Here is a 57,671-nt window from a genome sequence, read left to right on the forward strand (position 1 = left end):
CGGCTAAAGTAGTAACTGTCACTGGAGTTGCATTTCCTCCGCCAGTTGCAGAAGCACCAAATCCCTCTGGTGCACTCATGAAATAATTTTGAGCAAACAAAAAGGAGCAAGGTAGCAGTAATGCTAGTAAAATAAGTTTTGTTTTCATTTTTAAGTGTGGTTTTTTGTGGTTTTTATCGGTTAATGTAATCGATTGCACAAATGTAAAAGATTCAGATTAATTTCAAATTAATTTATTAAATATTTATGTTTTAAAGTTTTGATTCATAGAAATATAAATGTAATTTTTACACTTTTATTTAAGGTGATTTGCAGAAGTATTGCTTAAAAAATGGAAAGGTTTTATAGTAAAAGCAGAAAATTCATGCTAAATACATATATTTGATGTACCAGTTTAAAACATACCAATGGAAAAATTCAAAGATCAGTCTGCTCTTCATCTTTTTGAAAGAGGCTTAATTACTGAAAATCAGTTTGAAGAAGTTAAAACTTATAGAAGCTTAAATATCTTTTCTTTAAATGCAGAATTAAAGTTATTTCTTTATTTATCAGTATTACTGTTTACTTCAGGAATCGGAATTCTGATTTATGAAAATATAGATACAATAGGACATATTGCGATTCTATCACTACTTTTAATTGTGATTGCAGTTTGTTTTTTTTATTGTTTCAAACATTCTAAGGGCTTTCAGAAAGCAGAAACAACATTTGAGCATCCTGTTTTAGAATATCTGGTTTTGGCAGGAAACATTTTGACCTGTATTTTCATCGGATATCTCCAGTTTCAATATAAACCTTTTGGTGAGCATTACGGATTAGCGACTTTAGTGCCCACCGTGGTAAGTTTCTTTTGTGCTTATTACTTCGATAATAGAAGCGTTTTAACAATTGCTATTACTGGTTTGGCGGCTTATGTAGGGCTTTCGGTTACGCCACAAGATATATTTAATGACAGTAATAATTTGTATGCAAGCCAAAGTTTAAGCTATTCTGCAGTAATGTTAAGTGTTTTATTGATTCTATGGACGATTTACAGTCATAGAATTTCTCTCAAAACTCATTTTTCTGTAGTTTTCCTCACTTTTGCATTGCATATTGTAAGTATTGCGGCAATTAGTAATCTAACGGGTTATGATACCTTAACTTGGGTAATATTTGCTATAATTTTAGCTGGTTCCACGTATTATTTTTATAAAGTTAGTTATCAATATAAAGCGATGTCTTTATATGTATTTATGATTGTTTATGTTTACATAGGAGGAAACATTGTTTTGTTTAGAGTTTTTGAAAACGTTGACTTCTCAGATATTTGGGAATTGCTTGTTTTCTTGCTGCCAGCGTATTTTGTCGGCTCGATTATAATGTTCATTAAACTGATTAAAAACTTCCACAAAGAAATAGCAGAATGATAGTATACAACAAACAATTATTGGATAACGAAGTCTTAACTGATGAAACAGATGCTTTGTATAAAGGAGGTTTTATTAGCAAAGAGCAGAAGAAATTTATAGAAAAAGAATTGCCAGTTTTAAAAAGTCAGAATAATATTCTCGTTAGACTAGGTTTCTTTTTGCTTGGCTGCTTGTTATATGGTTCAATTTGCGGAGCAATTTCTTTGTTTGGACTAAGCGCTGAGAATACATTTTTTAAAATTTGCTGCTATATTTTTGCTGCAGTTGGATTTGCGGGAGTAGAATTTCTAGCCAATCAAGAGTATCATAATCACGGTCTAGATGATGCTTTTATATTGAATGCACTTTTATGTTTGGGAGTAGCAGTAGGGATAACAACAGAAGGTTACGAAATGGTAATTGCTTTTTTTGTAGCAGTTGGAGCGCTTTTTATGTTTCTAAGATATTTACATGTGCTATCAATGCTCGTGTTCTGTCTTTCTGCAACTGCGTTTTTGTTTTTCGGAATGTTTGAATTTGGAGATATCGGAAAAGCCATTTTGCCATTTGTAGCAATGGTTTTTGCAGGAGGTTTTTATTTTTTGACCAAAAAGATGATGAATTGTTTAAGCGAAAGTTATTATTATAACGGATTATTATTGGCAAATAGTTTTTGTCTCGTTTTATTTTATCTTTCTTGTAATTATTTGGTTGTGAGGGAACTTTCTGCAGAACTATTAGGAACAGAAGTAAAACCAGGAACAGATATTCCGTTTGCGTATTTCTTTTACGCATTTACTTTTGTAGTTCCTGTGCTTTATTTGGTTCAAGCTTTAAAAACAAAAGATAGAATAATGCTTTGGTTGAGTTTTTTGGCGATTGCATTTTCAATTTATACCATTCGATTTTATCATTCGGTTTTGCCAATCGAAGTTGCGTTAACACTTGGAGGTGTCGTTTTATTTGCAATAGCTTATTTTTCAATTAAAAAATTAAAAGAAAAAGAAAGCGGTCTGACCTTTAAACCAGATAGAATCAATCATTCAGATAGTTTATTGAATGCAGAAGCTCTAGTTGTGGCTTCAACTTTCGGAATGAAACCTGAAGTTAAAACAGATTCTCCAATGGAGTTTGGAGGTGGAGGTTTCAGTGGAGGAGGCTCTGATGGAAGCTTTTAAGTTTAATTATGAATTATGAATTATGAGTTGAGTGCTAATTTGAATTAAAATTGGACTTGGCGTAAAAATATAAAAGCCTGGAATTATACAAATAATTCCAGGCTTTTAATTTTTAAAATTTGTTGTATTCTAAGTTAAGTAATTAACTCATAACTCATAATTCATAACTTAGACCTTGCTTTTTAATGCTTCAGCATCAATATCGCTGTGCGAAACATCATAAATTGCCTTTCCGTTTTTGATTAATATCAATTGTGGAGATTCGTGATATACTCCAAATTTGCTTGCAATTTCGTTTGAAATATCTCTGTGTGCTATCAAGTCTAAAAAGTATGCATCAACAACACTATCAAGCTCATATTCTCTTTCAAATTGCTTTAAAGCCATACGACTAATGCTACATCTTGTGCTGTGCTTAAAAATTACGACTGGTTTTTCGTTAGAAATGGCTTCGATTTCCATTAACTGAAGCATATCTGTTAATTCTGTCCAGTTAACTTTACTTTTTGCGGCTTCTGAGTTCTCTGAACTTCCGAAGATTGAATTAAAAAAACTCATATTTGACTTGGTTTATGACTTTTTGACGTGTTAAAACAAGCAAAACTTGATTTTTTACGACATTTTGTCTGTTTTTTTACTGTGGAATATAATTTGAATATTTGAATGCAAAGTTAAATTATTTGAGTTAAAAAAGTACCTCAATAAATCGTAACTTTAATCTTATAAATTGTCAAACAAATAAAATCAATCAAAATCGTAAAAATATGAATATAAATAAGTTTACTATTAAATCGCAAGAAGCCATTCAGTTGTCGCAGCAATTAGCGCAGCGAAATGGCCAGCAGCAAATTGAAAATGAACACATTTTCAAAGCAATTTTTGAAGTTGATGAAAACGTGGCGCCATTTATTCTGAAAAAATTAAACGTAAATGTGCCGTTGTTTTTACAAATTTTAGACAGTACAATTCAGAGTTTTCCAAAAGTTTCTGGCGGAGATGTTATGCTTTCCAGAGATGCCAATAAAGCTTTGAATGAAGCTGAAATCATTGCCCAAAAAATGAACGACGAATACGTTTCGATCGAACATTTAATTTTAGCCATTTTTGACTCAAAAAGCAAAGTATCTCAGATTTTAAAAGATCAAGGAGTTACAGGTAAAGGTTTGAAAGCGGCTATTGAAGAATTAAGAAAAGGTGAAAGAGTAACTTCGGCTTCAGCTGAAGAAACGTATAATTCACTAAATAAATTTGCTAAGAACTTAAACGAATTAGCACGTACAGGAAAACTAGATCCAGTTATTGGGCGTGATGAAGAAATTCGTCGTGTATTGCAGATTCTGACTCGTAGAACAAAAAACAATCCAATGCTTATTGGTGAACCTGGAGTTGGTAAAACCGCAATTGCAGAAGGTTTAGCACACAGAATTGTGGATGGAGACGTTCCAGAAAACTTAAAGGAAAAAATCGTTTTCTCGCTTGATATGGGAGCTTTGATTGCAGGAGCGAAATATAAAGGAGAATTTGAAGAGCGTTTAAAATCGGTTGTAAAAGAAGTTACAGCTGCAGAAGGTGATATCGTTTTGTTTATTGATGAGATTCATACGCTTGTAGGAGCAGGTGGAGGTGAAGGCGCAATGGATGCGGCCAACATCTTGAAACCAGCTTTGGCTCGTGGGGAATTGAGAGCAATTGGAGCAACGACTTTAGATGAATATCAAAAATATTTTGAGAAAGATAAAGCGCTTGAAAGACGTTTCCAAAAAGTTTTAATTGATGAGCCAGATACAGAAAGTGCGATTTCGATTTTACGTGGAATTAAAGAAAAATACGAAACGCATCATAAAGTTCAGATTAAAGACGAGGCAATTATTGCTGCAGTTGAACTTTCTCAAAGATATATTACAAATCGTTTCTTACCAGATAAAGCGATTGACTTAATGGACGAAGCAGCTTCTAAATTACGTATGGAAATCAATTCAAAACCTGAAGAATTAGATGTTTTGGATCGTAAAATTATGCAGCTGGAGATTGAAATTGAAGCTATTAAGCGTGAAAAAGAAGAAAGCAAGCTGAAAATCTTAGGTATGGAATTGGCCAACCTAAAAGAAGAGCGAAACGAAATCTACGCTAAATGGAAGCAAGAAAAAGATATTGTTGACGGAATTCAGGCTGTAAAACACGAAATTGAAGACTTTAAATACGAAGCTGAACGTGCTGAACGTGATGGTGATTACGGAAAAGTAGCCGAAATTCGTTACGGAAAAATAAAAGAAGCGCAGGAAAGACAAGAAACTCTGCAAAAACAATTGTTAGAATTCCAATCTGGAAATTCTTTAATAAAAGAAGAAGTTACTAGAGAAGATATTGCAGAAGTTGTAGCAAAATGGACAGGAATTCCAGTTACTAAAATGCTTCAGACAGAAAGAGAAAAACTATTGCATTTGGAAGACGAATTGCATAAACGTGTGGTAGGTCAGGAAGAAGCGATAGAAGCGGTGAGTGATGCTGTTCGTAGAAGCCGCGCCGGTTTACAGGATATGAAAAAACCTGTTGGTTCATTCTTATTCTTAGGAACAACCGGAGTTGGTAAAACGGAGCTAGCAAAAGCTTTGGCAGAATATCTTTTTGATGATGAAAATGCTATGACTCGTATCGATATGAGTGAGTATCAAGAACGTCACAGTGTGAGCCGTTTAGTTGGTGCGCCTCCAGGATATGTAGGTTATGATGAAGGAGGTCAGTTAACAGAAGCTGTTCGAAGAAAACCTTATTCTGTTGTATTGTTAGACGAGATTGAAAAAGCGCATCCGGATACTTTCAATATTTTATTGCAGGTTCTAGACGAAGGACGTTTGACAGACAACAAAGGACGTTTGGCTGATTTTAGAAATACGATTATTATTATGACCTCAAATATGGGAAGTAATATTATTCAGGAGAAATTTGAAAACCTAAAAGGAAGTGTTGAAGCGGCGACAGAAGCTGCTAAAAACGAAGTTTTAGGGTTATTGAAACAAACTGTTCGTCCTGAGTTTATTAACCGTATCGATGAGATTGTAATGTTTACACCGCTTACGGTAGAGAACATCTCAAGAATCGTAAACTTACAGTTGAAGAGTGTTACAAAAATGTTGGCTCTGCAAGGCATTACAATGGATGCAACTCCAGAAGCTATTGCTTACTTGGCCGACAAAGGTTACGATCCGCATTTTGGGGCAAGACCAGTAAAACGTGTGGTTCAAAGAGAAGTTTTAAATCAATTGTCAAAAGAAATTTTGGCAGGAAATATTACAACAGATAGCATCATTTTGTTAGATGCTTTCGATGGCAAACTGGTTTTTAGAAACCAGACCGTTAAATAATTATTTTTTTAGTTAATCTTGAAAAAGCATCAGTGTCAAAGCTGGTGCTTTTTTTGTTAATATGTAATGAGATTTAATATTTTTTAACGGTTATTTTGTGTAAGAAATAATCTATATTTGAATCAACTATTAAATCAACTATATGAAAATAAACCAAAGAACATTTTTAATTCTAGTTCTTGCCAGTTTTTCATTTGTAACTCATTCTTATGCGCAAGAAAGTATTGTTGTTACTGGAGGAAAAGGTACAGGATCTGGTGGAGCTGCAAGTTATTCAGTAGGGCAAATTGCCGATATACAATTGAAAGGAAGTGGCGGCTCTGCACAGCAAGGCATTCAGCAAGCTTACGAAATAGCCACTCTAAGCAATGACAAATTCGATGAAATTAGTTTAGTAATGACAGCTTTTCCTAATCCTGTTGTTGATGAATTAAATCTTATTGTTATAAACAATAAATTTGAAAACTTGTCTTATAATTTATTTGATATTAATGGACGAATATTATCAAAAGTACTCCATATCACTTCATCAGAAACAAAGGTCTCTATGCAAGGATTGACACAGGGAGTTTATTTTCTTGCAGTGCATAACAATTCTAAAACAATTAAAACTTTTAAAATCATTAAAAAATAAAATTCTAAACAGCAGAAAGATATATGAGAAAAATTACTCTAGCATTTTTATTATTAAGTTCTTTTACAATCTTATTCGCGCAAGCGCCACAGAAAATGAATTATCAATCTGTGATTCGTAAAACAGATGGGACATTGCTTTCAAATACCTTAGTAGGTATAAAAACCAGCATTTTGCTTGGTTCCGCTACAGGAACAGCATCTTATGTAGAAACTCAAACCACAACAACAAATGCAAACGGATTAGCAACTATAGAAATAGGGGGAGGAACTCCAGTTACAGGTACATTTTCGGGAATTGATTGGGGTGCGGGTTCTCATTTTGTTAAAACAGAAATTGACCCAACAGGAGGAACCAATTATACAATTAGTGGTACAAGTCAACTATTAAGCGTTCCTTATGCTTTGTATGCTGGAAGTAGTATAAATAAAGGAAAAACCAGTATAATCATTACTGGAGATATTACAGATGCAGAGGCTGCAGCGCAAATAACTGCTGAATTTGGCTCTTATACAGAAAACATCTATATAACAAGTACAACAAATCTAACATCTATAGATTTGAGTGTAATAAAAAAACTGGTAAACTTAAAGATTCAAAATAATTCAAAATTAGTTAGCTTTAATTTAAATAATCTTGTTGAGGTTTATAATGATTTAGATGTCGGTAATAATGATGTGTTAACTTCAGCTACATTTCCTGCTTTGAAAATATTGCATGCATACGATACAGGTATTTTAAATAATCCGGCTTTAACATCGATTTCATTTCCTGTTTTAACTTCAAGCAAAGGGCTTTACTTTCAAAATAATTCCACCCTTACTTCTATTGACTTGCCATTGTTAACAAAAATTACGGATAAAAATTTATCACTTAATTTTAATAAAAATGCGCTTTCTAGTTCACAAGTTAATTTGATTTTACAACGACTTCTTAATCTTTCTCCTGATGCAGAAAGTTATGTTCAGTTGCAAGGTCAAAACCCACCAGCTCCTCCTACAGGGCAAGGAATTCTTGATAAAGCAACTTTAATAAATAGAGGTAATAGTGTTTATACCGATTAATTAAAAAAAGCAATCATAATGAAGCATCAGTTTTTCAGCTGATGCTTTTTTTTTTGCTCAAAATTCTGAAACTTTTCACCTAATTCGTATAACAGGATATTTTCAAAAAAGATTCAATTTTAAATAAATAAAAACCAGTAAATTATTAATTAAAAAATCTCAAAATCATGAATAACATATTTAGAGGATTGTTGGCAGGATACGGCGCTAAAAAACTAGGCGGAGGTTGTTTCGGAACCATTATCGTTTTTATTATTCTTTGGGTTCTTTTAGGACAATGCAGTTAGATTTTATCTACAGAAAAATATGAATAAAAAGAAAAATTTTCATGTAATATTATTGGGCAGATTAAGTCAAAATGTCTAGATTCGCATCACTAAAAATAAATTTAAAAAATGGGTTCAGGTTTTTTCGCACTATTAGATGATATCGCAGCAATTATGGATGATGTTGCAGTAATGAGTAAAGTTGCTGCAAAGAAAACTGCTGGAATTCTTGGTGACGACTTAGCTGTAAATGCGGAAAAAGCTTCTGGATTTGCATCTTCACGAGAATTGCCGGTTTTGTGGGCAATTAGTAAAGGTTCGCTATTAAATAAAATTATCATTCTTCCAATCGCATTTTTATTAAGTGCATTTTTTCCAATTGCCATCATGGTAATTTTAGTTTTAGGAGGATTGTTTTTAGCTTATGAAGGAGCAGAAAAAATTTATGAGTTTATTGTTCCTCACAAACACGAAGAATCGGAAGGAATAACAGATGAAGTACTTACAGAAGAAGAAATTTTAGTAATCGAAAAAGAGAAAGTAAAATCTGCAATCGTTACCGATTTTATCCTTTCGGTAGAAATTGTAATCATCGCTTTGGGAACTGTAATCGGAAAACCATTGACATCTCAGATTATTACTGTATCAATCATTGCTGTGATTGCAACAGTTGGAGTTTATGGAATCGTGGCGCTTATTGTTCGTATGGATGAAGTAGGTTTCAAAATGATTCAGCACAGCAAAAAAGAAAATAGTATTTTAAAGTTTGTCGGAAATATTTTAGTTCAGGCGCTTCCGAAAGTTATTAAAGCATTGACAGTTATCGGTACAATTGCTTTAATTTTAGTTGCAGGTGGACTGTTTGTTCACAATATCGAATTTTTCCATCATCTTTTACCAAGTTTCCCTTCAATAGTAAAAGAGTTTGCAATCGGACTTATTATTGGTTTTATTGTTTTAGGAATCGTAAATCTCTTTAAAAAGATATTTCAAAAGAAAACAGCATAAATATATCCAAAATATACTTTAACGAAAACATCAGCTTTATAGCTGGTGTTTTTTTTGTTTTATAGGACCTGTCAAATCGTTTTTAAACGTAATTTTAGTTTTGCTATCAACCCTTTTTTTTGACTTTTAAAACTATCAAAATAATTACAAAAGTATTTCGATTTTATACAGGGAAAACCAAATTTTTTCGGTTTTATAAAAAAAACATCATTAAAATAGTGCTTTTTTTATTTAAATAAGTGCTTGATTTTTAGTTGTTTAATTTTTTAGTAAAATTTTTAACATTTTGCATAAAGCAACCATTACAATTAAGCGACATCTTCATAGTAATTAACAATTAATTATTATTTTATATGAAAAGTTTTAGATTAAAAACAGCTTTAGTAGTATTATTTTTATCAATTGGATTTGTTTCATGCAGTAACGATGATGATAAAGACCAAACACCAGCTCCAACTACAAAGGCAGCTTTAGTTACAGAAATTAAAGGACCAGCAACCGGAAAAGTAAATGATGAACTAAGCTACGATGTGACTTATACAGTTGATAATGCTTGTGCAGAATTTGATAAAATCTCAGAAGTAACAATTGGATCTGTAAAAGGGTTACAAGTGATTGCAAAATATCCATCACAAGTTTGTACACAACAAGTACCTGAGCCAAAAAAGACAGTTTATAAATTTAAAGCAACTGCAAAAGGAACTTTCGAAATTAAATTCAAAAAATCAGAAACTGAATTCTTAACTCAGAAAGTTGTAATCGAATAACAACTATTTTTGGTTGATATTTTTTTAGGTTGAAAAACCATTTTACAGAGATTTAAATCAATGTAAGATGGTTTTTGATTTATAAGAGATATTACAAGTTCATTAGTTGTTATATAAAAGTTATCGACTTTGCTATTCCTTTAAAAAGTATTATTTTTGCACTCTTAAATTTTATGTCATGCCGAAAAGAAAATATAAAATATCAGTAATTCAGTTAAATCTGAATGATGTTGCCGAAAATAATCTTAAAAAATGTATTAGCTGGGTAAGAGACGCTGCAAGTCAAGGAGCAGAGGTTATCTTATTGCCTGAATTATATAGCAGTCATTATTTTTGTCAAAGTGAGGATGTAGAGAATTTTGCATTGGCAGAACCACTTTACAGTACTTCATTTATTGCATTCAGCGAATTGGCAAAAGAATTAGGAGTGGTAATTATTGTTCCTTTCTTCGAGAAGAGAATGGCTGGAATTTATCATAACAGTGCTTATATTATTGATACTGATGGAACTGAAGCAGGTTTATACCGTAAGATGCACATTCCAGACGATCCTCATTTCTATGAAAAATTCTATTTCACTCCAGGAGATTTAGGTTTCCAAGCGATTGAAACTAAAAAAGGAACTGTTGGAACATTAATCTGCTGGGATCAATGGTATCCAGAAGCGGCTCGTATTACAGCGCTTAAAGGAGCTGAAGTTTTATTTTATCCAACAGCAATTGGATGGCATCCAAAAGAAAAAGAACAATACGGAGAAAATCAGTATGGTGCTTGGATGAATGTAATGAAAGGTCACGCTGTTGCAAATGGTGTTTTCGTTGCAGCTGCAAACCGAATTGGTCTTGAAAAATACCTTGAAGGAACTGAAGGAATTCAATTTTGGGGAGCTTCTTTCATTGCTGGACCGCAAGGAGAAATTTTAGCTCAGGCTTCTCATGATAAAGAAGAAATCTTAATTGCTGAGGTTGATTTAGATCTTCAAGAAAATGTTCGTCAAAATTGGCCATTCTTCAGAGACAGAAGAATTGATGCTTTTGGAGATATTACAAAAAGAGCAATTGATAAATAAAAACGATTTTTCTAAAATATAAAAAGGGCAAAATATTATTTTGCCCTTTTTTTGTAAGCTTCGAAGAAGCGAAATATTTATAGCACCACAATAAAACAAAATGAAAAAGCTCCAGTGGAGCGACATGTTCTTTTACAATCTAACACATGTCGCTCCGCTGGAGCTTTATATCGTAAACGTATATTTTTTTGCGATAAATATTTCGCTTCTTCGAAGCTTTAAATAACTATTCAAAATTTAGTTTTTTTTAAACTCTATTTTTATAACAAAAAGGAGCTATTCTATTGAATAGCTCCTTTTCTTGTTTTTAGCTTTATATATAGATTACTTCACTTGGAAAGTAACTCGTCTCACGATTTGACGTGCTTCTTTAGAATTTTTGTTAACAGAAGTATCTTCTCCATTAGCAATTACATTCAATCTTGAAGCATCGATTCCAGCATTAACTGCTACTTTTTTCACAGCTTCAGCTCTTTTTCTTGATAATTCGGTGTTGTAGTTTGAATTTCCAATTTCATCAGCATAACCAATAATATCAGCCGATTTTCCCGGATTGTTTTTCAAGTATTTCACTAAGAAATCTACACCAGATAAAGAAGCGTTTGTTGGTTTAGACGAATTGAAATCGAAGTAAACATTTACATAACCACCGTTGATTAATTCTTCAACCGTATTGTTTGTAGCTGTTCCAGCACCTTTTTTCTCGTAAGTTTTGTCTAAGTAGCTTTCTAACTCATCTGGAACACCATTTTGATTCGTATCAATAGATTGTCCTTTTGTGTTAACAGCAACTCCTGCAATACTGTTTGGTTCTAAATCGTATAAATCAGCAACTCCATCTTTGTCTGAATCTATAAGACCAGTTTCGATTAAGTCCACTCTTTTTTCCAATTCACCAATTCTATCTTCCTCGCCAACCCAGTCAGCATGTTTTTGGTTTTTTCCTAGATAGAAAGTTAAACCTACAGAAGCATTTAATAAAACGCCATCAAAAGCACCTGTAGAAGTATTTCCCATTCCGTCAAAATTCCAGTTTTGTCTTCCATTTACAATTCCAGTAAGATCTCCTGTCAAAGCTACTCTGTTGCTTAATCGGATTTGTCCAGTTAAACCAGCAATTCCGTGCGCCATGTAATCCTGACCTCCAAATCCAGTTTCGGTGCTAATTTGAGAAACCCCGAAACCACCATGAGCCAAAAGTCCAATCGTGTTTGTCCAAGTTTCGAAATTTAAAGCACGTCCCACATTGATAACTCCTTGTAAACTTGCTCTAACATAGCGACTGTCAAAATCTGGAGTGTTTTTTTTCTCTTTAAATTGGTCATAACCAACATCTAATTTTACCCCAAATTTCGGACTAAACATATATCTAACACCTAAATCTCCGTGGAAAAAGTTTAATGATTCTGTAGTATAACCTGGAGTCATTGTTCTGGTTGGTTTGTTAACCCCGCCATTCAGTTCGATCGACCATTTGTTGTATTCTTGATCTACGCTAGGTTTGGTAGAAGTGGTAGCCATATTTTGAGCGCCTGCAGCAAATGATAGTAATAATAAGGATACTGATACTAATTTCTTTTTCATGATATCAAAAATTAAATTGTTTTTATTTTAAACTCTGAAACAAAATTAGAAGTCGTATTCTAGAAAGTGTTGTATATACTCTTACATAATTCCCATATTTTAGCTTTTAATTGTGTAAATACATTAAAATAAGTACAATAGAATGCATAAAAAAGGGCAAAATTCACATTTTGCCCTTATGCTATCCTTAAAAAAAGAGTTATTATTTTAAATCAGGCTGATAAATTTTAACAGATCCATCTCCTTCGCTGCTTACTACCAATAAGCTTCTTTTTGTAGGGCTTTTTGAAGCCGGAATAAAAAGAATGCCTTCAGGAGCATCTCCAGTTTTTACAGTTTGTAAATACTGTGGAGAAGTTGGGTTTGTAGCATCATAAACCATAAACGCATCAGATCTTTCAAGTCCTACAAACAGAATATTTTTATTTCCCATTTTAGTTGCAACTACAGCTTCTGGTTCAGAACCTTTATCATCACTTCTTTTATCGTCGTAAGTGCCTATTTCGTTTGTTTTTTTGTCAACATCATTTTTGCTGTCAAAAACAATTTTTCCTGTATTTCCGTTCCAGATAGAAAAAGATCTACCTCCAAAACTTACCATTTGATCTAAATCTCCGTCTCCATCAGTATCTCCCATATCGGCAACAAGATTCAATCTTCCTAAGTTTGCATCTAATTTTAAAGTAGCTGCATCAGGGAAAACTGTTGCATCAAGCGTCATGCTCTTCATACGTTTTACATCAGTGTAAGCAGTGTATTCTCTTGCGTCACCTTCATTAGCAGTAACAAAATACGGTGTGTTATTTACTGTGAAATGACTAATCGCATCTGGCATATACAACCCTTTTACTTTCCAAGGATTAAAAGCAATTTTATTGTCACTGTCGCTTACGTCAATTGCATTTTCAGCAGTATTGTAATCTTTTAAACCTAAAGGATAAATAGCAGTGATGGTTTTTGAAGCTAAGTCAACTTTTGCAACACCATTGTTTTCTTGTAAAGTTACCCAAGCAGTCTTAGAATCGTCAGAAATTGTAATGTATTCAGGTTCGATATCTTGTGCAAAACTAGTTTTAGCAAATTTTGAAATTCTGAAACCATCTTTTACTAATGCCGCAGCCTGACCAGCAAATGAAGCAAAATCTAAAGTAGTAACATTATAAGTGCTAGTTTCAATAATAGAAACCGTTCCGTTTGGATCTTGAGTGTAATCTGTATTTGGTTCGCCTTCATTAGCAGTCATGATATATTTTCCATCAGGAGAAAAAGTAATCATATCTGGCAAAGCACCAACTGTCACTTGTTTAATTAAGCTATAATCTGAAGTATTAAAAATAACTACTTTTCCGTTTCCTTGTTTGTTTACAGTAGATTCTAAAGCAACAGCCAGTTTTCCATCAAAAACAGAAACGCTGTTTGCTGCGCCTTCGTAAGCAACTAAATCAATTTTTCCGATTTTAAGTGGTTTTGTTGGATCGCTAATATCGATAACATCAATTTGATTAACGCCACTATTATTTACTGTAAAAAGTCTTTTTGTTTTTTCGCAGTAAGCAGAAATTTCAGCAGCAGCTTCTCCGCCAATTGTAATAGATCCGATTTCTTTAAAAGTGCCGGGATTTTCGTTTACAATTACTTCTGGTTGGGTGTTTGAATTTTCATCATTGTTACAGCTGGCCAATATAAATAGAGCCGCTAATAATGAGAGAGATAAATTTTTCATGTGTTAGTTTTTAGTTTTGGCAAAAGTAATTCTGAGCTTTCTGTTAAATATTAAGTATGTATTATTTAATCTTTAACTTAAATTTTGCAGGATAAGTTTTGTGAAATTAGGAGGAATTTTAATCAAATGTTTTATAATCCTAACGAATGCTTATCTTTGCACTTTCTAAATTAGAACCTATTTATGTCAACAAATAATAGAAGATTTCCAGCAGAATGGGAAAAACAGCAAGGAATTGTATTGTGTTTTCCGCACAATGGTAACGACTGGCCAGGAAAATACGAAGCAGTTCAATGGGCTTTTGTAGAGTTTATAAAAAAAGTAGCCACTTTTGAAACTGTTTTTTTGGTTGTAGCCGATGAAAAACTGAAAGAAAAAGTTGCTGATATGCTTGAAAGAGCTCGTGTGAATCTTAAAAATGTTTCATATATCATTCATAAAACCAACAGAAGCTGGATGCGTGACTCTGGACCAATTATTGTAAAAAATGGTTCGAAAAGAGAAGCGTTGAATTTCAATTTCAACGGTTGGGCAAAATATAAAAACTACCAATTAGATAAATTTGTTCCGGGTAAAGTAGCTGATTTTATTGATGTGCCTTTAACTCAGGTAATGTACAAAGGAAAACCAGTAATTGTTGAAGGCGGAGCAATTGATGTAAACGGAAAGGGAACGTTACTGACTTCTGAGGAATGTTTAATGCATCCAACAATTCAGGTTCGTAACGCTGGTTTTACAAAAGAGGATTACGAAGCAGTTTTTAAAGAATATCTTGGGGTTACAAACGTAATCTGGCTTGGAGACGGAATTGAAGGAGACGACACACATGGACATATCGATGATTTATGTCGATTTGTAAATGAGGATACAATTGTAACGATTGTAGAAACAGATAAAAATGATTCAAACTACAAACCTTTACAGGATAATTTGAAACGTTTGCAAAATGCAAAATTAGAAAACGGAAAATCTCCAGTTATTGTAGCATTACCAATGCCAAAACGTGTTGATTTTGAAGATCTAAGATTGCCGGCAAGTTATGCTAATTTCTTAATTTTGAATAATTGCGTTTTAATGCCAACATTCAATGATAGCAACGACCGCGTAGCTTTAAATATACTAGCAGAATGTTTCCCAGATCGTGAAGTAATCGGAATAAGCTGTATTGATTTTATCTGGGGATTCGGAACTTTACATTGCTTAAGTCAGCAGATTCCTGCATAAAAATAGTAGCCACAGATTATAAAATAATCGTTTTGATTTTTTAAATCTGTGATAAAATTATCAGATATACAGAGACTTTCTTATATAATTTAAGCTGTTACGAAAAGTGGCAGCTTTTTTTTGTTATATATTTAACAGACACATTTATCGCGTGTCCCGACATCCTTCTTATATTCGTATGTTCAATAATGCAGAAATGCAGATTTAATTTTATATGAAGAAAATATTTTTTATCCTTTCCGTGCTTTCTTCCGGAGTTCTTTTTTCGCAGTCTGATTCACAAGACAAAAATGAACTTACATTTGCCACCTACAATGTAAGTATGGAATCTGATAATTATTCTCCCAAAGGTGCAATGGGGAAATCGGAGCAGATATTAATTTATCAGCTTAATTCAGGACATAATACTCAAATCAGAAATATTGCCCAAATTATTCAGACGGTTAGACCAGACGTTATTTTGCTAAACGAATTTGATTATATTAAAGACCCTGAACTTGGTGTAAAGGCGTTTATAAAGAATTATTTGAATGTGAGTCAAGGTGGAGCAGCGGCTATCGATTATCCTTATTACTATTATTCAACAGTGAATACTGGTCAGCCAAGCCCTTATGATTTGAACAATGATGGAAAGTTGGATAATTTTGGAAATGATGCATGGGCATTTGGCATGTATCCTGGGCAATACGGGATGATGCTTCTATCTAAATATCCTATTGATGTTAATGCGGTTCGCACTTTTCAACATTTTAAATGGAAAGATATGCCAGGAGCATTGCTCACGAAAAAAGCAGATGGAACGGATTGGTATAGTAAGAAAGCATGGAAGGAATTTCCATTATCTTCAAAATCTCACTGGGATGTTCCTGTGCAGATTGGCAATGAAACGGTTCATGTTTTAGTCAGCCACCCAACTCCTCCTACTTTTGATGGTGCTGAAGATCGCAATGGTAAAAGAAATCATGATGAAATTAGATTCTGGAAAGACTATATTTCAGACAATTCGGCTTCATATATTTATGATGATAAAGGTGTAAAAGGCGGTTTGTCTCCAAATTCTCGATTTGTCATCATGGGTGATCAAAATGCTTCGCCAGTTGAGGGTGATGCTATGAGAGAAGGTATAAAATCTTTAATAGACAGTCCAAAAATTAATAGTGACTTTACACCTGCGAGTAAAGGTGGTGCTGAATTTAGTCCTGAAAATCCTTTTGGAATTAATCATACTGCTTTTTGGAGAATGCGCGCTGATTATGTATTGCCATCCAGACTTGGATTTAAGTTTGTCAACAGTGGAGTGTTCTGGCCCGCAAAAGGTGAGCCAATGTCAGAATTAGTTGAAAAACGCGAATCAAGTTCAGATCATCGCTTGGTTTGGGTAAAGGTGATTTTGGAATAAATAACTTTTTCTTTCGATTTTTCGAAAAAAATATAGAGTATAAAAAAACCTTGGTTGTCGCCAAGGTTTTTTGTTTTTCTATATCTCTTCAGATTGCTCTGCTCTTCATTGTCTCGTAAATGGAGGTAAAAGCTGGCTTGAAACTTCTCCAAAACCAATTCTTACTTCATTATTTTCACAGAAACCACGAATAATAACAGTATCGTTATCTTCAATAAATTTACGTTCACTTCCGTCATTTAGCTTAAGCGGATTTTTTCCTCCCCAAGTTAATTCTAGCATAGAACCAAAACTATCAGGAGTTGGTCCAGAAATAGTTCCAGAGCCCATCATATCACCAGAATTTACACGGCATCCGTTTGATGTGTGGTGTGTCAATTGCTGAGCCATAGACCAGTACATATACTTAAAGTTAGATTTTGAAATCACAGTTTCTTCCTGATCTTCTGGTTGTAAAGAAACTTCTAAATGAATATCAAAAGCTTTTTTACCTTTTGTCTGTAAATATGGAAGTGGCGACGGATCTTGTTTAGGACCTTTAGTTCTAAAAGGTTCCAAAGCATCCATAGTCACAATCCAAGGTGAAATTGAAGTAGCAAAGTTTTTAGCTAAGAATGGTCCAAGCGGCACATATTCCCATTTTTGAATGTCGCGAGCACTCCAGTCATTTAATAGAACCATTCCGAAAATATAATCTTCTGCTTCATAAGTAGAAATATTTTCGCCCATTACATTCACATCTGTCGTGATAAAAGCAGTTTCTAATTCGAAATCTACTAAACGAGAAGCTCCAAAAACAGGTGTGTCATGACCAGCCGGCAAAGTTTGTCCCATTGGTCTGTGAACTGGAATTCCAGAAGGAACAATTGTAGAGCTTCTTCCGTGGTATCCAACCGGAATATGAAGCCAGTTTGGCAATAAAGCATTTTCTGGATCACGGAACATTTTACCTACGTTGGTAGCATGTTCTCTGCTTGAATAAAAGTCCGTATAATCACCAATTAAAACTGGCAATTGCATTTCTACGTCTTCGATCTTAAATATAACAATATCGCGATGTTTTGTTGAATCTCTTAACTGCGGATTGGTCTCGTCGAAAATCTCAGCGATGCGATTTCGAACCAAACGCCATGTTTTTTTTCCATCAGAAATAAAATCATTTAGCGTATCCTGCATAAACATATCATCGGTTAATTCTATTCCCTCAAAATAATTTAATTGCTGCAAAGCCCCTAAATCTATGGCATAATCGCCAATTCTTGTTCCTACAGTAACGACATTTTCTTTGGTAAGAAATACACCGAAAGGAATATTCTGAATAGGGAAGTCGCTATTTTGTGGCACTTCTAACCATGATTTTCTATTGGTATCGTTGGCGGTTATTGGCATGTTTAATGTTAATTGTTTGTTGAAAAATTACATGTCAAATATATCATAATCTAGCTGTTTGGCAAACGTTTTTTTGTATTTTTGCGTGAAATTAACGAAAAACAAAAAAATGCAACGCGACGAACAAATTTTTGATCTTATCCAAGAGGAGAAAGAAAGACAAATTCACGGATTAGAGCTTATTGCTTCAGAGAATTTTGTAAGTGATGAAGTAATGGCAGCAGCAGGGTCTGTTTTAACAAATAAATATGCAGAGGGTTATCCTGGCAAAAGATACTACGGCGGTTGCGAAGTAGTTGATGTTATTGAGCAGATTGCTATTGACAGAGCTAAAGAATTATTTGGAGCTGAATATGCAAACGTACAGCCTCACTCAGGTTCTCAGGCAAATACATCTGTTTACCACGCTTGTTTAAATCCAGGTGATACTATTTTAGGTTTCGATTTATCTCACGGAGGTCACTTGACTCACGGTTCTCCAGTAAACTTCTCAGGGCGTCTATATCGTCCAGTATTCTACGGTGTAGATGCTGAAACTGGTCGTTTAGATTATGATAAAATTCAAGAAATTGCAACTAAAGAACAGCCAAAATTAATCATCGCTGGAGCTTCTGCTTATTCTCGTGATATGGATTTTGCTCGTTTCAGACAAATTGCTGACAGCGTAGGAGCGATCTTATTTGCTGATATTTCTCACCCAGCAGGTCTTATTGCAAAAGGATTAATGAACGATCCAATTCCACATTGCCATATTGTTTCTACAACAACTCACAAAACATTAAGAGGACCACGTGGAGGTTTGATTTTAATGGGGAAAGATTTCCCAAATCCACAAGGATTAAAAACTCCAAAAGGAGAAATCAGAATGATGTCTTCATTATTAGACTTAGCTGTTTTCCCAGGAAACCAAGGTGGACCTTTAATGCACATTATTGCTGCTAAAGCTGTAGCTTTTGGTGAAGCATTAAAAGATGATTTCTTTACTTATGCAATGCAATTAAAGAAAAATGCAAACGCAATGGCTGATGCTTTCGTAAAGAGAGGTTACAATATCATCTCTGGCGGAACTGATAACCACATGATGCTTATTGATTTAAGAAACAAAGGTATTTCTGGTAAAGAAGCTGAAAATGCATTAGTAAAAGCTGAAATTACAGTAAACAAAAACATGGTTCCATTTGACGATAAATCTCCATTTGTCACTTCTGGAATTCGTGTTGGAACAGCTGCAATCACAACTCGTGGTTTAGTTGAAAAAGATATGGAAACTATTGTAGCACTTATCGATAAAGTTTTATCTAACCATACAGATGAAGCTGTTATCGAAGAAGTTGCTGAACAAGTAAACGATATGATGAGCGAAAGACCAATTTTTGCTTATTAAAAATTAGTCAAAAGTCATAAAGTCGAAGGTCGAAAGTCTAAAAAAGGAATGTGAATTTCTATGTTTAGTTTTTTGATCTTCGATTTTTCTTTTAAAGTTTTCCAATGACTTTATGACTTTCGACTTTCAAACTTTAAGACTTAAAAAAAATGGGCGTATTAAGATTACAATTGCCAACCGACCCAAGATGGGTAAATATTGTTGAGAAAAACATCGAAGAAATCTTAACAGATCATGCTTGGTGCGAGCAGAAAGCAGCGACCAATGCCATTACAATTATCACAAACAATCCAGAACATCAGGATTTGGTTCAGGATTTATTGGCTTTAGTAAAAGAAGAAGTAGATCATTTTGAGCAAGTGCATAATATTATCATCAAAAGAGGACTAAAATTAGGACGTGAGCGTAAAGATGAATATGTAAACGAACTATACCAATATATGAAAAGAAGCGGTGATGGAAGTCGTGTTTCTGGTCTTGTAGAAAGACTTCTTTTCTCTGCTATGATTGAAGCTAGAAGCTGCGAACGTTTTAAAGTGCTTTCTGAAAATATTCAAGATGAAGAATTGGCTGTTTTCTACAGAGAATTAATGGAAAGCGAAGCGGGACATTACACAACTTTCATTACTTACGCTCGTAAATATGGAGTTGGAATTGATGTTGAAAAACGTTGGAGAGAATGGTTAGAATTTGAAGAATCTATCATTACCAATTACGGAAAAAACGAAACGATTCACGGGTAGTTTTTTTAGTGTTCAGTGGTCAGTTTTTTTAGTGTTCAGTTGCGACCGCAGTTTTTGGTTTTTTTCTTTGTAAAACTTTGTGAATCTTTGTGAAATTCTAAAAAAATCCGTTTTAATCAGCGTTTTCGCGATAGCGAATCAGTTTAATCAGTGTTACAATATATGCGTTTAGATTTAATCTAAAATCTACAATCTAAATTCTAAAATTCCTTACATTTGAGAGTAACCAAAATCTCGAACTATGAGAATAGAAATGGACCTGAAATTAGGATTTAAAGACGTAATGTTTAGACCTAAAAGATCAACGCTCAAAAGCAGATCTGAAGTTTCCTTAGAACAAAATTTTAAGTTTTTACACAGCACTGCAAGTTGGACAGGAATTCCGATTATGGCTGCCAATATGGATACTGTGGGAACTTTTGAAACAGCAAAGGTTTTGGCAAAAGAAAAGCTTTTTACTGCCATTCATAAACATTATTCTTTAGAAGAGTGGAATAACTTTCTAAAAAATGCAACTCCTGATTTCTACGATTATATTGCCGTAAGTACAGGAACTGGAAAAGAAGATTTTGACAAAATTGAAAAAATAATTACAGCAAATCCGTTACTTAAATTTATCTGTATTGATGTTGCAAATGGTTATTCAGAACATTTTGTTCAGTTTTTAAAGAAAACCCGTAAACAATATCCAGATAAAATAATTATCGCTGGAAATGTCGTTACTGGCGAAATGACCGAAGAACTGCTTTTGGCAGGAGCAGACATTGTAAAAGTCGGAATCGGACCTGGTTCTGTCTGTACAACTCGTGTTAAAACAGGTGTTGGTTATCCGCAATTATCTGCCATCATCGAATGTGCGGACGCAGCGCATGGTTTAGGCGGACATATTATAAGTGATGGTGGCTGTACAACTCCGGGAGATGTAGCGAAAGCTTTTGGTGCAGGAGCCGATTTTGTAATGTTGGGAGGAATGCTCGCAGGACACACAGAAAGTGGAGGTGAACTAATAGAAATCAAAGGAGAAAAATTCAAACAATTTTATGGAATGAGTTCAAAAACTGCAATGGACAAACATTCCGGCGGTGTTGCAGAATACAGAGCAAGCGAAGGAAAAACAGTTCAAGTTCCGTTTAAGGGTGATGTCATTCACACTGTTTTAGATATATTAGGCGGAATTAGAAGCACTTGCACTTATGTTGGAGCTTCAAGATTAAAAGAATTGACTAAACGAACGACTTTCATCCGCGTAAGCGAACAAGAAAACCAAGTTTTTACTAAATAAAAATATATTTCAAAATACATTATGATTAGCATTTCAGAAGCAGGGTTAGGTGATATTTCTACAATTCAGAAAATTACAAACATCACTTGGCCTATTACCTACGGTGAAATTTTATCTCAATCGCAATTAGATTATATGTTAGGTTTGTTTTATTCTGATGAGGCTTTAGCAAAGCAAATTGAGAATAAAGAGCAATTATTCTATCTCATTCTGGATTCTGAATCGACGATTGGCTTTATCGGAATTGAGCATCATTATAAAAATGAAGCCATTACGAAAATTCATAAAATCTACTTGTTACCAGAAACACAAGGAAAAGGTTATGGAAAAAAAGTATTTGATTTTATAGAAAAACTGGCTTTAGAAAACAATTCAAAACAATTGTCATTGAATGTAAACCGATTTAATACAGCATTAGATTTTTATAAAAAAATAGGTTTCGAAATTAAAGAAACCGTTGATATAGAAATTGGAAATGGGTATTTGATGGAGGATTATGTGATGGGGAAAGGTTTATAGCCATTTTATAATTAACAAATTTTAAAATCACAGTTTTTGTGATTTTTTTTATTTCAAAATAAATAGATAACTCTATCTATTTTTGTTTTATCTTTGTTAAAAAAAGAAAATGAAACAGAAAAGCAATGTAAAGGAACGAATACTAGATACAGCATCTCGTCTGTTTTATCATCAGGGGTTTAATAGTACAGGAATTAATCAAATTATTGCTGAGGCAGATATTGCTATTGGATCGCTTTATAAACATTATCAGTCTAAAAGTGATTTGTTGTATCATTATCTTGAACAGCAGGAAACAGAATATTTTGCCAATCTCGATGACTATTTGAAAGACGAGAAACAGCCCTTAAAAAAGCTTCTAAAATTAATAGATTACCGTATTAAAGTTCAGGAAGAATCAAATTGCTCTGGATGTCATTTCATTAAAGTGAATGCTGAAATTGGACGAGGAGATAAAAAAATAGAACAGTTTATTGTGGCTCATAAAGAACGTCAGCGGGACTATATAAAATCTTTAGTTGATGAAATTAGTACTGTAAAATCATTTTCAATAGAAAAAAAAGCACTTCAAAACAGCATTTTTTTAATGATAGAAGGAGCTGTGGTTTCAGCAAGTATAAACGGTAATACTAATGATTTAAAAGAAGTAAAAAAAACTATAAATCAGTTTTTCTGATTTTTTTTGATTAAAAATAGATAGACTACTCTATATAATATGAAAAATACAAAATATATTTCGCTTCTCATTTTGTTACTCGCACATTTGCTTACCATTTTGGATATATTTATTGTAAACGTTGCGATTCCGTCTATTCAACGTGGTCTTGATTCCAGTAATGGAAAAATCCAATTAGTTGTAGCTATGTATATGGTTGGGTTTGCTTCTTTTTTAATAATTGGCGGAAAAATAGGAGATTATTTTGGAAGAAAAAAAATCTTTATTCTAGGGCTGTTTTTGTTTATGGTTACTTCTGCGGGATGCGGGTTTGCTGCCACTACAAATCAGCTTATTGCTTTGAGGTTTTTTCAAGGTATAAGCGCAAGCTTAATGGCGCCACAAGTTTTATCTTATATTCAAATTCTTTTTGTTAGTCATAAGGAGCGCACTTATGCAATGGGCTGGTATGGAATTGCGATTGGAATTGGCACAATGCTGGGGCAGTTTTTAGGAGGTTCTCTTGTAGAACTCCAACCGTTTTTAATCGATCAATCATGGAGGTATATATTCCTTATCAATATTCCTATTTGTTTAATAGCGATTTTGCTGGCCATGCGTTATCTCAATCGATCGAGAGACAATTCTTCTTTGCAAATGGATTATTGGAGCGCATTTATATTATGCATAGGGCTTGCTTTACTGGTTTTTTCGATGGCTGTCGGATTAGAACAAAAAGATTTGGTTGCAATTACGCTGACAATTTCTATAGTATTTCTGATAGGTTTTATATTAAGACAGATCAAAAGAAAATTAAAGAAAAAAGAGCCATTATTGAACATGGAGCTTTTTACGCACAAGAATTTCAATATTGCGGTTTCGGCTTCAGCTCTTTTTATGCTGATGCTTGATGCTTACTTTTTTGTATTGGCAATTTTTCTGCAAGACGGTATTAGACTTTCTCCTATGCAAGCAGGATATTTTATTGTATTTCAAGGATGCGGTTTTATTTTAGCGTCATTTTTTACAGCTAGATTGGTGCTTCAGTATGGTAAAAATGTATTAATTTTTGGAGTGTTGCTTATTATGTTTTCTCTTATTTTTCAGCTAGTTTTTTTTTATTATCAATCAATCGATTACAAGGGATACTTTGCCATGTTTTTGCACGGTATTGGTGTAGCCATGGTTCTGCCTTCATTTGCTAATATTGCGCTGAAAGATTTACCTCAAAACAGAATTGGAAATGCATCAGGAGTTTATTCTACATTGCAGCAATTGTTTGGTGCATTGGGCATTACCTTAACAGGGGGTGTATTTTACTATTTTGCAAAAGGAAAAACAGATTATACAGATTTCTATAATGCTTTTTTCTATGGCACAGTAATTCATCTGTTTTGCTTAACAAGTGTATTGCTTATTTTATTTCTGTTGCCCAATTCTGTTCTTCCCGCAAAAACAGAAAAAGAATATTAAAAAAAACAATTATTACTAACTCACAATCAAATCATGCGTAAACAATAGCCCTTTCACTTCATTCAAAGAAAAAACTGCTTTCTTCAATTTAGTTTTAGAAGGATCGATTGTATAATTATAACTCGTTTTAAAATCGGCTTTATTAGCGATGGCTTTGTTGAATTCAGAACGGTATAAATCGCAATTATCGAAAATTACACCAGTTAAATCTGCCGCCATAAAATCTACAGCTATTAAACTGCAATTGGTAAACGGAGTTCCCTTTAGTTTTAAAGTATAAAACTTAGAAAAATCAAGAATGCAATCATTAAAACGAACTTCAAAAATTAGTTTATCGCACATAGCGAAATTCACTTCTTTAATTTCGCATCGATTAAAAGTAACGGTTCTCAATGCCACATAATTGATTTTTGCTTCGCTGAAAATACAGTCATTAAAAACACAATCAATGAAAGTAACGGCTAAAAACGTGCATGCAGAAAAGTTACAATTGTTAAAAACGCAAGATTCAAAGTCTTTAAAATTAAGATCATCTTTAGCGTAAACAATCGTATTGTATTCTTTATCAAGAAAATATTCGCTTTCTTTTTTCAACCTTTTTTTATAATTATTTGAAGGTGAAAAGGTAATGATTTACGATAAAATAATGGGAACAAATTATAAATGATTTTGATTTCATTCACATTTTTAATGCATAATTTGATGTAGCTTTACACTTATTTTTTAAGTCAAAACATATCAATTTTATTATATGGAACCAACAAGAAAAGAACATGATTTTCTGGGAGAATTAGAAATTCCGAATCATTTATACTACGGAATCCAGACTTTTAGAGCTGTAGAGAATTTCAACATTACAGGAATTCCGATTTCAAAAGAACCTTTATTTATCAAAGCTTTAGGATATGTAAAAAAGGCTGCTGCTTTAGCCAATAAAGATTGCGGCGCAATTGATTCTAAAATTGCCGAAGCAATCTGTTACGGAAGTGATCAGGTTATCGCGGGCAAATTTGATCAGGAATTTGTAAGCGATTTAATTCAGGGTGGAGCAGGAACTTCTGTCAATATGAATGCCAATGAAGTAATTGCTAATATCGGATTAGAATATTTAGGTCATAAAAAAGGAGAATACAATTTTCTGCATCCAAATAATCATGTAAACTGTTCTCAATCGACAAATGATGCTTATCCATCGGCTTTTAGAATTGCTTTGTATTTGAAAATGGAAAGCTTTATTAAAACTTTTGCTGGTTTAGAAGTTGCTTTCGCTAAAAAAGGAGAAGAGTTTAAAGAAGTCCTAAAAATGGGAAGAACGCAATTGCAAGATGCGGTTCCGATGACTTTAGGACAGGAATTTAAAGCTTACGCTACAACAATTGGAGAAGATATTCAGCGTTTAAAAAATGCTCAGGAATTGTTGTTAGAAATAAATATGGGAGCAACAGCCATTGGAACAAAAGTAAATGCTCCAGAAGGTTATCCAGAAATCTGCGTAAAATATTTGGCTGATGAGGTGGGAATTCCGCTGACACTTTCACCAGATTTAATTGAAGCAACGGTTGATACTGGCGCTTACGTTCAGATTATGGGAACTTTAAAACGTTCTGCGGTTAAGATTTCTAAAATCTGCAACGATTTACGTTTATTAAGTTCAGGACCAAGAACTGGTTTTAACGAAATCAATCTTCCGGCACGTCAGCCAGGTTCATCTATTATGCCAGGGAAAGTAAATCCGGTAATTCCAGAAGTGGTAAATCAGACTTGCTTTTATGTAATCGGTCAGGATTTAACGGTGACAATGGCGGCAGAAGCGGGACAATTGCAATTGAATGTAATGGAACCTGTAATTGCTTTTGCAATGTTTACTTCGTTGGATTATCTTTCAAATGCTATTCAGACTTTAATCGATAAATGTATTAACGGAATTACAGCTAATGTTGATCATTGCTATAATATGGTTATGAACAGCATCGGAATTGTAACGCAATTGAATCCGATTTTAGGTTACGAAGAAAGTGCGAGTATTGCTGGAGAAGCTTTAAAAACGGGTAAAAGTGTGCATCAGATTGCAGTTTTGGAAAGAAAGTTGATTACACAAGAAAAATGGGATGAAATTTATTCTTTAGAAAATTTAATTCACCCAAAATTTATTACCAAGTAATATTTGAGATGATATTCCTAAGCCGTCAAATTTATTTTTGACGGCTTTTTTTGTTAAAATAATTTTGAATTAATTAGTTTTAGTTTGTAAGATGTTGAAAATAAGACTTATATTTACAGTAAGATTAAGTCTTATTCCTAAAACTAAACTTTGTAAATGGTGATTTTTTTAAAAAATAATGCCTTTCAGTACAAGTATAAAATCTTAGGATTATTACTCTTTATTTCCTTCAATTTATTTGCTCAAGAGGAAAATCAGAATCCCGAAGTTCAAAATCCAAAAATTTGCCCTCCTAAAACAATATTAGAAATCTTCAAAAAAAAGGATTCTGTTTATGTTGTTAAACCCATAAAAAATAGCTTTTTCTTGATTATTCCCGCGATAGGTTCCCAGCCCGCAACAGGTTTCTTTTATGGTGCTGTGGCGCAATATACTTTCAAAGGAAAAGAAGCAACCGATAAATATTCAATAGCAAATGTTGGAATAACTTATACCACAAAAAAACAATGGCTGGTAAATGTCAAGAATAATATTTTGCTCAAAAACAACAAGATATTCTTGAGTGGAGATTACCGTTTGTATATTTTTTCGCAACCCAATTATGGTTTAGGAACAAATATTATTCCGCCTCGTCGCAATCAGGAGCCTGGTTTCAGCATTGATTCTATTGCTGAACCAATGGATTACAATTACTTTAAATTTCATCAGTCGGTTTCCTTTCAAGTTCGCCCAAATTTTTATGTTGGAGGAGGTCTAAATATCGATTGGTATTCAAGTATTGTCGATAAAGAACTTGACGTTGCAAATGGAAAACTTACGTATCATTATAATTATAATCAAAAATATGGATTCGATGAATCAGAATATTTTTTAAACGGTGTGAGTCTTAATTTGGTTTATGATTCTAGAGATAATCAAGTAAATGCAACACATGGATGGTTTGCTAATATAAATTACCGTTTTAATCCGGAAATATTTGACAATCAAGAAGTAAGTAATGTTTTATACGCCGAATACCGAAATTTTATTCCAGTTTCGCAAAAAGACAAAAGATATATTTTGGCGCTTTGGACTTACGGACAGTTTGTAACCAAAGGAAAAGTTCCGTATTTGAATTTGCCTGCAATTGGCTGGGATCAGCGAAGTCGAAGCGGAGAAGGATATACGCAGGGATTATTTAGAGGTACAAATTTGGTTTATTTGGCAAGCGAATTTAGATTTCCGATAACCTGCAATCAAATGCTGAGTGGTACCGTTTTTACAAATTTTGTAACCACAAGCAATCCAGATACTAATACCAAGCTTTTTGAATATGTACAACCAGCCTTTGGTTTCGGCCTTCGTGTTTTAATCGATAAAGCGACAAGAACTAATCTTATTGCAGATTACGCTTGGGGTAATAATTCTAAAGGATTTTACTTGAATGCTGGAGAGACTTTTTAATTTTAAAAATTGCAAGCTTTAAACGTAAAATAATATTAAAAAGCAGGCTATCGGGTCTGCTTTTTTTATTGTTCACAATAAAATCATAATTTGTAAAGTTGTTTAAAATTATTTTAAATAGTATTCTTATTTTTGTTGTATATACAAACTTCTTAATATGAAATTACTGATAGTCGAAGACGAGCCAAATCTATTATCGATTTTACGAAAAGGTTTTGCAGAAAATAATAATGAAGTGAGCGTAGCTATGGATGGAAAAACAGCTATGGAAATGATTCATAATTATACTTTCGATGTTGTAATTTTAGACGTAATGCTTCCTGATGTCAACGGAATTGAAATCTGCAGAAGACTTCGCGCCGAAAAAAATTTCGTGCCAATTTTACTTTTAACTGCCTTAGGAACTTCAGAAAACATTGTAACTGGACTTAATTCTGGTGCGGATGATTATTTGGTTAAACCTTTTAAATTTGGTGAATTAGACGCCAGAGTTAATGCTTTATATAGAAGATCACAGCAGGAAACAGAAAAAATAGACACCATCACAATTGCTGATTTAGAAATAAATGGACGTGCAAAAACAGTTAAAAGAAACGGAGAAAATATCGTTTTAACGGCCAAAGAATTTAAGCTTTTATATTATTTGGCTAAAAATACAGGTCGTATCGTTTCGCGCGATCAGATTTTAGATAATGTTTGGGATATTAATTTTGATATGAATACCAACGTTGTCGATGTATATATTACGTACTTAAGAAGAAAGATAGACAAGCCTTTTTCAACCAAACTGATTCATACTATGAAAGGTTTGGGTTATGTAATAAAACCATAATATGGACATTAGGAAAAAAATCACTTTCAATTATGTTGCTCTTTCTACCTTTAGCACTTCGCTATTGTGTATCATCGTGTTTTTTTTATTTAGAGAAAATAACCGATACCACTTCTTAAAGCGTTTAGATGATAGGGCCAAAATTGTAGCTTCAATTCATTTTCAAAAAGATCCAGAGAAAATTAAATATTATAAAAATCTTCAAAAAAATGGTCTTGAAGAATTGATAGAAGAAGAAGAGTATGTATTAAAAATTAACAGCCATAATAGTTTTGACTACAATACCAATCTGAATCTTCCTAATACTTTTTATACTAATATTTTAAGTACAGGGAAAGACTCTTACGAAAAAGACAATAAGTATTATTTAGGACAGATTTTTCAAGAAAACAATCAAAAATATATTGTAATTGTTGGCGCGAGAGACCGCAAAGGAAAAGATACAACGGTTTATATTGTCAAAATTATGCTTTTTGGCGGAATCGGATTTGTGATTCTAGCTTTTCTTTTAGGTCGATATTTAGCAAAACGTGTTATTAATCCCGTAGCAAGAATTACAAAAGAAGTAAAAAGAATTAGTGCTTCTAATCTGCACAATCGCCTTCCAGAAGTTAAAAACTCTGATGAAATTTCAGATTTGACCAATACTTTTAATAATATGCTGGATCGACTAGAAACTTCTTTTGAGATTCAGGCTAACTTTATTAACAATGCTTCTCACGAGTTAAAAACGCCAATTACAACCATTATTGCCGAGTCGGAGATTATGCTGCTAAAAGAGAGAGAAAAGCATGAATATGTAGAATCTTTGCAAAATATTTATAGTCAAGCTTCAAGATTAGGAAACTTGACAGAAAGCCTTCTTAAGCTGACCCAAACAGGATATGACGGACAAAAACAAGTTTCGGATATTGCCCGAATGGACGAATTGTTATTGGATGTAAAATCAGATTTAGATAAAATTTATCCAGATAATCGCGTAAGCATTAAACTTAATTTTGCTCCAGAAGATTCTAATCTGTTATTGTTGCCATGCAATAAACCGCTTTTAGAATTAGCAATCAATAATATTATTACCAATGGAGTAAAATATTCAGACAACAACGAAGTCTTTGTGAATCTTACGGCCAATAAAGAAATGATCAAAATTGCGATCAATGATATTGGAATCGGAATTCCGCCAGAAGATATTCCGCATTTATATGAACCTTTCTTTAGAGGTAAAATCGCTGCCAAATACATTGGTTATGGTTTAGGGCTGCCATTAGCGTCTAAAATCATAAGAATGCATGATGGTGAACTTCAAGTGCAATCTGAGCAGAATAAAGGAACAATCGTTACAATCATCTTTAAAAAAGGCAACATTAAAAAATCTAATGTTTAATTTTAGGAAATTCTAATTTTAGATTAATAACGGTCTAATTTGCCGAGAGTTATTTTGTAGGTATAAACTAAAAAAATATACTTATGAAAAATTTTCTTATACCTACAACTTTAAAAGATGATACTATTTCGGCTGTTAAATCTGCGGTAAATCAGTCTAAGAATACTGAGTCGGAAATTATTTTAGTATTAGTTTCAGAAGCCCCTGATACGTTTTCTTCTTCAGGTTTTTTGAGAGAAATGAAATCTGGACTTACCAAAAGCCAGGAAGAAGTTCTGGAAACTTGCCGTTATATTATAGAACATACTTCAAATATTAAGCTAAAAGTTCACAACCAATACGGACTTTCGGCACCAATTTTCAGGCGTCTTATCGAAGCTTTTTCTGTAAAGCTGATTATTCTCACTCATTCTTATAAACAGGAAACCAAAAGAATTCATCAGTATTTGGTGCAATTGGCGGGAAATCAAAAATGTCCTATTCTGCATCTCAGTACAGAAATCAATAAAGAGGTTTTCCATAAAGCATTGTATGTTGAAAATTCTAGTAAAAATATTCATGTAAAAGATGTGCAGGAATTTTTAAGCGCCAATTTCTCTTTTGAAATTGTAAGTCAGACAGCCAGTTTTGAAGATAACTACGAAAATGTTGCACCTTTTCTATCAGAAGCTATTTCAAAACATAACATTGACATGTTAGTGGAAACGCGCAAAGGCGAAAAAATCAAATTTAAAAAAGCCAAAAAAGAAAATATCAATGAAAAGCTAGGCCTTCCAGTTCTTTCATTGTACGAAGAGATGGTTTGAGACTAAGGTTCTCAGATTCTGAGGTTCTAAGGTACTTAGTTTTTTAATTTTTGGCCTTAGGATCTCAGAACCTTAGCCCCTTAGTTCCTTAGAACCTTAAAAATATTAATTTAAAACCGAAAATATGTTATTAAAGAAAAGAATACCAATGAAGTACGTTCTCGGGAAAATTAAAGTAGAAATTGCTCTAGTACTCGCATATACAGTACTATTTGAAATTTTGCATCATTATTTCATCAACCTTCCTGTAGATATCCCGATTGCGATTCCAACCATGATTGGAACAATTATTTCCTTATTATTAGCCTTTAAGTCCAATCAAGCTTATGACAGATGGTGGGAAGCAAGAATTGTGTGGGGAGCAGTTGTAAATGATTCAAGAACCTTAATTCGTCAAGTTTTAACCTTTTACAATGATCCTGGTTATTCAGTTGAAGCCAGCGAATTCAAAGAAAATTTTGCTAAAAGGCAAATTGCATGGTGTTATAGTTTAGGAGAATCACTAAGAAACAGAAACCCTATAAAACCGCTTGAAGGTTTAATTAGCGAAGAAGAAATTAAATACATAAAAAATCATCAGAACGTTCCGAATGCGATTTTGATGTTACATGCGAGAGATTTAAGAACTGCTAAAAACGAAAAGAAAATCAACATGTATCAGCAGGTTGAAATCGATAATACTTTGTCAAGATTGTGTGATGAAATGGGGAAATGTGAGCGTATTAAAAACACGATTTTCCCAACAACATACAGTATGTACATCAGATTGACTTTGTGTTTATTCATTTTTGTATTGCCTTTCGGATTAACAAGCGTATTGAGCTGGTTTGCAATTCCGTTGATTACAGCAATCGGTGCCGCTTTCTTTTTGATTGAAAGAATGGCGATTCATTTGCAAGATCCGTTTGAAAACAGACCAACAGATACTCCGGTTACGGCAATTGCAAATACAATTGAGAAAAATATCAAACAAATGCTGAACGAATATCAAAGTGAATTTGATATTCTGAAAGAATTTGATTTAAATGACGAACCTAAGAAAGTCGAGAAAGACGCTTATTTTGTCTTATAACTATTTAATTTTGGTCTTCTTTTAATTGTTGGCTGGACAGTGAGTAGTTGCGCTGTCCAGTTTTTTTATTTAAACACATAGTTTTGTCATTTCGACGTAAGGAGAAATCTCCACAAGTAACTCCGTAACAATTTTCCAATCTTTGTAGAGCTTCTCGCGAAGATTTCTCCTTACGTCGAAATGACAAATGTTACGTTGATTATTGGAACTTTATAATTGCTTCGCCAATCTTCCCAACGTCTGAATAGCAGTTCTCAATTCGTTAGACCAAGGCAATCCAAAACTCAAGCGCATACAATTTGAAAATTGGTTTTGAAAAGAGAAAATTCTTCCCGGAGCAATACTAATATTATGTTTCAGTGCTAAATGATAAAAAGCTACAGTATCAATTTTTTTATCCAATTCGACCCAAAGGAAAAAACCGCCTTGAGGCTGACTCACTTTGGTTCCCGCTGGAAAAGATTCTAAAACGGTATTGATATAATTGGTGCAGTTTCGATTCAGAATCTGGCGAATTTTTCTAAGATGGTTTTCATAGCGACCGTTTTTTAGAAAGTCACCAACGACTTCATGTGTAATAGTTGAATTAGAGATTGTATGGTATAATTTAGTTCTCAGAACTTCTTTTTTAAACTTCCCTGGAGAAACCCAACCCACACGATAGCCTGGTGCTAGACTTTTAGAAACCGAACTGCAGCACAAAACGATACCGCTTTCATCATATGTTTTACAATTTGTTGGACGGCTTGTTCCAAAATACAAATCGCCGTGAATATCATCTTCAATTAGCGGAACATTATAGAAATCCATTAAACGGACAATTTCCTTTTTATGTTCGTTTGGCAGCATACTTCCCGACGGATTACTGAAATTGCTCATCAAAACACAAGCTTTTACCTTCTTTGTAGAAAGTGTTTTTTTAACTGCTTCTATTTCAATTCCTGTTGTCATATTGGTAGGAAGTTCCATTACGTATAAACCTAAAGATCTCGCCAATTGCAGAATTCCAAAGTAAACCGGACTTTCTGTAATAATCGTATCTCCCGGTTTCGTGAGCGTTAATAAACAATCCGAAATTGCCGAAATACAGCCCGGAGTTGTTATAATATCATCTTCAGTCAAAGAACCGCCCCAAGTAAACGACCAGCGCGCAATTTCTTTTCTTAAATTACTATTTCCTTCAATTTCTTCATAACTTGTTCCGCTGTTGGGCAATTGGCGCATGGCTTGAACCATTCCTTTATTCAGTTTCGCAATCGGAAGCAATTCATTGGACGGAAAACCAAGCGAAAGCATCGTAATGTCTTTTTTACGCATATCGCCATAAACCAAATCTACTAAATCCTCACGTTCAATATTTTCAAGAGTTAAAAGCGGTTTGCTTGCAGATGGTTCTGGAATTGTTCTTGCCGAAATATTACTTACATAATAACCTGATTGCGGTCTTGATTCGATCAAAGAACGGCTCTCCACTTCATAATAAGCCTTGCTGACAGTGCTCATACTATAACCAGTTTCGGCACAAACTTCTCGTATAGAAGGCAGTTTATCGCCTACATTTAGAAGTCCAGATTTGATCTGTTTTTCGATGAGGTCAGCAAATTGCAGATATAAGTAATTTGAATTTTTCATTGTAAAAATAAAAACTGTTATGCTGCAATTTACAAAAACTGTATCTGTATTGCTGTTTAATTTTTTAGAAATTTGCTTCATCAAAAGAAAATAAATTCAAAAGCGAATTTTGTGAAAACAACAAAGTATTACGTAGCAGCAATTTCAGCCTTTATTACATGGGGGCTTTTTAGCTTAGTTTTAAAACCGATACATGATTATCCGTCATTGGATATTCTGTTTTTTCGTGTTTTTAGCTGTGGTATTTTAATGCTTTTGATTGCTTTTCTATTTAAAAGAAAACAAATAAGAGAAACCATTGATATTTTTAAAGCTTTACCAAAATCAGAAAAAAGAAAATCAATTCTTTTAAATATTGGCGGAAGCGCATTTTTGATGGCCAATTGGTTTACATTCATTTATGTAGTAAATCATATCAGCGTAAAAGCCGCTTCTCTGGCTTATCTTGTTTGCCCAATCCTGACTACATTATTAGCTTATTTTATACTAAACGAAAAACTGCTAAAGACGCAATGGCTTTCTGTGGGATTAAGCATTTCAGGATGTTTATTGCTTTCATATAGCGATATCATGGATATGTTTTTCAGTATCATTATAGGTCTTACTTATGCCGCTTACTTAGTAAGCCAGCGCGCCAATAGAGGTTTTGACAAGTTTATTGTTCTAACTTTTCATATCACATTGGCTGCATTATTTTTATTACCGTTTTATCCGGTTTTTGGGGGACCGGTTCCAACGGAATTTAAGTTTTATTTCTGCATTGAAACCATTGCAATTGTATTTACTATAATTCCGTTATTTCTCAATTTATATGCACTTTCAGGAATCAACTCTTCAACAGTTGGAATGTTATTAAACATTAATCCGATGATTGCATTTGGTTTGGCGGCCTTTTTCTTCAAAGAAAATATCACGCCTTTGCAGATTACAGCATACGGTATCATTTTTACTGCAGTGTTAGTTTTTAATTCGCATCATATTTTTGCCATAAAGCAAAAAATGACCTCAATATCCAAAGGTTCTTAATTCTTAGTTTTCATATTTTTTATTGGTTTAAAATCGAAAATTGTCAGAATCTTAACAGGATGTTTAAACAGGAATGAGTATATTTCATTCCTGTTTTTTTTGCGATAAACTGAAAAAATAGTAGCCACAGATTACACAGATTAAAAGGATTATATTCTTGTACGAAAGAATGTTGCCACGAATTACACGAATTTCCACAAATTTTGTTAACTATTTTAGAATAATTAATTCGTGGAAATTCGTGTAATTCGTGGCAAATAAAAAAATCCTTTCAATCCTTTTAATCTGTGGCAAAAAAAAACTAATACGAAACGAATATTATTGATATGAAATCAGCCAAACTTCAAGCCTTTACTCCGTTATTTTATTTAGTATGGTCAGATGATTTACTGACTCAAAAAGAATTTACAACTCTGCAAGGATTTATAAATTCGCTAAATGTATTATCTCAAGAAGAAAAAGAATATTTACTTTCTAAAGTAGATATTTCAAATCCGCCTTCGCGAAATGAACTCACACAATGGAAATCGGATATTGAAAAAAGCATTCAAGATAAATCTTCTGTTAAGTCGATTTTTGATATTGCAAAAGCACTTTCGGGAACCGATTTAGATTTAACCCCAATAGAATCCGATTTTAAAAAGTTGGAAAACGATTTGGGAATTTTGGGTGAAGAAGCGCTTCAAAACTTTAAAACCAAAGCAGGTTCTTTTACGGCAGATTCTCATACCAATGCTAGTTTTGATATTCAGAAAATCACACAAATTTTAGACGGAAAAGAAGCTGCAATAATCAAAAGGGTAAAATCGGTGATTTCAAGACCTGAATTTGCTTATGAAACTTCTACCGATATTAATGTTTTCAGACAAACCGTTTACAAATGGTGTAAAATTCTGGCTGATGAAAACCTTGGAAACATGGCGTATCCAAAACAATATGGCGGAGGAGAAAACATAGCCGATTATTTTGCGATTATGGAAACGCTGAGTTATCATGATTTAAGTCTGGTAATTAAATTCGGAGTTCAGTTTGGACTTTGGGGAATGAGCGTTCAGTCTCTTGGAACTGAAAAACATTATGCTAAATATTTAAAAGATATTGGCTCGCTGAAACTTCCTGGCTGTTTTGCTATGACCGAAACACATCACGGATCGAACGTAAAAGGTTTAGAAACTACAGCAACTTACAATCATAGCGATCAGACTTTTACTATTCACACACCAAATAAAAATGCGCAAAAAGAATATATTGGCAACGCAGCTGTTCACGGACAAAAAGCAACTGTTTTTGCGAAATTAATTATTGACGATCACGATTATGGTGTTAATGCGTTTGTGGTTCCATTACGCGATCCAAATGGAAATGTCGTAAATGGCGTAACAATTGGCGATTGTGGCCACAAAATGGGATTAAATGGTGTAGACAACGGAACCATTAGTTTTGATAATGTAGTAATTCCGAAAGAAGATATGCTCGATCGTTTTGCTTCTGTGAATGATAAAGGCGAATTCGAAAGTCCGATTCCGAGTGATAACCGTAGATTTTTTACCATGTTAGGCACTTTGGTAGGAGGAAGAATCGGAATTCCGCGTTCGGCTTTAGCGGCAGCAAAATCTGGACTTGCAATTGCCATTCGCTACAGCGATCAAAGAAGACAATTTGGACCAGAAGGCGGTTCTGAAGTTCCGATCTTAAATTATAGAATGCATCAGCGCAGATTGTTGCCACATTTGGCTAAAACATATGCAGTTCATTTTGCGCTTCAATATCTAACGAACAGATTTTTAAATAGAACCGAAGCCGAAATGCAAGAAATTGAAGCTTTGGCTGCAGGAATGAAATCATATTCTACTTGGAGTACGAGAGATATTTTGCAGGAATGCCGTGAAGCCTGCGGAGGAAAAGGATATTTGTCTGAAAACAGAATCGATGCACTTAAAAATGACACTGAAATTTACACCACTTTTGAAGGTGATAATACGGTTTTGATGCAATTGGTAGCCAAAAATCGTTTGGCAGAATTCAGAAAATCGTTTGGAGAAATGGGTTCGTTGGGAATCATTAATTATGTATATGAAAATGCGAAAACAGCTATTGCTGAGAAAAATCCAATTGCAACCAGAAGAACTGACGATGAGCATTTGTTAGATGGGGAATTCCATCTTCAGGCATTTGTTCACAGGGAAAAGACAATTTTGGCTTCTGCAGCGCGACGCATCAAGAAATTAATTGACGGCGGATTAGAACCTTATGATGCGTTTAATGTCATTCAGCATCAAATGATTGATGTTGCTCAGGCGTATTTGGAGAGAATAGTTCTAGAACAATTTCAGCTTGCAATAAAAGCGGTTGAAGATGAACAATCAAAAGCAATTTTGACGAAACTGAATCAGCTATACGCACTTTCTACAATCGAAAAAAATAAAGCTTGGTATTTGGAAGACGGTTATATGGAAGCAGTTAAAACCAAAGCAGTCCGTAAAATTGTAAATCAGCTTTGCTGGGATATTCGTCCTGACGCGGTGGCTTTGGTAAATGCTTTTGATATTCCAGAAAGCTGTTTGGCAGCGCCAATTGCGGTTTGATTTTAAATCATATAAGTAATATAAGTTTTAAAAAAATCTTTGTCAAAGTTTTAAACTTTGACAAAGATTTTTTTATGCCATTAAAGCTTGAGGTATAAAATTGATGATAGCATAAGGGCCTTTATATCATTGTTTTATTAAAATAGTTTGACTTTTCAAATTCTTGGACATTCATAGAAATTACAGAAACCTCTGGAAGTAGCGCATTTAGTTTTGTAACGATTACTTTTGACAGATTGCTCTTTTGGTCATCATTTCTACCTTCCATAATGTAGCCGAAAACATGAATAAAATCATTTAGAGTATTTCCGTTGTTATAATACGTAAAAGGATTAATGCGTACTTTGATTTCAGAATCTGGGAAAAGATCAGTTGATAAAGCGGCATCAAAAACTCCCTGCATTATTTCATCAGCAGCTAGTCGGCGCAGCACATTTTCTGAACAGTCAATTATAAAGTGTGGCATAATTTTAAGTTTTATTGGGTTTGTTGTAACAAAATTATAAAAAAGGTTACTTGTAATATTTTAGAATACACACTTTATTATATTTGTATATCTTATTTATTTTTTTGTCAGTTTGAAAAATCTATTTCTTTCCGTTTTTATAGTTCTTATCAGCTTTCCTCTTTTTGCATCGGAGAGCACAGATGTTATATTAAAAGAATTAAACGAGGCAATCAAAAATAAACAGCATTACGTAAAGATTAAAGAAGAACGAATTGCGAATTTCAAGAAAATTAAATCTGAGAATCTTACGAAAGAGCAGGAGTATAATTACAACAAAACGCTGTACTTTGAATATCAGAAATTAAATTCTGATTCAGCTATTCAATACGTAAAAAAGAACCTTAAAATTGCAGAAGAACTTCGAGATAAAGAGCTTTTCAATTTGGCTCAATTGGAATTGGTAACGCTTTATTCCTCTTCTGGAAAATACCGTGAATCTGAAGCCATTTTAAAGAGCATTAATAAAAAAAGCCTTCCTGCTTCCTTACTTCCAAATTATTACATTTCGTATCGTGAGTTTTTCGAGCATTATGCAGCTAATAGTTACAGTCCTGAATATAGAAAACAGATAGGAAAATATAGAGATTCATTATTAAGTATTCTAAATCCGAATACATTGGATTTTCAAATTAATAGAATTCAGCAGGATATTTTTATTGATAAAAAATACAATGATCCTAAAAAACAGTTATTAGCTTTATTGAGTAAAACAAAAGAAGAAAGTCCGCAATATGCGATGATTACTTATTTGTTAGGAAAAATTGGTGAAGCGACACATGATTTGGAAGCCAGAAAAAAATACTACGCACTTTCTGCTACTTCAGATATTAAAAACGCCAATAAAGATAATGCTTCTTTACAGGAACTGGCTTTGGTTTTTTATGAAATCGGAGATGTTGATATGGCCTATAAACTTACACAATCGGCTATTGAAGATGCGCTTTATTGCAATGTCCAGTTTCGTACACTTTTAATGTCAGAAGTTTATTCTATCATCAATACGGTATATTTAGAGCGTGAAGCGCAAAGAAAAAGCGAATTACAGATTTACTTGCTTTGCATCAGTCTACTTTCGTTGTTTTTGATCGTTGCAGTTATTTATGTTTATATACAGATGAAAAAGGTTTCGAGAATTCGATCAGAACTTTACGAAACGAGTCAGAAATTAGCTGAATTAAACAAAGATATTACCGAAACCAACAGTCAGCTTCAAGAAAGTAACCTGCAATTGTCTGAATCTAATTTGGTTAAAGAAGAATATATTGCGCATTTCTTTAATCTTTGCTCAACTTATATCAATAAGCTGGAGAATTACCGTATTATTTTAAACAAAAAAGCAACGGCAAAGCAATTTGATGAAATTTATAAAATTCTAAAGTCAACTACTTTGGTTGATAATGAGTTGGAAGAATTGTACAAGAATTTTGATATTATCTTTTTGAACTTATATCCAACATTCGTAAAAGATTTCAATGCTTTATTAATTCCAGAAGAGCAGATTGTTCTCAAGCAAAATGAGTTGCTAAATACCGAACTTCGAATTTTTGCTTTAATCAGATTAGGAATTACTGATAGTGTTAAAATAGCGGCATTTTTACGTTATTCTTTAAGCACAATTTACAACTATCGCACAAGAGCTCGAAATAAGGCCGCAGTTTCGCGAAATGATTTCGAAGAAATGGTCATGAAAATCGGCTCAAAGGCTTTGAAAGTATAAATATTCGTTTTAAATCTACTACTTTTTTTACTGTTTTTTAAAATTTAAAAATCTGTAAATCAATAATTTAATTTTTTAATCCACTACTTTTTTCTATCCAAAAATGTAACTTGTACGATAACGTTTTAGTTTTACAATATGATAAAAAAGTTTTTTTCTCAAGAAGACTTTCCCTATTATAAACTAATGCTTTAATAATTACTGTTATGTTAAAAAACGTTAAAACAATTGTTGTTTTACTTTTACTAAGTTCTGTAGGAATGAATGCCCAGAACAAAGTTCCAGTTTATCTAGACGATAAAAAACCGATTGAAGAGCGTGTAGAAGATGCGCTTAAACGAATGACTACCGAAGAGAAAATTGCCATGATTCATGCGCAGTCTAAATTTAGTTCTCCAGGTGTAAAACGTCTTGGAATTCCAGAAAACTGGATGACCGATGGACCACACGGAATTCGTGCTGAGGTAAAATGGGACGAATGGGATCAGGCTGGATGGACAAATGATTCTTGTATTGCTTTCCCTGCGCTTACAGCACTTTCATCTACATGGAACAAAGAATTGGCTTCTTTATATGGTAAATCTATCGGAGAAGAAGCACGTTACCGCAACAAAAACGTATTATTAGGGCCGGGCGTAAACATTTACAGAAGTCCATTAAACGGACGTAACTTCGAATATATGGGAGAAGATCCGTTTTTAGCTTCAAAAATGGTTGTTCCTTATATTAAAGGAGTGCAGTCGAATGGAGTTGCTGCTTGCGTTAAGCACTTTGCTTTAAACAATCAGGAAACCAAACGCAATTCTGTTGATGTAATTGTTGACGATCGTGCATTGTACGAAATTTATCTTCCTGCTTTTAAAGCTGCAGTTCAAGAAGGTGATGTTTGGTCAATTATGGGCGCTTACAATAAATACAAAGGACAGCAATGCTGCCATAACGAATATTTGTTAAACGATATTCTTCGAGGAGAATGGGGTTTCAAAGGAGTTGTAGTTTCTGACTGGGGTGGTGTTAACGATACTAAACAAGCTATTCACAATGGTTTAGATATGGAATTTGGTTCTTGGACAAATGGTTTGTCTTGGGGAACAAGTAATGCTTACGACAACTATTATTTAGCAAAACCATATTCTGAAATGATCAGAAAAGGAGAAGTTGGAACTAAAGAATTAGATGAAAAAGTACGTCGTATTCTTCGTTTGTCTTTCTTGACGACTATGGATAGAAATCGTCCTTTTGGATCTTTTGGAACAGAAGAGCACGCTATTGCAGGACGTAAAATTGCTGAAGAAGGAATTGTTTTATTGCAAAACAACAACAACATTCTGCCAATCAATCTTTCTAAAACTAAAAAGATTGCTGTAATTGGAGAAAATGCAATTAAAATGATGACTGTTGGTGGAGGAAGTTCTTCGCTTAAAGCAAGATATGAAATCACGCCATTAGAAGGTTTGAAGAAAAGAATCGGAAATCAAGCTGAAATTGTTTACGCAAGAGGTTATGTGGGAGATCCTACAAGTAATTATAACGGAGTTGTTGCTAAAGTAAGTTTAGAAGATAAACGCTCTCCAGCTGAGTTAACTGCAGAAGCTTTAAAAGTGGCTAAAGATGCAGATATTGTTCTTTTTATTGGAGGTTTGAATAAAAGCCCAAATCAAGATGATGAAGGACATGATCGTAATGAATTGAATTTATCTTATGGTCAGGATAAACTAATCAGTGATTTAGCGAAAGTAAACAAAAACATTGTTTTCGTAAATATTTCTGGAAATGCAATTGCAATGCCTTGGATTAAAGAAGTTCCAGGAATTGTTCAAGGATGGTTTTTAGGAACTGAAGCTGGAAATGCTTTAGCAAATGTTTTAGTTGGAGATGTGAATCCGTCAGGAAAATTATCTTTCACTTTCCCAGTAAAATTATCTGATAACGGAGCTCATGCTTTAGGAGAATTCCCAGGTGGTGATTCGGTAAAATACAATGAAGGAATTTTTGTAGGTTACCGTTGGACTGATAAAAACAAAATCAAACCATTGTTCTCTTTCGGTCACGGTTTAAGCTACACGACTTTTGCTTACGGAAAAGTAACAGCAGACAAAAAACAAATGAATGCTGGAGATAAAATAACATTCTCTGTTAATGTAAAAAATACTGGAAACAGAGAAGGCTCTGAAGTGGTACAATTGTATATTGCAGATTTAAAATCTTCATTGCCACGTCCAGTAAAAGAATTAAAAGGTTTTGAGAAAGTAGCTCTTAAAGCTGGAGAAGAAAAAACAGTTACGTTTACAGTTGATAAATCGGCTTTAAGTTTCTTCGATGATAAAAAACACGACTGGGTTGCTGAACCTGGCGATTTTGAAGCAATAATTGGTGCTTCTTCAACAGATATTAAATCTAAAGTGAATTTTTCACTTAAATAAGTTTTTTTATTTCTAAAAATTGGTTGGTTTGTAAAGCTGCAAGTGTAAAAATTTGCAGCTTTGCTTTTAGTTAAAATCTTACCATTAAGACATTAAGAAACATAAAGAATAGCTTTATTGTCTTATATTTTGAGCTAAGTTCATGAAGTAAAAGCTTAATTTTCTTAATATCTTAAGGGTTTTAAAAAAATGGATATGAAAAAAATTACGCTCGCAATATTGACTTTATTTTTTGCGAAGAATATTTCAGCACAAAGTCTGAATAAAATGCAATGGTTTAATGAACCTGAAAAATGGGAAATTAAAAACAATGCTTTAATAATGAATGTTACTGCCAATAGCGATTATTGGAGAATTTCGCATTATGGTTTTACAGTCGATGACGCGCCTTTTTACTACGCAACTTACGGTGGCGAATTTGAAGCAAAAGTAAAATTGACAGGAAATTACATTGCCCGTTTTGACCAAATGGGATTAATGATTCGTATCGACGAAAAGAATTATATTAAAACAGGAGTTGAATTCGTTGATGGAAAATTTAATATAAGTACCGTTGTAACACACGATAAAAGTGATTGGAGTGTGACAACTCTAGAAAAAGTGCCTCCTTTTATCTGGATAAAAGCCGTACGACGATTAGATGCTGTTGAGATATTTTATTCTTTTGATGATAAAAATTACATCATGACCAGAAATGCGCCTTTACAGGATAACACGCCTGTGATGGTTGGTTTAATGGCCGCTTCTCCAGACGGAAAAGGTTTTGAAGCTAAATTTGAAAATTTTTCGGTTAAGCACTTGCCAGACCAAAGAAGATTAGAATGGCTTAAAAATCACCAATAGAATAAATTCCAATTTGAAAATTCCAAATTCCAAACTTAATTTTCGAATTTTAAGAGTACAGAAAATCTAAAATCTGCAATCTACAATCTACAATCTACAATTATAACTTAACTTAAACCAAACACAAATGAGTTCAATTTCATCTGATATTAAACCAAAAAAACACTACGAAATTCTTGATGGACTGCGTGGAGTTGCAGCTATTTTAGTGGTTGCTTTTCATATTTTTGAAGCTTTTGCAGGCGGAAACCGTTTTAAACAAATTATAAACCACGGATATCTTGCTGTAGATTTCTTTTTCCTTTTGTCAGGATTTGTTGTTGCTTACGCATACGACGATCGTTGGGTAAAAATGGGACAATGGGAGTTTTACAAGCGCCGATTAATTCGTTTACAGCCTATGGTAATCATAGGAATGATTATTGGCGCCATCTTTTATTACTTTCAGGCTTCAGATATACTTTTTCCGCAAATTGCAGGAATGGAAGTATGGAAAGTTATTCTAACAATGGTAATCGGATTTACATTGCTGCCAATTCCTCCTTCATTAGAAATTAGAGGTTGGGGAGAAATGCACCCTTTAAACGGTCCGGCATGGTCGCTTTTTTTTGAATATATTGCAAACATCTTGTACGCCGTTATCTTCCGTAAATTTTCGAATAAAGTAATGTCAGTTTTTGTATTGATATTTGCCGGACTGTTAATTCATTATACAGTTTTCGGACCAAAAGGTGATGTTATCGGAGGATGGTCTTTCAATGTAGAACAAATGTATGTTGGTTTTACGCGTTTATTATATCCGTTTTTTGCTGGAGTTTTATTATGCCGCTTAGGAAAATTAATCCATGTAAAAAATGCTTTCTGGGTTTGCAGTATCCTAATCACAATTGTTTTGGCATTGCCAAGATTTGGAGACGAAAATAGTCTTTGGATCAATGGTTTATACGAATCTTTCTGCATCATTGTAATGTTTCCAATTATTGTTGCAATTGGAGCAGGAGGAGAAATTAAAAACGAATTTTCATTAAAAATCTGTAAACTATTAGGAGATATCTCATATCCAATTTACATTACACATTATCCATTAATTTACTGGTTTACTGCATGGGTTGTAGACAATAAAGTAACAATGGAAAATGGCTATCTGGAAGGCATTGGAGTTTTAATCGTAAGCATCGTTCTAGCCTTTGTTTGCTTAAAATTATACGATGAACCAGTTAGAAAATGGCTGATGAAGAAATTTCAGAGAAAGCAAAGGTTCTGAGGTACTAAGATACTAAGCTGCTAAGGTTTTAGATAATAGAAAAAATAAAGACTTAGAGTCTATCAAAGAACTGAAATTCTAAATTTTGTTAGTTATAGATTTTCAAAAAGGGATGAAGTTTAAAACTTCATCCCTTTCTTATTTGTGTATTGCTTGATTTACAAGATAAAGAATAAGTGTTTTAGGAGAAAACCTCTGCAGCTTTGTATCTTTGTCCCTTTGAACCTTTAAAAAAAAACTTATTCTAAAACCAATTGCCCTAAAGCTTCTTTACTGAAACCTTTTAATTCATCCGTTTTTCCAGCTTTGATTTTAGCCACCCAATTTGGATCTGATAAAAGAGGTCTTCCAACGGCAACCAAATCAAAATCGCCTCTATCGAAACGTCTGTTTAGTTCTTCTAAAGAAGTTGGCTGAGAACTTTCGCCTGCAAATGCACCAAAGAAATCGCCAGAAAGACCAACAGAACCTACGGTAATAGTAGGAGCGCCAGTTACCTTTTTAGCCCATCCTGCGAAGTTCAGATCAGAGCCTTCAAATTCTGGTTCCCAGAAACGGCGTTGCGAAGCGTGAATAATATCAACACCAGCATCAACAAGCGGAGTAAGCCAAGCTTCTAATTCTTGTGGATTTTTAGCCAATTTATAATTATAATCAGAAGGTTTGAATTGAGAAAAACGCATAATCACAGCAAAATCGTTTCCAACTTGCTTTCTCACTTCTTTGATTACTTCAATTGCAAAACGATTACGTTCTGGTAATGTTTTTCCTCCGTAGATATCTTCACGTAAATTTGTTTCAGCTCTAAAGAATTGGTCAATTAAATAACCGTGAGCACCGTGAATTTCTACAGTATCAAAACCTAATCTTTTAGCATCAGCAGCAGCTTTACCAAAAGCTAGGATAGTATCTTCAATATCTTTTTCAGACATGGCAACACCATTTCTAAAATCAGGTCGGTTTAATCCAGACGGACCTTCAAATGGAACCGGCGGAACCCATCCAGAATGGTGGTTGTCCATAATTCCCATATGCCAGATCTGCGGTCCCATTTTTCCACCCGCAGCATGAACTTCATCAATCACTTTTTTCCATCCGTTTAAAGCTAAATCGCCATAAAAATGAGGAACATTAGCATCATTAGAAGAAGATTTTCTGTCAATAACAGTTCCTTCAGATAAGATTAGACCCACTTCGCCTTCAGCTCTTTTTTGGTAATAAGCTGCGACTTCATCAGTTGGAACTCCGTTTGGAGAAAAAGAGCGCGTCATTGGCGCCATTACGATTCGGTTTTTCAGATTTAACGATTTTAAGTTAAATTCAGAAAAGAGGTTGTTTGTACTCATAGTAATTTTACAAATTAGATTGAATTAATTTACTAAGTGCTTCAAAGGCACCTTCGTTACGTTTATAATAAGTCCATTGTCCAACGCGTTTGGCTTCAATAAAACCAGCGCGCTGTAAAATAGACAAGTATTCGGATACTGTGGATTGAGTCAAACCAGCTTTGGCTTGAATCTGTCCAACGCAGACTCCATGCTCAAATCCAGCATGTTCTAGTTGGCCAGGAAAGTTAATTTCAGGCTCTTTTAGCCATTCCAACATCTGTAGTCGGGACTTGTTAGATAATGCTTTAAAAATTTCTATCGTTTCCATAGTGCAAATATATCGACTTTTCCCGATATATGGATTTGAAGAAAAATATTTAGGATAATTTTATGACTGGGGAGGAAGAAACTTTTTGTTACGCAAAGAGATTTTATTAAAGAAAAATTATATTTGTTTTAGTTTTAATCAAAGAAAAACGCAGAGTTTTATTCTTATTTTATGTCATTTCGACGAAGGAGAAATCTCCACGAGAAGCTCGACAAAGATTAGACATTCGTTGCGGAGTTACTTGCGAAGATTTCTCCTTCGTCGAAATGACAAACTATTGTGTTGATTATGAGATTAAAACAATCCTCAAACAAATAAAACTTAATCTATTATGAAAAAAACTGTACTCATTCTAGCATTTTTATGCTGTGTAATCACCAATTCTAAAGCACAAGTTGTAGGTGTAGATGTTGGAGATATTGCTCCCGAAATTGATCTTCCGGATACAAAAGGAGAGAAAGTAGCGCTTTCTTCTTTAAGAGGAACTTTAGTTTTGGTAGACTTTTGGGCTTCTTGGTGCGGACCTTGCATTAAAGAACAGCCATTGCTAATAAAAATGCACAATGCTTATCCAGACAAATTATCGATCTATGGAGTTTCTATGGATACCAAAAAGCCATTATGGACAGGAGCAATCGCAAAAGCAAAACTACCTTGGACAAACGTTAGTGACTTAAAATACTGGCAGTCTCCAGTTGTCGGAGATTATATGCTACAATCTGTTCCTTTGAACTTTTTAATTGATAAAAACGGAATTATTTTAGCAAAAAACATTCACGGACCGGCTTTAGAAGCTAAAATTAAAGAGCTTTTAGAGGTTCAGTAATTTTCGTTATTTTTCTAATTTAAAGGTATAGTTTGTCATTTCGACGAAGGAGAAATCTCCACGAGAAACTCCACAAAGATTAGACATTTGTTGCGGAGCTACTTGCGAAGATTTCTCCTTCGTCGAAATGACAAACACTATGTAAAATTAAAAGCCTAATCATTAAGATTAGGCTTTTAATTTTTTAATTCTTCTCTAAGACTCTTTAATCACTTTCTTTACACCTCCAAAACTCGTTTTCAGCATTTCTCTAATCTGAAACTGTGTTTTGTTCTGCGAAGCGCTTTTCCAATCTTTGAGATCAAAAATATGAATATGATCTGCGTAAGGATTTGTTAAAAATGAAATTCGTGAAATCGTATATTTATAATATTTCAGTTCGTGAGAAACATGTCGATTTGGAACAACAATTAATATATTTTCCCAATTCAAAAAGTCTTTCGGAACATCTTTTCTTTCTAACAATCCTAAAGATTCAAAAAAAGCCATAATCTTCTGATCATTAAGTTTATTAATCTTCTGATCGAGGTTCTTAAAAGTGGTATGGAGTCTATTTTCGTTAATAATAGTACTCATAATGGTAATTGCTTTTTTATGATTTTAATATAAAATTACGTCAAAAGAAAATCATTTTCGAATCTGAAGCCATTAGATTCATTCTAAATTTTGAAAGCCCATTTTAGAAGCATTTGTTATGAATGAGTTATCAGATTTTGATAAAATACTATTAATGTTTATTCTCTAAAAGCCTTATTTTTATCGCTATTTGATTTTACTAACAACCAAACCTATGAAAACCACTTTTGCTCAAAAAACAATTTTCTGCTTTTTTCTTGTATGTTCATTTCACTTATTGGCTCAAAACAGATTAGGAAGAGAACTCATTTTAATTGATAAAGAGTGGCGATTTTCATTTGGGCATTTATACGATACAAAAAAAGATTTTGGTCACGCCGAAGGTTATTTTTCTTATCTGACTAAAACTGGATTCGGTGATGGACCAGCGGCTTCTGGCTTTGATGATCGCGCTTGGAGAAAATTAGATCTACCACACGATTGGGCAGTAGAACAGTCTTTTAGCGAAGGCGCAAGTTTTAGCCACGGATTTAAAGCAGCGGGCAAAAATTTCCCAGAGAAGAGTATTGGTTGGTACAGAAAAAAAATAACGATTCCGAATGAAGATTTAGGAAGAACAATTTCTTTAAAATTTGATGGCGTTTTTAGAAATTCGAAAGTGTTTTTTAACGGATTTTACTTAGGAACAGAGGAAAGCGGTTATAATGGTTTTGAGTATGATGTAACGGCTTATGTAAACTATGGAGGCGAAAATACAATCGTAGTCCGTGTTGATGCTTCAATGGAAGAAGGCTGGTTTTATGAAGGAGCAGGGATTTACAGACATGTTTATTTGCAGAAAACCAATCCGCTTCATGTGGCACAGAACGGAACTTATATAACTTCAGAAATTGAAAATAATAATGCTGTCATTACTGCAGAAGTAAAATTGGAAAACAAAGGATATTTTAAAGGAAATGTAGAAGTAAGTCAAATCATCTTAGATGCATCGAGAAAACAGATTGTTTCTAATACAGAAAATGTTTCTGCTCCAGAATTTTATAAAACAAATAGTTATACATCAAAATTAAATGTCAAAAATCCGCTTTTGTGGGATATTGAGAATCCAAATTTGTATAAACTGATTACCGAAATAAAAAGTGAAGGGAAAACAATTGATAAATATGAAATTTCATTCGGAATCAGAACGATAAAATTTGATCCAGAAAATGGTTTTTTCCTTAACGGAAAAGCGGTGAAATTAAAAGGAACCAATAATCATCAAGATCATGCGGGAATTGGAACAGCGCTTCCAGATGAGATTCAATATTATAGAATTAAGAAACTGAAAGAAATGGGTTCCAATGCCTATAGATGTTCACATCATCCGCCAACGCCCGAATTATTGGACGCCTGCGATAAACTTGGAATGTTGGTTATTGATGAAACTCGTTTAATGGGAATAAACGATTACCATTTGAATGATTTGAAGCGAATGATGGAGCGTGATCGTAATCATCCAAGTATTTTTTGCTGGTCGGTTGGAAATGAGGAATGGCAGATAGAGGGTGGAATAACTGGTGAAAGAATCACCAATACAATGCAAGATTTTTCTAAAAGTATTGACCCAACAAGACCTGTTACCGTAGGGATCAGCAGCGGATTTAAAAGCGGAATTTCTTCAGTTGTAGAAATTATGGGCTATAATTATCTTGGAAACGGAGATATAGATGCGCATAGAAATCAGTTTAAAAATCAGGCAGGAATGGGAACCGAAGAAGGTTCGACTTTTGCCACACGCGGTATTTATTTTACCGATGATGCCAAACATTACCAAAGTGCTTATGATAAAAAACCTCGCCCAACTTTTTATAGTATCGAAGAAGGTTGGAAATTCTATGCCGAAAGACCTTATTTGGCAGGAATGTTTATTTGGACAGGTTTTGATTATCGCGGTGAGCCAACTCCTTATGGTTGGCCTTCTGTAACGTCTTATTTCGGGATGATGGATGTTTGCGGTTTCCCTAAAGACAATGTTTTCTATTTAAAATCATGGTGGGGAAAAGAACCCGTTTTACATTTATTACCACATTGGAATTGGAGCGGAATGGAAGGCAAAGAAATAAATGTTTGGGCCTATTCAAACTGTGATGAAGTAGAACTTTTCCTTAACAAAAAGAGTTTAGGGAAAAAGAAAATGGAACAAAACGGTCATTTAGAATGGAAAGTAAATTTCACGCCAGGAACTTTGGAAGCAGTTGGTTATAAAAATGGCAAAAAGGTACTTTCTAATATTCAAAAAACAACTGGAAAACCAGAAAACATCAAATTGTCATTAGATAAAGAAAATGTTTTAAAAGCTAATGTTTCGGTTGTAACGGTTGAAACTACAGATAAAAATGGCTTACATGTTCCAACGGCAAATGACGAAATTACGTTTTCTATAAAAGGCGGTAAAATTTTAGGAGTAGGAAACGGTGATCCTACTTCGTTAGAAAATGATCAGTTTATTGATGACATCGATTTGGTTGCTATAAGTAATTTTATGGAACAAAAAGAAGTAACTGCGACTCTGCCTCAGGAGTTACCGAATTACTCAGAAAATGAATGGACAGCAGCTTTTAAAGATCGTGATTATAAAAAACAAGCTCCGTCATACATTTATAAAGGAGAGTTTGATTTGAAAAGCAATTCAGGTTCTTCGATTGTTAGTTTCTTCTACAAAAAAATAGGAGTTGAAACCGTAGTTTTCGTAAACGGAAAAAAGATCGAACCAAGCGCTGAAGATTCTCAGAAATATATTTTTGATACAGCCATTTTAAAACAAGGGAAAAACACGATTCACATTGCGGCAACACCTTTACAAAAAGTAAAAGATTGGGATGTCATGAATACAGATCCAGGAATTATTCAGGTAATTACACCAGCAGAACCTTGGAAAAGAAAGCTTTTTAATGGTTATGCGCAAATCATCATTCAAAAAGATGAAAATGTGAAAGAAGTAGTTTTATCTGCTTCTGCGAAAGGGTTACGCACAGGAACTTTAGTTGTAAAATAGTTTTAAGTTTCAGGTTTCAAGTTATGCAACTGTGAGAAATATGCACGCAAAGTCGCTAAGACGCAAAGTCTCTTTTTAAAAAAGTTATAAATGAATTGCGTCCAGCTTTAGCTGGATGTGAAATGATTGGAATGTTATCAGGGCTTTAGCCAAACAGTTCTTGGTTTGGCTAAAGCCTTTTCTATGCTTGTCTCTTTTAAACCTCCAGTTAAAACTGGAGGCAATTGAAAAAAAACTTTGCGTCTTAGCGACTTTGCGAGATTATTTCTTTCCTAAAAACAAAAAATTTGCTCCCGATAGCTATCGGATTGCCTAAATCTTAGCGAACTCTGCGGTTAAATTAACAAACCTGAAACTTTAAACCTGAAACAAAAAATTAACAAAAGAATAATGTTTGATTTTCATAACTTTGCAAAATGAATAATCAGACAGAAACTCAGAATTGCGATTTTACTTCAGATTTAAAAATGAAGGGATTTAAAGTGTATCCTATAAATGGAGATTACAGTAAAGTTCCCGTTTATAGCCGAAGAGACTTTTATAAAATCTGCATCAACACCAGTAAAAGCATTATACAATATGCTGACCGCGGAATAGAAACCGACGGAACGATTCTGTTTTTTGGGAATCCGATTATTCCGTATTCTTGGGAAACGGTCTCTGAGAAATTTGAAGGCTATGCTTGTGTTTTTACCGAAGAGTTTTTTAAAACTAAAGACCGATCAGAAACCCTTCAGGAATCGCCTTTGTTTAAAATAGGAGGAACGCCAATCTTTACTTTAACGCCTGAACAAAAGGTGTTTATCGATTCATTATTTCAAAAAATGATTCAAGAGTACGAAACTGATTATGCATTCAAAGACGATTTGATGCGCAGCTACGTCAATTTGATTATTCATGAATCAATGAAAATGCAGCCTTCAGAGAGTTTCTTTAAACATAAAAATGCTTCTTCGAGAATTACTTCTTTATTTTTAGAATTGCTTGAAAGGCAATTTCCAATAGAGACCAAAGATCAGCCGTTGGCTTTAAAAACACCTCAAGATTACGCACAGAGCCTTTCTGTGCATGTGAATCACTTAAATCGTTCTGTAAAAGAAGTTACTGGAAAACCAACTACGGCACATATTACAGAAAGAGTGGTTAACGAAGCAAAAGCTTTACTGCAGCACACAGACTGGAGCATTTCTGATATTGGTTATTCGCTTGGATTTGAATATCCGAGTTACTTCAATAATTATTTTAAAAGACTTACAGGAACGGTTCCAAAATCGCTTCGAATGTAAATTGTTTCAATTTCTTAATTTTTTGTTTGAATATTGTTATTTCAGCATTGTAGTATTGCACTACATTTGCCCTGAAATAAACAACGAATCTTTGTATCAGTTTTTTTAATGACTAAATAACACTTCACAAAAGCATGCTCCGCTTTGCATTTAGTTTTAAATTTTGATAGTAGAAAAAATATAAAATTTTTAAAGTATTAATTAAAATCAACAATCTCCTTCTATAAGAGATTCGATGTACTGATTATTTCATTCAAATAAGCTTATAAGAATTTTTAAAATTAATTATTAACCTAAAAAAATCGAAATTATGTCGACACAATTCACTGCCGTAACCGAAGAAGGTAAAATTCCAAATACTTATATGACAGGCGAAGTGTCATATAAGAAGCAGACAAGCGAAATTCATCCAGAAAACACCGTTATTAAAGATGTTTCTTTTGAGCCTGGAGCAAGAAGTAATTGGCGTATTAATGCAAGTCTGCAATTGATTATCGTAACCAATGGAGTTGGGTATTACCAAGAAAGAGGCGGACAAATTAATCTTATCGAAAAAGGAAAAGTAATCACGGTTTTACCTGGAATAGAGCACTGGTATGGAGCAACGCCAAAAACGAAATATTCTCATATTACCATTTTTACTGAGGTAGATAAAGGTCATGGAACTTGGCTGAATAGCGTTACCGATGAAGAATATTATTCTTTTTAAACTTCTAAGGTACTAAGTTGCTAAGATTCTAACATTCTAAGATTTTAGCTTCGAGATTTTACGCAGATTTTACTGATTTATAACAGATTATATTTTTTGATTAGCTAAAAATAATCGAAATTTATATAACTATTTGTAAATCAATATAAATCAGCTGGACTTCTATTGCAATTTTTCAACGGTCTACAACTTGAAACCTGAAACTTTAAACAAAAAAACTAAAAACAACAATAAAATTATGGAAACAAAAAACATTAAAGCCTTTGGTACAGAAGCTGCCGAAGCACCATTAAAAACCTTAGATATTAAAAGAAGAGCTGTACAGGCGCATGATGTTGAAATAGAAATTTTGTATTGCGGAATCTGCCACTCAGATTTGCATTCGGCTAGAAACGAATGGCATGGCACTATTTACCCAATCGTTCCGGGACATGAAATTGTAGGTCGTGTAACAAAAGTTGGAGATCATGTAAAAGGTTTCAAAGTCGGAGATTTGGCTGGAGTTGGCTGTATGGTTGATTCTTGCAGAGAATGTGAGCAATGTAAAGAAGGATTAGAACAATATTGTGATCCAGGAAGCATCTTAACATTCAATTCTCCTGATAAACATTTAGGCGGACAAACTTTCGGAGGTTATTCTCAAAGTATTGTTGTTGATGAAGATTTTGTACTGCACATTTCAGATAAATTAGAACTTTCGGCTGTTGCACCATTATTATGCGCAGGAATTACCACATATTCTCCATTAAAACACTGGAAAGTTGGTCCTGGCCAAACAGTGGGAATCGTAGGAATTGGAGGTTTAGGCCACATGGGAATCAAATTAGCGAAAGCTATGGGTGCTCATGTTGTAGTTTTAACGACTTCATTATCTAAAGTTGAAGATGCAAAGCGTTTGGGTGCAGATGAGGTTATTTTATCTACAGATCCAGAACAAATGGCAAAACACGCCAAAAGCATGAATTTTATCTTGGACTGCGTTTCTGCTGAACACAATATCGATTCGTATCTAAATTTACTAAAAGTAGACGGAACTTTAACGCTAGTTGGCGCACCAATGGATCCGCTTCCTGTAACTTCTTTCAGCCTTATTTTAGGAAGAAGAAGCTTTGCTGGTTCAGCTATCGGCGGAATCGCTGAAACTCAAGAAATGCTTGATTTTTGTGCAGAACATAATATCACTGCCGATGTTGAGGTAATCGGTGTAAATGATGTAAATGACGCTTACGAAAGATTATTAAAAGGAGATATTAAGTATCGATTTGTGATTGATATGGCGTCGCTTAAATAAGATGCTGAGGTTCTGAGGTGCTAAGATACTAAGGCTGTAAGTTAGTAGAAAAATCTTAGCGCCTCTGTACCTTAAAAAAACTTAGAACCTTAGCATCTCAGAACCTTAGAACCTTAAAAAAATGAATACACGTAAACTAGGAAATAATGGACTTGAAGTCTCAGCGTTGGGACTTGGCTGCATGGGAATGAGTTTTGGATACGGTCCAGCTCATGATAAAAAAGAAATGATAAGTCTGCTTCGTTCTGCTTATGAAAAAGGAATTACCTTTTTTGATACGGCTGAATGTTATGGACCATTTTTGAATGAAGAGTTATTAGGAGAGGCATTATCGCCTTTTCGCGATAAAGTAGTAATTGCAACGAAATTCGGATTTTTGGAAGGCGATTCTAAAAAAGGATTAGACAGCCGTCCAGAGTGGATTAGAAAAAGCATCGAAGGTTCACTGAAAAGATTAAATACAGATGTAATCGATTTGTATTATCAGCATCGTGTAGACCCGAATGTGCCTATGGAAGACGTTGCAGGAACGATAAAAGATTTAATTCAAGAAGGAAAAATAAAACATTTTGGACTTTCAGAAGCGGGCGTAGAAAGCATTCGTCGTGCGCACGCAGTTCAACCTGTTACGGCACTGCAAAGCGAATATTCGCTTTGGTGGAGAACTCCAGAAGAAGAAATTTTTCCGGTTTTAGAAGAATTAGGAATTGGTTTTGTGCCTTTTAGTCCGTTGGGGAGAGGTTTTTTAACCGCTAAAATTGATGAAAATACGCAGTTTGACAGCACAGATTTTAGAAATACACTGCCTCGTTTTATGCCAGAAGCTAGAAAAGTAAATCAAGCTTTAGTTGATTTATTGACAAAAATAGCTGCTGAAAAAGGAGCGACAAATGCTCAAATTGCCCTTTCTTGGATTTTAGCCCAAAAACAATGGATTGCACCAATTCCTGGAACTACAAAACTACATCGTTTAGAAGAAAATCTAGGAGCGGTAGATTTGGAACTTTCTGCACAAGATCTCGAAAAAATCAACGAAGCAGCTTCAAAAATTACAATTGAAGGCTCAAGATATCCTGAGCATTTGCAGAAGATAGCTGGGAAATAAGGTTAAAAGTTGCAAAGGGACAAAGGTTCAAAGGGACACAGAAAAAAAACTTTGTGCTTCTGCCTCTCTGAACCTTTGTATCTAAAAAGAAAAAACCTCCAAGCAATTCAACTCTTGGAGGTTTTTTTTAATAAACAAAGACTTAAAATATGAAGGTTCTTTCTATTAAAAAGAAATCTTTGAACCTTTGCAACTTTGAGCCTTTGCATCTAAAAAAATAATCAATTATTTTTTTTACTTTTTGTCTAGGTTTTGTTTCAGCATTTTAGCATGTTCTAAATGCGCTGTTAAACCTGCAATATTGTTAGAAGCCCAAGTTCTCACTTCTTGATCGCTTGCATCTTTTGCGGCTTTATCTAGTTTTTTAATGGCTTTTTCGTGACCATCAATCATCATATCGGCGAATTTTTTATCAAAATCAACACCTGATTTTTCGTTTAATTTATTGTATTCTTCTTGTCCTTCTTCGGTTAGAGAAGTAGGAAGAGTAAAGTTTTTCGCTTTTGCTAAAGCACTTACTTCAGAAGCCGATTTAGTGTGCTCATCAACAAGCATTTTACCAAATTTTTTCACTTCAGGATTTGTACTTTTTGTTTGCGCCAGTTTACCGATTTCGATTTCAGCCAAATTAATTTCAGCTTGATCTACTAAAAATTCAGAATCATCTTCTTTACTGTCAATCGAATCAAATTTTGCTTCATTTGCATCTTCTGCAACTTCTTTTGGATCTTCCTGTTTGGTTTCGTTTTTACAAGATTGAAGGAATATAATGATAAGTCCTGCTCCTAAAATGGCTTTTCCGGCTAATAATAACTTTTTCATGATTTTAATAGTTTAAATGTTATAATGTAAAATTATGGAGTAGATACAGGAATGTCTTACAGGATTTTAGAAGTTTTTTATATTATTAAGATGAATTGGTTTATAAAAAATATAAATTAGCATTAATAAACGTCAAATAACCTATAATACTTTATGATAATTATTAGAAAAATTGCAGGATTTGCTTTAATTATACTAGCAGGGCTATTGTCTGTAGGGACTTTACTCAATTTTATATCTGCTGTTTTATTAAAAAGCCCTAAAGAATTTCAAACATCTTTTTCAACTGGAGCGGCTTATTTATTTGCTGCAATACTTTTTACTTTTCTCTTAGTAGTACTGATTCGTTTTATGTTTAAGTTAGGATTAAAATTATTAGGAAAAAAACAGATTAACAATGACTCAATAGAAGAAATCGGAAGAAATAAGATATGAAGAAAAAACAGATTTGGATCATTGCAATTTTAATTATTTTAGTACTAGTATCAATTCCCGTTTTACATATTTTAAAAACTAAATGGAGTGAAACAGATAGTAAATCAGAAATTCCAAAAGGTTATACAAATGATGCAAGTCAGCTTAATTTAACGAAGGTTGATACGATCGTAAAAGTTCCAGAAAATCAAGCAGATATTGTAAAGCAACTTCAAGAAATTTTAAAATATGCCCGAGAGCAAAATTTAAAAATTTCTATTGCAGGAGCACAGCACAGTATGGGTGGACATACGATTTATCCTAATGGTATTCTTTTAAATATGCTTCCATATAATCATATGGAACTCGATAAAGAGAATAATATTTTAACCATCGGTTCTGGTGCTTTATGGCAGGATGCAATTGAGTATTTAGATCAAAATGGAAAATCAATTAGTGTTATGCAGGCTTTTAGTTCGTTTTCTGTTGGTGGCTCTATTAGTGTTAATGGTCATGGATGGCAAAAAGATTCACCACCGATTTCTTCTTCTGTAATTTCTTTTACTTTAATGAATGACAAAGGTCAAATTTTGACCTGTAGCAGAAACGAAAATCCAGAATTGTTTAAACTTGTTTTAGGAGGTTATGGCCTTTTCGGAATTATATTGGATGTAAAGCTAAAAGTTGTAGATAATAAAGCTTTAAAATATAAATACTTTCGCTTAAGTCCAGAGAATTATGTTTCATATTATAAAAAGCTAATTTCAGATAATCCAAAAGTAAATTTGGTTTTTGGACGATTAAAGATTGCAAATCAAGAGTTTTTGGAAGAAGCAACTATTAATTTTTTTGAAGAAGTTAATGAAAATCCACTTCCCATTAAAAAGCAAAATGAAAAGAATGAAGAAGTAAAACGTTTGGTTTTTAGAAGTTCTGTTAGAAGTGAATACGGAAAAAGACTTCGTTGGGATTTAGAATACGGAATGAACAAAGCAACGCAACATAATATTTTTTCGCGTAATGAATTACTTAATGATCATGTCTCTTTAATTGAAAACAAAGATCCAAATTCTACCGATTTACTTCAAGAATATTTTATTCCAGAAAAAGATTTTAATCAATATTTAAAGGATATTAAGCCCATATTGCTTCAATCAAAATTAGATTTGCTGAATATTACAATTCGTGCAGTAAATAAAGATGAAGATACTTTTATGAATTATGCTAGGCAGGATGTTTTTGGTTTTGTTTTTCTTTTTAATCAAAAGAAAACAGAAAAAGAAGAAACCGAAATGAAAGTTTTGACGAATAAATTAGTTGATGCAGCTATCAAAAATAATGGAACATTTTATCTTCCTTATAGACTACATATTGGTAAAGAGAAAATGAGAAAAGTTTATCCGCAAGCTGATGAATTTTTTAAATTCAAGAAAAAATATGATTCAGATGAATTATTCCAAAATCAATTTTACAAACATTACAAGTAGATATCAAATCCCAACTCCAAAAGAGTTGGGATTTTTTTTGCATCTAACATTTCACAAAAAAGAAAATTTACATTTCCACTTTCACAATTCCCACGCTACAATGATGAAATTTCGAACCAAAATTCTATAACAGAAACGCCTTACTTTTTAAAGAACTTTGACTTATAAGAATTTTTAGAATTTAACTCTTTTAAAATTTAAAGTCATGCCAGATCCAAGAATTAAGAATGAAGAGCAATATAAAGCGTTGGTGAAAAAAGGATACAGCAAAGAAAAATCGGCTCGTATTGCCAACACGCCAGACGCAGGTAAAAAAGGCGGAAAAGCAAAGCCTTATGATGAGTGGACAAAAGAAGAACTTCTGAAACAAGCTAGTAGAGTAGGTATAAAAGGAAGATCTTATATGAATAAAAAAGATTTGATTTACTCTTTAAGAAATAATTAAAGTTTTATATAAAACTATTATGTGATAAAAAATTAAATACCATGAATGCGGCGAGAAAAGAAGTTTTAATGGATCAATTGATAAAAGCACCACATCTAGTAATTGAAAAACTAGACTTAGAATATATTAATGATCATCAGTTGACAATTGTACGCTGTCGCGAAGGAGAGAGTTTCGTTTATAAAAAGAACGGAAAAAATGTAAAGA

General features: G+C 33.6%; 50 protein-coding genes (2 of these 50 cut by a window edge). 38 read left to right on the forward strand and 12 right to left on the reverse strand.

From position 1 onward, the window contains the following. Window positions 1-79 carry the 5' end (the start) of a pectate lyase family protein gene (locus DMA14_RS04360; RefSeq protein WP_238989914.1) on the reverse strand. Its footprint begins 1,169 nt before the window's first position, so 79 of the gene's 1,248 nt are visible here — the first part of the coding sequence; its start codon is at window positions 77-79; its stop codon lies off the left edge, out of view. A gap of 328 nt (window positions 80-407) precedes the next feature. Here DMA14_RS04360 and DMA14_RS04365 point away from each other — a divergent pair, with 328 nt between their 5' ends. Together DMA14_RS04365 and DMA14_RS04370 are read left to right on the forward strand one after the other, a co-directional pair. Continuing rightward, window positions 408-1,409 carry a DUF2157 domain-containing protein gene (locus tag DMA14_RS04365; RefSeq protein WP_111423433.1) on the forward strand — a complete coding sequence of 334 codons (1,002 nt, stop codon included), beginning with the start codon at window positions 408-410 and terminating at the stop codon, window positions 1,407-1,409. Then, window positions 1,406-2,569, forward strand: a complete 1,164-nt coding sequence (locus DMA14_RS04370; RefSeq protein ID WP_111423434.1) for a hypothetical protein — start codon at window positions 1,406-1,408, stop codon at window positions 2,567-2,569. Before DMA14_RS04365 ends, DMA14_RS04370 begins: the two co-directional genes overlap by 4 nt. 168 nt (window positions 2,570-2,737) lie before the next feature. On the opposite strand, the gene ytxJ is transcribed toward DMA14_RS04370, so the two are convergent. Next, complete coding sequence (gene ytxJ / locus DMA14_RS04375; RefSeq protein ID WP_111423436.1) at window positions 2,738-3,127, reverse strand: bacillithiol system redox-active protein YtxJ; 390 nt, start codon at window positions 3,125-3,127, stop codon at window positions 2,738-2,740. 206 nt (window positions 3,128-3,333) lie between these two features. On the opposite strand from ytxJ, the gene clpB reads away from it, so the two are divergent. The 6 genes from clpB to DMA14_RS04405 all read left to right on the forward strand — a co-directional run bounded on the left by clpB (window position 3,334) and on the right by DMA14_RS04405 (window position 10,739). Beyond that, a complete protein-coding gene (gene clpB, locus DMA14_RS04380; protein ID WP_111423438.1) occupies window positions 3,334-5,931 on the forward strand; it encodes an ATP-dependent chaperone ClpB in 2,598 nt (865 codons plus the stop codon). Between the two features lie 142 nt (window positions 5,932-6,073). Beyond that, window positions 6,074-6,565 (forward strand): T9SS type A sorting domain-containing protein, encoded by a 492-nt coding sequence (locus DMA14_RS04385; RefSeq protein WP_111423440.1) that lies wholly within the window; start codon window positions 6,074-6,076, stop codon window positions 6,563-6,565. 23 nt (window positions 6,566-6,588) lie between these two features. Beyond that, complete coding sequence (locus tag DMA14_RS04390) at window positions 6,589-7,629, forward strand: hypothetical protein (RefSeq protein WP_203418255.1); 1,041 nt, start codon at window positions 6,589-6,591, stop codon at window positions 7,627-7,629. 395 nt (window positions 7,630-8,024) lie between these two features. Beyond that, window positions 8,025-8,903, forward strand: coding sequence for a DUF808 domain-containing protein (locus DMA14_RS04395; RefSeq protein WP_111423442.1), 879 nt, complete (start codon window positions 8,025-8,027; stop codon window positions 8,901-8,903). A 353-nt stretch (window positions 8,904-9,256) separates the two neighbouring features. Then, on the forward strand, window positions 9,257-9,670 hold the full coding sequence (locus DMA14_RS04400) for a hypothetical protein (protein ID WP_111369678.1): 414 nt from the start codon (window positions 9,257-9,259) through the stop codon (window positions 9,668-9,670). A 178-nt stretch (window positions 9,671-9,848) separates the two neighbouring features. Beyond that, window positions 9,849-10,739 (forward strand): carbon-nitrogen hydrolase, encoded by an 891-nt coding sequence (locus DMA14_RS04405; protein WP_111423443.1) that lies wholly within the window; start codon window positions 9,849-9,851, stop codon window positions 10,737-10,739. A 324-nt stretch (window positions 10,740-11,063) separates the two neighbouring features. Here the strand turns inward: DMA14_RS04405 and DMA14_RS04410 are convergent, their stop codons facing one another. After that, the gene (locus DMA14_RS04410; RefSeq protein ID WP_111423445.1) at window positions 11,064-12,323 is read right to left on the reverse strand and encodes an OmpA family protein; all 1,260 of its coding nucleotides are present in this window, start codon (window positions 12,321-12,323) and stop codon (window positions 11,064-11,066) included. A gap of 202 nt (window positions 12,324-12,525) precedes the next feature. After that, window positions 12,526-14,046 carry a choice-of-anchor I family protein gene (locus DMA14_RS04415; RefSeq protein ID WP_111423446.1) on the reverse strand — a complete coding sequence of 507 codons (1,521 nt, stop codon included), beginning with the start codon at window positions 14,044-14,046 and terminating at the stop codon, window positions 12,526-12,528. Window positions 14,047-14,229: 183 nt separating this feature from the next. On the opposite strand from DMA14_RS04415, the gene DMA14_RS04420 reads away from it, so the two are divergent. Further along, a complete protein-coding gene (locus DMA14_RS04420; protein ID WP_111423448.1) occupies window positions 14,230-15,270 on the forward strand; it encodes an agmatine deiminase family protein in 1,041 nt (346 codons plus the stop codon). Between the two features lie 214 nt (window positions 15,271-15,484). Continuing rightward, window positions 15,485-16,669 (forward strand): endonuclease/exonuclease/phosphatase family protein, encoded by a 1,185-nt coding sequence (locus DMA14_RS04425; protein WP_111423449.1) that lies wholly within the window; start codon window positions 15,485-15,487, stop codon window positions 16,667-16,669. A gap of 105 nt (window positions 16,670-16,774) precedes the next feature. Here DMA14_RS04425 and fahA read toward each other — a convergent pair whose 3' ends face one another. Further along, on the reverse strand, window positions 16,775-18,058 hold the full coding sequence (gene fahA / locus DMA14_RS04430) for a fumarylacetoacetase (RefSeq protein WP_111423451.1): 1,284 nt from the start codon (window positions 18,056-18,058) through the stop codon (window positions 16,775-16,777). 109 nt (window positions 18,059-18,167) lie between these two features. On the opposite strand from fahA, the gene glyA reads away from it, so the two are divergent. From glyA to DMA14_RS04460, 6 genes are all read left to right on the forward strand, one after another. Then, the gene (glyA, locus tag DMA14_RS04435; protein ID WP_111423453.1) at window positions 18,168-19,442 is read left to right on the forward strand and encodes a serine hydroxymethyltransferase; all 1,275 of its coding nucleotides are present in this window, start codon (window positions 18,168-18,170) and stop codon (window positions 19,440-19,442) included. A 149-nt stretch (window positions 19,443-19,591) separates the two neighbouring features. Beyond that, window positions 19,592-20,185 carry a tRNA-(ms[2]io[6]A)-hydroxylase gene (gene miaE / locus DMA14_RS04440; protein WP_111376884.1) on the forward strand — a complete coding sequence of 198 codons (594 nt, stop codon included), beginning with the start codon at window positions 19,592-19,594 and terminating at the stop codon, window positions 20,183-20,185. Between the two features lie 241 nt (window positions 20,186-20,426). Continuing rightward, entirely contained in the window at window positions 20,427-21,467 is a 1,041-nt protein-coding gene (locus DMA14_RS04445; RefSeq protein WP_111423455.1) for a GMP reductase, read from the forward strand. A 21-nt stretch (window positions 21,468-21,488) separates the two neighbouring features. Continuing rightward, entirely contained in the window at window positions 21,489-21,986 is a 498-nt protein-coding gene (locus tag DMA14_RS04450) for a GNAT family N-acetyltransferase (RefSeq protein ID WP_111423457.1), read from the forward strand. A gap of 109 nt (window positions 21,987-22,095) precedes the next feature. Further along, complete coding sequence (locus tag DMA14_RS04455; RefSeq protein WP_111423459.1) at window positions 22,096-22,662, forward strand: TetR/AcrR family transcriptional regulator; 567 nt, start codon at window positions 22,096-22,098, stop codon at window positions 22,660-22,662. 39 nt (window positions 22,663-22,701) lie between these two features. Continuing rightward, the gene (locus DMA14_RS04460; protein ID WP_111423461.1) at window positions 22,702-24,114 is read left to right on the forward strand and encodes an MFS transporter; all 1,413 of its coding nucleotides are present in this window, start codon (window positions 22,702-22,704) and stop codon (window positions 24,112-24,114) included. Between the two features lie 15 nt (window positions 24,115-24,129). Here the strand turns inward: DMA14_RS04460 and DMA14_RS04465 are convergent, their stop codons facing one another. Further along, on the reverse strand, window positions 24,130-24,708 hold the full coding sequence (locus DMA14_RS04465) for a pentapeptide repeat-containing protein (protein WP_111423463.1): 579 nt from the start codon (window positions 24,706-24,708) through the stop codon (window positions 24,130-24,132). A 157-nt stretch (window positions 24,709-24,865) separates the two neighbouring features. Between DMA14_RS04465 and aspA the strand changes: the two genes are divergently transcribed. The 6 genes from aspA (at window position 24,866) to DMA14_RS04495 (ending at window position 31,812) form a co-directional block, all read left to right on the forward strand. Continuing rightward, on the forward strand, window positions 24,866-26,275 hold the full coding sequence (gene aspA, locus DMA14_RS04470; RefSeq protein WP_111376888.1) for an aspartate ammonia-lyase: 1,410 nt from the start codon (window positions 24,866-24,868) through the stop codon (window positions 26,273-26,275). 156 nt (window positions 26,276-26,431) lie between these two features. Beyond that, window positions 26,432-27,718, forward strand: a complete 1,287-nt coding sequence (locus DMA14_RS04475; RefSeq protein WP_111423464.1) for a BamA/TamA family outer membrane protein — start codon at window positions 26,432-26,434, stop codon at window positions 27,716-27,718. A gap of 157 nt (window positions 27,719-27,875) precedes the next feature. After that, window positions 27,876-28,550 carry a response regulator transcription factor gene (locus DMA14_RS04480; RefSeq protein WP_111423466.1) on the forward strand — a complete coding sequence of 225 codons (675 nt, stop codon included), beginning with the start codon at window positions 27,876-27,878 and terminating at the stop codon, window positions 28,548-28,550. Between the two features lies 1 nt (window position 28,551). Continuing rightward, window positions 28,552-29,934, forward strand: coding sequence for a HAMP domain-containing sensor histidine kinase (locus DMA14_RS04485; RefSeq protein ID WP_111423468.1), 1,383 nt, complete (start codon window positions 28,552-28,554; stop codon window positions 29,932-29,934). A gap of 83 nt (window positions 29,935-30,017) precedes the next feature. Next, on the forward strand, window positions 30,018-30,740 hold the full coding sequence (locus DMA14_RS04490; protein WP_111423469.1) for an adenine nucleotide alpha hydrolase family protein: 723 nt from the start codon (window positions 30,018-30,020) through the stop codon (window positions 30,738-30,740). A 124-nt stretch (window positions 30,741-30,864) separates the two neighbouring features. Continuing rightward, a complete protein-coding gene (locus DMA14_RS04495) occupies window positions 30,865-31,812 on the forward strand; it encodes a bestrophin family protein (RefSeq protein ID WP_111423471.1) in 948 nt (315 codons plus the stop codon). 210 nt (window positions 31,813-32,022) lie between these two features. On the opposite strand, the gene DMA14_RS04500 is transcribed toward DMA14_RS04495, so the two are convergent. Further along, window positions 32,023-33,444, reverse strand: a complete 1,422-nt coding sequence (locus tag DMA14_RS04500; protein WP_111423661.1) for an aminotransferase-like domain-containing protein — start codon at window positions 33,442-33,444, stop codon at window positions 32,023-32,025. A gap of 111 nt (window positions 33,445-33,555) precedes the next feature. On the opposite strand from DMA14_RS04500, the gene DMA14_RS04505 reads away from it, so the two are divergent. Both DMA14_RS04505 and DMA14_RS04510 read left to right on the forward strand, forming a co-directional pair. Continuing rightward, complete coding sequence (locus tag DMA14_RS04505) at window positions 33,556-34,470, forward strand: EamA family transporter (RefSeq protein ID WP_111376953.1); 915 nt, start codon at window positions 33,556-33,558, stop codon at window positions 34,468-34,470. A gap of 326 nt (window positions 34,471-34,796) precedes the next feature. Continuing rightward, window positions 34,797-37,055, forward strand: coding sequence for an acyl-CoA dehydrogenase family protein (locus tag DMA14_RS04510; protein ID WP_111423473.1), 2,259 nt, complete (start codon window positions 34,797-34,799; stop codon window positions 37,053-37,055). A 121-nt stretch (window positions 37,056-37,176) separates the two neighbouring features. On the opposite strand, the gene DMA14_RS04515 is transcribed toward DMA14_RS04510, so the two are convergent. Further along, the gene (locus DMA14_RS04515; RefSeq protein ID WP_111423474.1) at window positions 37,177-37,521 is read right to left on the reverse strand and encodes a 5-carboxymethyl-2-hydroxymuconate Delta-isomerase; all 345 of its coding nucleotides are present in this window, start codon (window positions 37,519-37,521) and stop codon (window positions 37,177-37,179) included. Window positions 37,522-37,633: 112 nt separating this feature from the next. On the opposite strand from DMA14_RS04515, the gene DMA14_RS04520 reads away from it, so the two are divergent. From DMA14_RS04520 to DMA14_RS04535, 4 genes are all read left to right on the forward strand, one after another. Beyond that, on the forward strand, window positions 37,634-39,280 hold the full coding sequence (locus DMA14_RS04520; protein ID WP_111423476.1) for a DUF6377 domain-containing protein: 1,647 nt from the start codon (window positions 37,634-37,636) through the stop codon (window positions 39,278-39,280). A gap of 206 nt (window positions 39,281-39,486) precedes the next feature. Further along, the gene (locus DMA14_RS04525) at window positions 39,487-41,703 is read left to right on the forward strand and encodes a glycoside hydrolase family 3 C-terminal domain-containing protein (protein WP_111423478.1); all 2,217 of its coding nucleotides are present in this window, start codon (window positions 39,487-39,489) and stop codon (window positions 41,701-41,703) included. Between the two features lie 195 nt (window positions 41,704-41,898). After that, a complete protein-coding gene (locus tag DMA14_RS04530) occupies window positions 41,899-42,546 on the forward strand; it encodes a DUF1349 domain-containing protein (RefSeq protein ID WP_111423663.1) in 648 nt (215 codons plus the stop codon). A 127-nt stretch (window positions 42,547-42,673) separates the two neighbouring features. Continuing rightward, entirely contained in the window at window positions 42,674-43,810 is a 1,137-nt protein-coding gene (locus DMA14_RS04535; protein ID WP_111423480.1) for an acyltransferase family protein, read from the forward strand. 239 nt (window positions 43,811-44,049) lie between these two features. Here the strand turns inward: DMA14_RS04535 and DMA14_RS04540 are convergent, their stop codons facing one another. Further along, window positions 44,050-45,156, reverse strand: a complete 1,107-nt coding sequence (locus tag DMA14_RS04540; RefSeq protein ID WP_111423481.1) for an NADH:flavin oxidoreductase — start codon at window positions 45,154-45,156, stop codon at window positions 44,050-44,052. Between the two features lie 7 nt (window positions 45,157-45,163). Further along, window positions 45,164-45,466 (reverse strand): ArsR/SmtB family transcription factor, encoded by a 303-nt coding sequence (locus DMA14_RS04545; RefSeq protein WP_091496855.1) that lies wholly within the window; start codon window positions 45,464-45,466, stop codon window positions 45,164-45,166. Between the two features lie 331 nt (window positions 45,467-45,797). Between DMA14_RS04545 and DMA14_RS04550 the strand changes: the two genes are divergently transcribed. Beyond that, entirely contained in the window at window positions 45,798-46,292 is a 495-nt protein-coding gene (locus DMA14_RS04550) for a TlpA family protein disulfide reductase (protein WP_111423483.1), read from the forward strand. Between the two features lie 195 nt (window positions 46,293-46,487). Here the strand turns inward: DMA14_RS04550 and DMA14_RS04555 are convergent, their stop codons facing one another. After that, window positions 46,488-46,868, reverse strand: coding sequence for a hypothetical protein (locus DMA14_RS04555; RefSeq protein WP_111423485.1), 381 nt, complete (start codon window positions 46,866-46,868; stop codon window positions 46,488-46,490). 214 nt (window positions 46,869-47,082) lie between these two features. Here DMA14_RS04555 and galA point away from each other — a divergent pair, with 214 nt between their 5' ends. The 5 genes from galA to DMA14_RS04580 all read left to right on the forward strand — a co-directional run bounded on the left by galA (window position 47,083) and on the right by DMA14_RS04580 (window position 54,296). Next, complete coding sequence (galA, locus tag DMA14_RS04560; RefSeq protein WP_111423486.1) at window positions 47,083-49,905, forward strand: beta-galactosidase GalA; 2,823 nt, start codon at window positions 47,083-47,085, stop codon at window positions 49,903-49,905. 416 nt (window positions 49,906-50,321) lie between these two features. Further along, the gene (locus tag DMA14_RS04565; RefSeq protein WP_111423488.1) at window positions 50,322-51,191 is read left to right on the forward strand and encodes a helix-turn-helix domain-containing protein; all 870 of its coding nucleotides are present in this window, start codon (window positions 50,322-50,324) and stop codon (window positions 51,189-51,191) included. Between the two features lie 310 nt (window positions 51,192-51,501). After that, a complete protein-coding gene (locus DMA14_RS04570) occupies window positions 51,502-51,900 on the forward strand; it encodes a cupin domain-containing protein (RefSeq protein ID WP_111423489.1) in 399 nt (132 codons plus the stop codon). A 238-nt stretch (window positions 51,901-52,138) separates the two neighbouring features. Then, window positions 52,139-53,191: an NAD(P)-dependent alcohol dehydrogenase gene (locus tag DMA14_RS04575; RefSeq protein ID WP_111423664.1), complete on the forward strand. Its 1,053-nt coding sequence runs from the start codon at window positions 52,139-52,141 to the stop codon at window positions 53,189-53,191. A gap of 121 nt (window positions 53,192-53,312) precedes the next feature. Continuing rightward, window positions 53,313-54,296 (forward strand): aldo/keto reductase, encoded by a 984-nt coding sequence (locus DMA14_RS04580; protein ID WP_111423491.1) that lies wholly within the window; start codon window positions 53,313-53,315, stop codon window positions 54,294-54,296. A 234-nt stretch (window positions 54,297-54,530) separates the two neighbouring features. Here DMA14_RS04580 and DMA14_RS04585 read toward each other — a convergent pair whose 3' ends face one another. Continuing rightward, window positions 54,531-55,118, reverse strand: coding sequence for a DUF4142 domain-containing protein (locus tag DMA14_RS04585; RefSeq protein ID WP_111423493.1), 588 nt, complete (start codon window positions 55,116-55,118; stop codon window positions 54,531-54,533). A gap of 153 nt (window positions 55,119-55,271) precedes the next feature. On the opposite strand from DMA14_RS04585, the gene DMA14_RS04590 reads away from it, so the two are divergent. The 4 genes from DMA14_RS04590 to DMA14_RS04605 form a co-directional block, all read left to right on the forward strand. After that, window positions 55,272-55,553, forward strand: coding sequence for a hypothetical protein (locus DMA14_RS04590; protein ID WP_111423495.1), 282 nt, complete (start codon window positions 55,272-55,274; stop codon window positions 55,551-55,553). After that, on the forward strand, window positions 55,550-57,019 hold the full coding sequence (locus tag DMA14_RS04595) for an FAD-binding oxidoreductase (RefSeq protein ID WP_111423496.1): 1,470 nt from the start codon (window positions 55,550-55,552) through the stop codon (window positions 57,017-57,019). Before DMA14_RS04590 ends, DMA14_RS04595 begins: the two co-directional genes overlap by 4 nt. Before the next feature lie 205 nt (window positions 57,020-57,224). Further along, the gene (locus DMA14_RS04600) at window positions 57,225-57,464 is read left to right on the forward strand and encodes a DUF7218 family protein (protein ID WP_111423498.1); all 240 of its coding nucleotides are present in this window, start codon (window positions 57,225-57,227) and stop codon (window positions 57,462-57,464) included. A 41-nt stretch (window positions 57,465-57,505) separates the two neighbouring features. Then, a protein-coding gene (locus DMA14_RS04605; RefSeq protein WP_111423500.1) for a DNA topoisomerase IB crosses the window boundary here: on the forward strand, window positions 57,506-57,671 show its beginning. The gene runs 929 nt beyond the window's last position; 166 of the gene's 1,095 nt are visible here — the first part of the coding sequence; the start codon lies at window positions 57,506-57,508; its stop codon lies beyond the right edge, outside the window.

Origin of the sequence: Flavobacterium sharifuzzamanii, assembly GCF_003254585.1 — a bacterium.
Lineage (GTDB): Bacteria > Bacteroidota > Bacteroidia > Flavobacteriales > Flavobacteriaceae > Flavobacterium > Flavobacterium sharifuzzamanii.

What these genes read in the sequence shown, in the direction of transcription:
- DMA14_RS04365 (WP_111423433.1), top strand. Translation starts at nt 408, where the DNA reads ATGGAAAAATTCAAAGATCAGTCTGCTCTTCATCTTTTTGAAAGAGGC.
- DMA14_RS04370 (WP_111423434.1), top strand. Translation starts at nt 1,406, where the DNA reads ATGATAGTATACAACAAACAATTATTGGATAACGAAGTCTTAACTGAT.
- ytxJ (WP_111423436.1), bottom strand. Translation starts at nt 3,127, where the DNA reads ATGAGTTTTTTTAATTCAATCTTCGGAAGTTCAGAGAACTCAGAAGCC.
- clpB (WP_111423438.1), top strand. Translation starts at nt 3,334, where the DNA reads ATGAATATAAATAAGTTTACTATTAAATCGCAAGAAGCCATTCAGTTG.
- DMA14_RS04385 (WP_111423440.1), top strand. Translation starts at nt 6,074, where the DNA reads ATGAAAATAAACCAAAGAACATTTTTAATTCTAGTTCTTGCCAGTTTT.
- DMA14_RS04390 (WP_203418255.1), top strand. Translation starts at nt 6,589, where the DNA reads ATGAGAAAAATTACTCTAGCATTTTTATTATTAAGTTCTTTTACAATC.
- DMA14_RS04395 (WP_111423442.1), top strand. Translation starts at nt 8,025, where the DNA reads ATGGGTTCAGGTTTTTTCGCACTATTAGATGATATCGCAGCAATTATG.
- DMA14_RS04400 (WP_111369678.1), top strand. Translation starts at nt 9,257, where the DNA reads ATGAAAAGTTTTAGATTAAAAACAGCTTTAGTAGTATTATTTTTATCA.
- DMA14_RS04405 (WP_111423443.1), top strand. Translation starts at nt 9,849, where the DNA reads ATGCCGAAAAGAAAATATAAAATATCAGTAATTCAGTTAAATCTGAAT.
- DMA14_RS04410 (WP_111423445.1), bottom strand. Translation starts at nt 12,323, where the DNA reads ATGAAAAAGAAATTAGTATCAGTATCCTTATTATTACTATCATTTGCT.
- DMA14_RS04415 (WP_111423446.1), bottom strand. Translation starts at nt 14,046, where the DNA reads ATGAAAAATTTATCTCTCTCATTATTAGCGGCTCTATTTATATTGGCC.
- DMA14_RS04420 (WP_111423448.1), top strand. Translation starts at nt 14,230, where the DNA reads ATGTCAACAAATAATAGAAGATTTCCAGCAGAATGGGAAAAACAGCAA.
- DMA14_RS04425 (WP_111423449.1), top strand. Translation starts at nt 15,485, where the DNA reads ATGAAGAAAATATTTTTTATCCTTTCCGTGCTTTCTTCCGGAGTTCTT.
- fahA (WP_111423451.1), bottom strand. Translation starts at nt 18,058, where the DNA reads ATGCCAATAACCGCCAACGATACCAATAGAAAATCATGGTTAGAAGTG.
- glyA (WP_111423453.1), top strand. Translation starts at nt 18,168, where the DNA reads ATGCAACGCGACGAACAAATTTTTGATCTTATCCAAGAGGAGAAAGAA.
- miaE (WP_111376884.1), top strand. Translation starts at nt 19,592, where the DNA reads ATGGGCGTATTAAGATTACAATTGCCAACCGACCCAAGATGGGTAAAT.
- DMA14_RS04445 (WP_111423455.1), top strand. Translation starts at nt 20,427, where the DNA reads ATGAGAATAGAAATGGACCTGAAATTAGGATTTAAAGACGTAATGTTT.
- DMA14_RS04450 (WP_111423457.1), top strand. Translation starts at nt 21,489, where the DNA reads ATGATTAGCATTTCAGAAGCAGGGTTAGGTGATATTTCTACAATTCAG.
- DMA14_RS04455 (WP_111423459.1), top strand. Translation starts at nt 22,096, where the DNA reads ATGAAACAGAAAAGCAATGTAAAGGAACGAATACTAGATACAGCATCT.
- DMA14_RS04460 (WP_111423461.1), top strand. Translation starts at nt 22,702, where the DNA reads ATGAAAAATACAAAATATATTTCGCTTCTCATTTTGTTACTCGCACAT.
- aspA (WP_111376888.1), top strand. Translation starts at nt 24,866, where the DNA reads ATGGAACCAACAAGAAAAGAACATGATTTTCTGGGAGAATTAGAAATT.
- DMA14_RS04475 (WP_111423464.1), top strand. Translation starts at nt 26,432, where the DNA reads ATGGTGATTTTTTTAAAAAATAATGCCTTTCAGTACAAGTATAAAATC.
- DMA14_RS04480 (WP_111423466.1), top strand. Translation starts at nt 27,876, where the DNA reads ATGAAATTACTGATAGTCGAAGACGAGCCAAATCTATTATCGATTTTA.
- DMA14_RS04485 (WP_111423468.1), top strand. Translation starts at nt 28,552, where the DNA reads ATGGACATTAGGAAAAAAATCACTTTCAATTATGTTGCTCTTTCTACC.
- DMA14_RS04490 (WP_111423469.1), top strand. Translation starts at nt 30,018, where the DNA reads ATGAAAAATTTTCTTATACCTACAACTTTAAAAGATGATACTATTTCG.
- DMA14_RS04495 (WP_111423471.1), top strand. Translation starts at nt 30,865, where the DNA reads ATGTTATTAAAGAAAAGAATACCAATGAAGTACGTTCTCGGGAAAATT.
- DMA14_RS04500 (WP_111423661.1), bottom strand. Translation starts at nt 33,444, where the DNA reads ATGAAAAATTCAAATTACTTATATCTGCAATTTGCTGACCTCATCGAA.
- DMA14_RS04510 (WP_111423473.1), top strand. Translation starts at nt 34,797, where the DNA reads ATGAAATCAGCCAAACTTCAAGCCTTTACTCCGTTATTTTATTTAGTA.
- DMA14_RS04515 (WP_111423474.1), bottom strand. Translation starts at nt 37,521, where the DNA reads ATGCCACACTTTATAATTGACTGTTCAGAAAATGTGCTGCGCCGACTA.
- DMA14_RS04525 (WP_111423478.1), top strand. Translation starts at nt 39,487, where the DNA reads ATGTTAAAAAACGTTAAAACAATTGTTGTTTTACTTTTACTAAGTTCT.
- DMA14_RS04530 (WP_111423663.1), top strand. Translation starts at nt 41,899, where the DNA reads ATGAAAAAAATTACGCTCGCAATATTGACTTTATTTTTTGCGAAGAAT.
- DMA14_RS04535 (WP_111423480.1), top strand. Translation starts at nt 42,674, where the DNA reads ATGAGTTCAATTTCATCTGATATTAAACCAAAAAAACACTACGAAATT.
- DMA14_RS04540 (WP_111423481.1), bottom strand. Translation starts at nt 45,156, where the DNA reads ATGAGTACAAACAACCTCTTTTCTGAATTTAACTTAAAATCGTTAAAT.
- DMA14_RS04545 (WP_091496855.1), bottom strand. Translation starts at nt 45,466, where the DNA reads ATGGAAACGATAGAAATTTTTAAAGCATTATCTAACAAGTCCCGACTA.
- DMA14_RS04550 (WP_111423483.1), top strand. Translation starts at nt 45,798, where the DNA reads ATGAAAAAAACTGTACTCATTCTAGCATTTTTATGCTGTGTAATCACC.
- DMA14_RS04555 (WP_111423485.1), bottom strand. Translation starts at nt 46,868, where the DNA reads ATGAGTACTATTATTAACGAAAATAGACTCCATACCACTTTTAAGAAC.
- galA (WP_111423486.1), top strand. Translation starts at nt 47,083, where the DNA reads ATGAAAACCACTTTTGCTCAAAAAACAATTTTCTGCTTTTTTCTTGTA.
- DMA14_RS04565 (WP_111423488.1), top strand. Translation starts at nt 50,322, where the DNA reads ATGAATAATCAGACAGAAACTCAGAATTGCGATTTTACTTCAGATTTA.
- DMA14_RS04570 (WP_111423489.1), top strand. Translation starts at nt 51,502, where the DNA reads ATGTCGACACAATTCACTGCCGTAACCGAAGAAGGTAAAATTCCAAAT.
- DMA14_RS04575 (WP_111423664.1), top strand. Translation starts at nt 52,139, where the DNA reads ATGGAAACAAAAAACATTAAAGCCTTTGGTACAGAAGCTGCCGAAGCA.
- DMA14_RS04580 (WP_111423491.1), top strand. Translation starts at nt 53,313, where the DNA reads ATGAATACACGTAAACTAGGAAATAATGGACTTGAAGTCTCAGCGTTG.
- DMA14_RS04585 (WP_111423493.1), bottom strand. Translation starts at nt 55,118, where the DNA reads ATGAAAAAGTTATTATTAGCCGGAAAAGCCATTTTAGGAGCAGGACTT.
- DMA14_RS04590 (WP_111423495.1), top strand. Translation starts at nt 55,272, where the DNA reads ATGATAATTATTAGAAAAATTGCAGGATTTGCTTTAATTATACTAGCA.
- DMA14_RS04595 (WP_111423496.1), top strand. Translation starts at nt 55,550, where the DNA reads ATGAAGAAAAAACAGATTTGGATCATTGCAATTTTAATTATTTTAGTA.
- DMA14_RS04600 (WP_111423498.1), top strand. Translation starts at nt 57,225, where the DNA reads ATGCCAGATCCAAGAATTAAGAATGAAGAGCAATATAAAGCGTTGGTG.